This window comes from Methylobacterium sp. BTF04, from assembly GCF_010692745.1.
Classification (GTDB): Bacteria; Pseudomonadota; Alphaproteobacteria; order Rhizobiales; family Beijerinckiaceae; genus Methylobacterium.
Map to the genome: position 1 here is coordinate 1 of NZ_JAAHTB010000039.1, position 41266 is coordinate 41266.

38 protein-coding genes are annotated in these 41266 nt (G+C 68.0%); 20 read left to right on the forward strand and 18 right to left on the reverse strand.

The genetic code is table 11. From position 1 onward, the window contains the following. The coding region (locus tag G3T14_RS18740) for a transposase (RefSeq protein WP_163644062.1) at window positions 1-226 on the reverse strand (226 nt) is incomplete at its 3' end. A 122-nt stretch (window positions 227-348) separates the two neighbouring features. Here G3T14_RS18740 and G3T14_RS18745 point away from each other — a divergent pair. The 3 genes from G3T14_RS18745 to G3T14_RS18755 all read left to right on the forward strand — a co-directional run bounded on the left by G3T14_RS18745 (window position 349) and on the right by G3T14_RS18755 (window position 4720). Continuing rightward, window positions 349-1737: a DDE-type integrase/transposase/recombinase gene (locus tag G3T14_RS18745; RefSeq protein WP_163644063.1), complete on the forward strand. Its 1389-nt coding sequence runs from the start codon at window positions 349-351 to the stop codon at window positions 1735-1737. Between the two features lie 12 nt (window positions 1738-1749). After that, window positions 1750-2721 carry an ATP-binding protein gene (locus tag G3T14_RS18750; RefSeq protein WP_163644064.1) on the forward strand — a complete coding sequence of 324 codons (972 nt, stop codon included), beginning with the start codon at window positions 1750-1752 and terminating at the stop codon, window positions 2719-2721. Between the two features lie 82 nt (window positions 2722-2803). Continuing rightward, entirely contained in the window at window positions 2804-4720 is a 1917-nt protein-coding gene (locus tag G3T14_RS18755) for a hypothetical protein (protein WP_163644065.1), read from the forward strand. A gap of 657 nt (window positions 4721-5377) precedes the next feature. Here the strand turns inward: G3T14_RS18755 and rsmD are convergent. From rsmD to G3T14_RS18770, 3 genes are all read right to left on the reverse strand, one after another. Continuing rightward, a complete protein-coding gene (rsmD, locus tag G3T14_RS18760; protein WP_163644066.1) occupies window positions 5378-5935 on the reverse strand; it encodes a 16S rRNA (guanine(966)-N(2))-methyltransferase RsmD in 558 nt (185 codons plus the stop codon). Beyond that, complete coding sequence (locus G3T14_RS18765) at window positions 5932-8277, reverse strand: pseudouridine synthase (RefSeq protein ID WP_204262940.1); 2346 nt, start codon at window positions 8275-8277, stop codon at window positions 5932-5934. Before G3T14_RS18765 ends, rsmD begins: the two co-directional genes overlap by 4 nt. 163 nt (window positions 8278-8440) lie before the next feature. Next, window positions 8441-8644 (reverse strand): CsbD family protein, encoded by a 204-nt coding sequence (locus G3T14_RS18770; RefSeq protein WP_163644067.1) that lies wholly within the window; start codon window positions 8642-8644, stop codon window positions 8441-8443. 154 nt (window positions 8645-8798) lie between these two features. On the opposite strand from G3T14_RS18770, the gene G3T14_RS18775 reads away from it, so the two are divergent. Together G3T14_RS18775 and G3T14_RS18780 are read left to right on the forward strand one after the other, a co-directional pair. Beyond that, a complete protein-coding gene (locus tag G3T14_RS18775; protein WP_163644068.1) occupies window positions 8799-9293 on the forward strand; it encodes a nucleoside deaminase in 495 nt (164 codons plus the stop codon). Window positions 9294-9361: 68 nt separating this feature from the next. Beyond that, the gene (locus G3T14_RS18780) at window positions 9362-10060 is read left to right on the forward strand and encodes an SDR family NAD(P)-dependent oxidoreductase (RefSeq protein ID WP_163644069.1); all 699 of its coding nucleotides are present in this window, start codon (window positions 9362-9364) and stop codon (window positions 10058-10060) included. 29 nt (window positions 10061-10089) lie between these two features. On the opposite strand, the gene G3T14_RS18785 is transcribed toward G3T14_RS18780, so the two are convergent. Both G3T14_RS18785 and G3T14_RS18795 read right to left on the reverse strand, forming a co-directional pair. Continuing rightward, window positions 10090-10443: a type II toxin-antitoxin system HicB family antitoxin gene (locus G3T14_RS18785; RefSeq protein WP_163644070.1), complete on the reverse strand. Its 354-nt coding sequence runs from the start codon at window positions 10441-10443 to the stop codon at window positions 10090-10092. Between the two features lie 293 nt (window positions 10444-10736). Then, window positions 10737-12215: an MFS transporter gene (locus G3T14_RS18795; RefSeq protein ID WP_163644071.1), complete on the reverse strand. Its 1479-nt coding sequence runs from the start codon at window positions 12213-12215 to the stop codon at window positions 10737-10739. A gap of 119 nt (window positions 12216-12334) precedes the next feature. Here G3T14_RS18795 and G3T14_RS18800 point away from each other — a divergent pair, with 119 nt between their 5' ends. Next, window positions 12335-12583 (forward strand): hypothetical protein, encoded by a 249-nt coding sequence (locus tag G3T14_RS18800; RefSeq protein WP_163644072.1) that lies wholly within the window; start codon window positions 12335-12337, stop codon window positions 12581-12583. Window positions 12584-12586: 3 nt separating this feature from the next. Here the strand turns inward: G3T14_RS18800 and G3T14_RS18805 are convergent, their stop codons facing one another. The 7 genes from G3T14_RS18805 to G3T14_RS18835 form a co-directional block, all read right to left on the reverse strand. Next, window positions 12587-13669: an ABC transporter permease subunit gene (locus G3T14_RS18805; RefSeq protein ID WP_163644073.1), complete on the reverse strand. Its 1083-nt coding sequence runs from the start codon at window positions 13667-13669 to the stop codon at window positions 12587-12589. Beyond that, a complete protein-coding gene (locus tag G3T14_RS18810; RefSeq protein WP_163644074.1) occupies window positions 13666-14589 on the reverse strand; it encodes an ABC transporter permease subunit in 924 nt (307 codons plus the stop codon). Before G3T14_RS18810 ends, G3T14_RS18805 begins: the two co-directional genes overlap by 4 nt. Continuing rightward, window positions 14586-16142 carry a peptide ABC transporter substrate-binding protein gene (locus tag G3T14_RS18815; protein ID WP_246733423.1) on the reverse strand — a complete coding sequence of 519 codons (1557 nt, stop codon included), beginning with the start codon at window positions 16140-16142 and terminating at the stop codon, window positions 14586-14588. Before G3T14_RS18815 ends, G3T14_RS18810 begins: the two co-directional genes overlap by 4 nt. A 50-nt stretch (window positions 16143-16192) precedes the next feature. Beyond that, entirely contained in the window at window positions 16193-16627 is a 435-nt protein-coding gene (locus G3T14_RS18820) for a heme-binding protein (RefSeq protein WP_163644076.1), read from the reverse strand. A gap of 85 nt (window positions 16628-16712) precedes the next feature. Further along, complete coding sequence (locus G3T14_RS18825; protein ID WP_163644077.1) at window positions 16713-17717, reverse strand: alpha/beta hydrolase; 1005 nt, start codon at window positions 17715-17717, stop codon at window positions 16713-16715. 150 nt (window positions 17718-17867) lie between these two features. Then, window positions 17868-19742 carry an ABC-F family ATP-binding cassette domain-containing protein gene (locus G3T14_RS18830; protein WP_163644078.1) on the reverse strand — a complete coding sequence of 625 codons (1875 nt, stop codon included), beginning with the start codon at window positions 19740-19742 and terminating at the stop codon, window positions 17868-17870. A 66-nt stretch (window positions 19743-19808) separates the two neighbouring features. Beyond that, window positions 19809-20744 carry a UDP-3-O-acyl-N-acetylglucosamine deacetylase gene (locus G3T14_RS18835; protein ID WP_163644079.1) on the reverse strand — a complete coding sequence of 312 codons (936 nt, stop codon included), beginning with the start codon at window positions 20742-20744 and terminating at the stop codon, window positions 19809-19811. A 330-nt stretch (window positions 20745-21074) separates the two neighbouring features. Here G3T14_RS18835 and G3T14_RS18840 point away from each other — a divergent pair, with 330 nt between their 5' ends. Genes G3T14_RS18840 through G3T14_RS18855 form a run of 4 tightly spaced genes read left to right on the forward strand, consistent with a single transcriptional unit; the run spans window position 21075 to window position 24563 of the window. Further along, window positions 21075-21761, forward strand: a complete 687-nt coding sequence (locus tag G3T14_RS18840; protein ID WP_163644080.1) for a Crp/Fnr family transcriptional regulator — start codon at window positions 21075-21077, stop codon at window positions 21759-21761. Between the two features lie 20 nt (window positions 21762-21781). Next, window positions 21782-22864 carry an ABC transporter ATP-binding protein gene (locus G3T14_RS18845; RefSeq protein WP_246733421.1) on the forward strand — a complete coding sequence of 361 codons (1083 nt, stop codon included), beginning with the start codon at window positions 21782-21784 and terminating at the stop codon, window positions 22862-22864. Continuing rightward, a complete protein-coding gene (locus G3T14_RS18850) occupies window positions 22861-23772 on the forward strand; it encodes an ABC transporter permease subunit (RefSeq protein ID WP_163644081.1) in 912 nt (303 codons plus the stop codon). Before G3T14_RS18845 ends, G3T14_RS18850 begins: the two co-directional genes overlap by 4 nt. Continuing rightward, window positions 23769-24563, forward strand: coding sequence for an ABC transporter permease subunit (locus tag G3T14_RS18855; protein WP_163644082.1), 795 nt, complete (start codon window positions 23769-23771; stop codon window positions 24561-24563). Before G3T14_RS18850 ends, G3T14_RS18855 begins: the two co-directional genes overlap by 4 nt. On the opposite strand, the gene G3T14_RS18860 is transcribed toward G3T14_RS18855, so the two are convergent. Next, window positions 24551-26422 (reverse strand): AsmA-like C-terminal region-containing protein, encoded by a 1872-nt coding sequence (locus tag G3T14_RS18860; protein WP_163644083.1) that lies wholly within the window; start codon window positions 26420-26422, stop codon window positions 24551-24553. The genes G3T14_RS18855 and G3T14_RS18860 overlap by 13 nt on opposite strands. Window positions 26423-26802: 380 nt before the next feature. Between G3T14_RS18860 and G3T14_RS18865 the strand changes: the two genes are divergently transcribed. The 4 genes from G3T14_RS18865 to G3T14_RS18880 all read left to right on the forward strand — a co-directional run bounded on the left by G3T14_RS18865 (window position 26803) and on the right by G3T14_RS18880 (window position 29206). Beyond that, complete coding sequence (locus G3T14_RS18865; protein ID WP_163644084.1) at window positions 26803-27519, forward strand: CoA transferase subunit A; 717 nt, start codon at window positions 26803-26805, stop codon at window positions 27517-27519. Window positions 27520-27542: 23 nt separating this feature from the next. Further along, complete coding sequence (locus G3T14_RS18870) at window positions 27543-28199, forward strand: 3-oxoacid CoA-transferase subunit B (protein WP_163644085.1); 657 nt, start codon at window positions 27543-27545, stop codon at window positions 28197-28199. 111 nt (window positions 28200-28310) lie between these two features. Next, on the forward strand, window positions 28311-28583 hold the full coding sequence (locus G3T14_RS18875; RefSeq protein WP_163644097.1) for a hypothetical protein: 273 nt from the start codon (window positions 28311-28313) through the stop codon (window positions 28581-28583). A gap of 215 nt (window positions 28584-28798) precedes the next feature. Continuing rightward, entirely contained in the window at window positions 28799-29206 is a 408-nt protein-coding gene (locus tag G3T14_RS18880) for a hypothetical protein (protein WP_163644086.1), read from the forward strand. Window positions 29207-29249: 43 nt separating this feature from the next. On the opposite strand, the gene G3T14_RS18885 is transcribed toward G3T14_RS18880, so the two are convergent. Next, entirely contained in the window at window positions 29250-29954 is a 705-nt protein-coding gene (locus G3T14_RS18885) for a GntR family transcriptional regulator (protein WP_163644098.1), read from the reverse strand. Between the two features lie 164 nt (window positions 29955-30118). Between G3T14_RS18885 and G3T14_RS18890 the strand changes: the two genes are divergently transcribed. Next, window positions 30119-31045: a ribokinase gene (locus G3T14_RS18890; RefSeq protein ID WP_163644087.1), complete on the forward strand. Its 927-nt coding sequence runs from the start codon at window positions 30119-30121 to the stop codon at window positions 31043-31045. Between the two features lie 107 nt (window positions 31046-31152). Here the strand turns inward: G3T14_RS18890 and fghA are convergent, their stop codons facing one another. From fghA to G3T14_RS18905, 3 genes are all read right to left on the reverse strand, one after another. Further along, complete coding sequence (fghA, locus tag G3T14_RS18895; protein ID WP_163644088.1) at window positions 31153-31989, reverse strand: S-formylglutathione hydrolase; 837 nt, start codon at window positions 31987-31989, stop codon at window positions 31153-31155. A 128-nt stretch (window positions 31990-32117) separates the two neighbouring features. Beyond that, on the reverse strand, window positions 32118-33254 hold the full coding sequence (locus G3T14_RS18900; protein ID WP_163644089.1) for an S-(hydroxymethyl)glutathione dehydrogenase/class III alcohol dehydrogenase: 1137 nt from the start codon (window positions 33252-33254) through the stop codon (window positions 32118-32120). 219 nt (window positions 33255-33473) lie between these two features. Beyond that, window positions 33474-34883 (reverse strand): phosphatase PAP2 family protein, encoded by a 1410-nt coding sequence (locus G3T14_RS18905; RefSeq protein ID WP_163644090.1) that lies wholly within the window; start codon window positions 34881-34883, stop codon window positions 33474-33476. A gap of 233 nt (window positions 34884-35116) precedes the next feature. On the opposite strand from G3T14_RS18905, the gene G3T14_RS18910 reads away from it, so the two are divergent. From G3T14_RS18910 to G3T14_RS18930, 5 genes are all read left to right on the forward strand, one after another. Beyond that, window positions 35117-35374 carry a hypothetical protein gene (locus G3T14_RS18910; protein ID WP_163644091.1) on the forward strand — a complete coding sequence of 86 codons (258 nt, stop codon included), beginning with the start codon at window positions 35117-35119 and terminating at the stop codon, window positions 35372-35374. A gap of 452 nt (window positions 35375-35826) precedes the next feature. Continuing rightward, the gene (gene glpD / locus G3T14_RS18915; protein ID WP_163644092.1) at window positions 35827-37332 is read left to right on the forward strand and encodes a glycerol-3-phosphate dehydrogenase; all 1506 of its coding nucleotides are present in this window, start codon (window positions 35827-35829) and stop codon (window positions 37330-37332) included. Between the two features lie 92 nt (window positions 37333-37424). Further along, complete coding sequence (gene glpK / locus G3T14_RS18920; RefSeq protein ID WP_163644093.1) at window positions 37425-38930, forward strand: glycerol kinase GlpK; 1506 nt, start codon at window positions 37425-37427, stop codon at window positions 38928-38930. A 303-nt stretch (window positions 38931-39233) separates the two neighbouring features. Then, on the forward strand, window positions 39234-40424 hold the full coding sequence (locus G3T14_RS18925; protein WP_246733425.1) for an MFS transporter: 1191 nt from the start codon (window positions 39234-39236) through the stop codon (window positions 40422-40424). Between the two features lie 178 nt (window positions 40425-40602). Continuing rightward, window positions 40603-41266 (forward strand): putative phage abortive infection protein (locus tag G3T14_RS18930; RefSeq protein WP_246733422.1); only part of this gene is annotated, 664 nt, incomplete at its 3' end.

Sequence of the window (41266 nt, forward strand, 5' to 3'; positions counted from 1 at the left end):
GTGCCTTGATCCGCTCGCGTTCGTCCGTGCTCGGGCCGCCCCGCAGACCCTTGTCTCGCTCGGACTGACGGATCCAGTTCCGGAGCGTCTCGCCCGAGCAGCCGATCTTGGCCGCGATCGAGCTGATTGCCGCCCATTGCGAGGCATGCTCGCTTTGGTGGTCCACGACCATCCGCACCGCGCGGGCACGGACCTCAGGAGAATACGGTGGGGTTCGCTTCGTCATGGCTCCATCCTCTCAGGAGTTGGAGCCTCCGGGAAACCCGGGGCGGTTCAATCCTCGATTACGTCCTGATCGACTCCACCGTCGTGGACGGCTGGTGTGTGCTCGACGACTATCGCGACGACATGATCCCGGCCGGCCGCCCGACCCTGACGTTCGCGATGGACCTCTACTCGCGAACGATCCTTGCTGCGGTGCTGACCTACGAGCCGCCATCGATCTACACGATCATGAGCTGCGTGCAGCTTCTGACGACGCCGAAGCTCGCCCTGGCCGCGGCGTTTCCGGAGTTCGCGGACCTGTGGGCCGACAAGCATGGAAAGCCGGACACGATCATCGTCGACAATGCCTTGGAGCAAGTCGGCGTGTCGTTCCAGGATGCCTGCGAGGACGCCGGCATCAACGTCCTGTGGGCGCCGGTCAAGAACCCGGAGTACAAGGCGCCGGTCGAGCGCCTGTTCGGGACCTTCAACAAGAAGCTGTTCCACAAGCTAGCCGGGGGCGTGCCGCTGCCGCCGAACCTGATGAAGCAGATGGGCCTCGACCCGTCCAAGGATGCCACGACGACCCGTTCGCAGCTGGAGGGGCTGATCCACCAGACCATCCGCGACAGCTACCAGTACGAGGAACACGCAGGCATCCAGGCCGCACCGGAAACCCTATGGCGGCGGGGTCTCGCCAAGCGGCGCGAGATCATCGACGACGTCAATTTCCTGGCGTCGGCCTTCGGGACGACGGATACAGCCCTACTGACGCGCGAAGGCATCCGCTTCAAGGGAATGCGCTTCCACGACCCGGTCGTGACCTCGAAGCTGCTGAACGACCTTGCCCACCGTACCGCGAAGCGGGGCCGTCGAAAGGGCAGCGCCACGGCCCTAGTCAAGATCAAGTACAACCCCGCGGACATCAGCCAGATCTCGGTGTGGAACGACGAGGCCAAGCCCACGAAGGGATACGAGATCCTACCCAACCTCGACGCCCGGTACACCCGGGGCGGGCTCGGCACCTGGCATCACGAGCGCGTCAAGGAGTGGGCAAATGCCGAGGGACTCCCGTTCTCGACCGATGACGAACGCTGGGATGCGCGCAATCGCCTTCGCATCGTCATCGACAACTCCGCCCCCAAGGCCAAGTTCGCCGCCATGCGCCGCAAGCGCAGGTTGCTCGAACCGCCGAAGCCCGCACTGACGGGAAACCTGGTGGTGCACGGCACCGTGGTGCCGGGTGTTCTCGCGGCGCGCCCGTCCGATGTTCCGGTGACCCTTCCGGCGCACGCCCGCGAGGGAGACGGCATTCCGGAGAAGGGGCCTCGTCGCGGCGGCAAGAAGGCAGAGCGTACGGCAGCGGAGACCCGGGCAAGAAAGAAGGCTGAAAGAGACTCTCAGTCATCATCCGCCACTCCCGCTGGGAAAAAGGCTGCGTCGGCGATGGACGCGAGCTTCGACCTGGAAGACGCCGATGCCTACGCCGCCGATTACGAGCGCCGGATGCAAGAGCTCAAGCGCAGTAAGTGACGGAGCCATGCCATGACGATGATCGATCATATCGCCCACGCCAAGCATGAATTTCGGTTGTTCAGGCTACCGAACTCGCGCGTTCAGCGTATCACGCGGGAGATCGAAATCATGCGGAAGGTTGGCAAGCTCTCTCGGGAAGCCTGGGAAAAGAAGGGCATGCGTGGCAAGCGCATCCCCCAGAAGTATCTCGCCATCATCGGTCCATCCGGCTCCGGGAAGAGCACCTGCGTGCAAACGTACGTCGAAACCATGATGGAAAACGAGATTCTCGATGACGAGGTGCGACCGGTCGTCCATGTTACCCTATCTTCGCAATCGAACACGAAGTCTCTCGGTCAGGACATTCTTGAAGAATATGAAGATCCCGAGTTCGAGAAGGGTATCGCGAGGAGCCTGCTAAAGCGCGCAAGCAACGCCATGGAACTAGCGCGGACCGATGTCCTCGTGCTGGATGAGTTTCATCATCTCATTAACAAGGATCCGGGTGGTGGAACGGCGTGGAGCGTAACCGAGACGATCAAGCGGATGCTCATCAGGGGAGCCTGCCCACTGATTTTTATCGGCACCGAGGATGCAGCGCCTCTCTTGACCCATAACAACCAATTCTCGGAACGGGTCTACGCTCCAATTTTCATCAAGCCGCTGAGTTGGAATTTGGCCATCGAGCGAAACGAGTTCCGTGATCATTGCATCGGTTTTGATACGAAGCTTGTGGAGCACGGTATTTTCTCCCGGAAGTCAGGGCTTCTTACCGGGGACATCCCTGCCTGCATGTATGATGTCAGTGAAGGTGTGATCGGGACTGCCTCGAATGTTTTCGAGGTTGCGACGGTCTTTGCCATCGAGAGGGAAGCGGACTGCATCGAGCGCGAGGATCTCGATAAGGCCGTCGAGGAATGGGCCATTCCCTTGAACAAGACGACCCATAACGCCTTTCGGCACGGTGTGAGGACGATCCAGGAAAGGGGGAAGGCGACGTGAGCCCGACGCGCGGACGAGATCCGATGCCGCGGGGAAGTCGATGACCGGCCGCAATGCACGAGGGAGACGTCAGCCGACGGTCATGTTCCGTGCGGACCCGCCTCCGATCCCGGGCGAGAGTTTGCTCGGTTTGATCGCCCGAACGGCGGCACGCAACCTGTACCCCTCACTGCTGACCCTGATCCGGCTTGCAGAGGTGGAGGGCGGGGTCGCATCGAGCGTGACCTCGACCCTGACGCTCGGCGAGGCGGAAAGGCTCGCCTATGTCCTGAAGGTTCCGGCGGAAGCGGTTGTCTCGCGGGTCCACCCAGTTGTCGCCATGCCCGAACGCGAGGGTGAGTTCATCGATTTTTACGGGGTGAGCCTGCGTAGCCAATATCGGCAGAAGCAGTACAGACGGGTCTCGCCGCTCGCGCTCCGCCTTTCCGCCCACCACCGCTCAGTTCACGACCTGGCGACGTTCTCGTTTTGCCCGGAGACGTGGGAGACGCTGATCGACCGGTGTCCCGTCTGTGACCTTCAACTGGAGTGGTTCGCCACGCGAGGTGTCTGCTACTGCGACAGATGCCTGGATGAGGACGACAACCCGACCACCGACCTACGGGATCACCCTCAGCCGAAGGTCGAGGTCGAGGATGAGGCGGCCCTCAGGTTCTTGACCGATCTGGTCAACCCCAGTGTCGATCTACGGGAGAAGGCACTCAGGAACGTCGACCCGGCGCTGAGCTCCTTCGCGGCCGGGGACCTGTTCGAGATCGCCATCGTCCTCGGCAGATGCCTCACCACCCCGTCCGACTACCACCCCGTCAGCATCATGCCGATGCGGGGTCCCAAGGATTGCGAGTTCCTCACTCCGCGCTTGTTGTCGGTGCTGGGGCGGACCCTCATGGAGTGGCAGGAGGGGATCGGCAAGCTATGCGAGACGGCACGACTCAAGGCGTCCGAGCGCCCGGTCCTCCTCGGCATGTTCAAGGAAATCGGCCATCTCAGGAACGCTTCCTGGGAGCGCTCCCTGTCGCCGGATGCCCGCAGGGCCGTCCGGGAGGCGATCGCCGAGGACATGAGACGTACGGCCGACGATCAGGCGCCCAACCTTCGGAAGCGTGCTTTCCGCCACCGGGGGGACCTCATCGACACGATGGAGGCGGCACGCATCCTGGGCGTGAAGCACGCCCTGATGCCGAGGCTCGCCGCCAAGGGGGCTGTGATGGCCCTCCGTCATGCCGGTGCGGACCGTGCCCTGACACTCTATGACCGCGCGGAGATCGAGGCCGTCGCCGAGGTGAAGCGGGACATGACCGAGGCGACGAAGGTCGCCAGGGCCGTAGGGCTACCCGTCGAGGCGCTTGAGACGCTCGCGGAGGCCGGGTTGATCCTGCGTGCCGACGGGCCGGCGCTCCTCCTCGGTTCGCACACGCTTTATTATCGTCAGTCCTCCGTCGACGGACTCACGCAGGCAATCTTCGGCAACACGGTCCCCCCAAGGCCGGGAAGCCGGATGCGGCCCATGTTTTCCGTGTTGAATCAGTTGCCTCCCGGCGACAAGCCGTGGCTCGATATCGTCCTGGCCCTTCTATCGGGCGAGCTCGAAACCAGCACCGATGGCAACCCGCATATCACCAGGCTGTTCGTCGACGAGAGCCAACTCAGGTCGCTCGTTGCCTCTCAGGGTAGTGAGAACGACACCGCTGGGGACGATGATATCGCGCTCGCCTACCGCGAGGTGGCTCCGCTGATCGGGATGCCGGCACCGAACGTCACTTGGCTGGTCGCGGCCGGCCTCCTGGGGGAGGGGGCGACTGGGAAGCGGTGCATCACCAAGCGCCACGTGCGGGACTTCAACGATACCTACGCCAGCACGGCCGAAGTTGCCCGAGCACTGAAGATCAGCTCCAGGGCGGTGAAGCCTCATCTCGCCTCCAAGGGCATCCTACCGGCGGCAGCCCTGCACAACGGCAACCGCTTCGTCTGGAGGCGAAGCGAGGCGCTCGGCGGCTGAGGCGTTTCCCGCCCGGCCGTTCGATCTTATCGGGTAAGCTCATCGAAGATCGCTTCGCCGTTATCCTGTGCGCCCAGCGAAGATCGCTTCGACCTTGATCAGGACGCAGGCGGGGAAGGCCCCGGCGTCCGGCCTTGGGCGCTGTTGTGTTCGGGCGGTGGGTCGGTGGTTGGCCGGGTATGCCAGCGGAACCCGGGGAAGAAGCCACCCGCAAATGACCAGCCCTTTGGCGACGGACCTTCTCCCGGATCTGTCGTCACGGTCATCCCCCAAGCGCAGCCCCTCTTCACCAAGTTCGAGCGTTCCGCCCGTCGGCTCGCCATGGCCTGATCGCGCAGGAATGCCGGTCGGGGGCAGGCTGACGAGGGCCATGTCATCGGCTCGCCCTTGGCCTGGAAGCCAACCGAATTCGCTTCGCTCTTATTCGGTGCCCCTGCAGGCATCGCTTCGATGTTATTCGGGACACTGATTTTTGCGCAGGGCGCGGGGGGCGTCGGAAGAAGCCTCATGACGAGCGGGATTTTCGAGGCTTCGCCGTTATCCCGGAAAACGGCGTTTCGGATCGCTGTTATCCGGGAAACGACTTCGGTCTTATCCGGACCTCAGAGCGGAAAATCGCTTCGCTCTTTTTCGGTCACGACAGTAGATCCGGTCCGGTCAGCCGGTGAAGCGGAAGAACGCCACCGCCGTGTCGCCGTAGACCCGGCGCTCCCGCTCCGAGAACCCCGGCGGCGGGACGACCTGGACGTTGGCCGCCTCCTCCACCACCGCGAGTGCATCGGGGGCGAGCCAGCCCCCTTCGGCCGCACTCTTGAGGGCGGCCGGCGCGAGGTCCCGGCCATAGGGCGGGTCGCAGAACACCAGCGTGAAGGTGCCGCTGGTGCCCACCGGGCCGAGCTTGGTGGCGTCACGGCGGAACAGGCGCGTCTTGCCCTCGCAGCCGAAGGCCTCGATGTTTTCGCGGATCAGCCCGCGCGCCTCCGCCCCCTCGTCGACGAGGAGCGCATAGGCCGCTCCGCGCGACAGGGCCTCGAAGCTGAGCGCCCCGGTGCCGGCGAACAGGTCGATCACCCGCGCCTGCGCCACCGCATCGTCATAGGCGTGGGCGAGCACGTTGAAGAGCGCCTCGCGCAACCGGTCCGAAGTCGGGCGGATCGCGTCGGTCTTCGGTGTGGCGAGGCGGCGACCGGAGTAGTCGCCGCCGACGATCCTCACCGGCTGCCGCCGCGGGGCGGCCGGCCTGCACCGCCGCCGGGCGGCCGACTTGCACCGCCGCCAGGCGGCCGACTTGCACCGCCGCCGGGCTTGCCGCCGGCGCCACCGCTGCGATGGCCGAACCCGCCGGGTTTGCCAAAGCCGCCGGGCTTGCCGAAGCCGCCCGGCTTGCCGCCGGGCCGGCCGAACCCACCCGGCTTCGCGCCAGCCTTGAACCCACCGCGCTCCGCTCCGGCGCGTTCACCACCGGTGCGTTCACCGCCACCGGCCCGCTCGCCGCCGATCGTATCGCTGCCGAAGCGCGACCCGCCGGGCTTGAACCCGCCTCGGTCACCGCCGGGACGCTCGCCGCCCCGGAAACCGGACGGCTTGTCGCCGCGGAAGCCAGCGGGCTTGTCACCTCGGAAGCCGGCAGGCTTGTCGGCGCGGAAGCCGGCAGGCTTGTCACCTCTAAAGCCGCTAGGCTTGTCGGCACGGAAACCGGCAGGCTTGTCGCCTCTGAAGCCGGCGGGCTTGTCGCCTCTGAAGCCGGCGGGCTTGTCGCCGCGGGGCTCGCCGCGATTGAAGGCCGGGCGCTCGGCCCTGTCCTTGAAACCGCCGCCGTCACGGCTCGGCCCCGCATTGAACACACGCGGACGCTCGTCGCCACCGCGCGGGGGACCACGCCGCTCGGCACCGTCCTGACGAAAATTGCCGCGCGGGGCATCGTCCCGGCGCGGAGGCCGGGCGTCGCCGTCGAACCGGCGCGGGGGACGATCCTCGCTCTGGCGCGCGGCGCGGGCATCCGACTGGCGGACCGTGCGGACGGGACGCTCGGACGCATCCGCCTCGGGACGCGGGCGCTGCGGGCGGCTGTCGGCGCCCTCGTCGTCACGCCGGAAGGCCCGATCGCGCCGGTGCGGCTCGGGAGCCGGCTCCTGCGGGCTCGCCTTCAGGCGCTCCACCAGCACCCGGCGGTCGCCGGTGTTGATCGCGCCGACGCGCTCGCGGCCGCGGGTGGCGGCCGCCTCGCGCTCGGCTTTCGGGTCGGCGCCGCGGCGCGGAATCTTGACCCGGCGCAGGGTGTCGTCCTGCGGCGCGGCCTCTTCGGCGCGCCAGACCGAGCGACGCGGACCGGCGCTGTTGCCGCCGGTGGGGACGCGGGCCGGAACCGTGGGCTTCTGCATCGGCCGATCGCCGCCGCGATCATAGGAGCCGCGCGCGGGGCGTGGCGCCTCGTCGTCATAAGCGCGGCGTTCCCGCTCGGGCCGCTGCGCCGCCGAGGCGCTGCGGGCCGGCTGCTTGGTCTGCGGCTTGGGCGAGCCGAACGCGGCGATGGGCTCGCGCACCGGGCTCTCGAAATCGACGCCGGCTTGGGAGGCCAGGGCGGTTCCGAGCTGCTCCTTGAGCACCTTGGTGCGGATCTCCTCCACCAGCCCGACTTCGAGGTCTCCGAGCTGGAACGGCCCGAAGGACAGCCGGATCAGCCGGTTCACCGCGAGCCCGAGATGCTCGAGGATGCGCTTGACCTCGCGGTTCTTGCCCTCGCGCAGGCCCAGCGTCAGCCACAGGTTGTCGCCGGACGCGCGGTCGAGCACTGCGTCGACAGGGCCGTAATCCATCCCGTCGATGGTGACGCCCTTGCGCAACTTGTCGAGTTCGGCCTGGCTGGTATCGCCATGGGCGCGCACGCGGTAGCGCCGCAACCAGCCGGTATCGGGATGCGCGATGACCTTGGCGAGACCGCCATCGTTGGTCAGCAGCAGCAGGCCCTCGGTGTTGATGTCGAGGCGGCCGATGGCCACCACCCGGGGCAGATCCTCGGGCAGCGATTCGAACACGGTCTGGCGCCCTTCCGGGTCGCGCGCCGTGGTGACGAGGCCGCGCGGCTTGTGGAACAGCCAGAGGCGGGTCCGCTCGCGTACCGGCAACGGCTCGCCGTCGACGGTGATCTCGTCCTCGGCGGTGACGTTCACCGCCGGCGAGGTCAGCACCTTGCCGTTGAGGGTGATGCGCCCCTGTTCGATCATCGCCTCGACATCGCGACGCGAGGCGATGCCGGCTCGCGCCACCGCCTTGGCGATCCGGTCGCCCTCGGGCGCCGCCGGGTCGGTATCGGCATCCGCCGGCTTGGCGGCCGGAGCGGGACTCGGCGCGGGCTTGCGGCGCAAGGGGGCGTCGCCGCCACGCGCGACCGGCGCGGCGCGGCGCACCTTCGGCTGCTCCTCGGCGGACTTGCCCGGCACGCCGGCATCGGTTGCGGGAGCCCAAAGGGCGTCAGGCGCGTCGGCCTGCGTCGATACGGGCTGGGTCACGGGCACGTCCTCGGACCCGCCCGCGTTGTCGTCGTTGATGTCGCTCATCCCAGCCCCATAACAGAGGCGACGCGCCGTTGCGAGATATCCCGTCTCCGGGCAACCCGGCGACACCGCATGGCTGCCAACGCAAAAAGGCAGCCCGAGGCTGCCTTTTCATTCTCACCGATCCGCGACGCCCCGGTTCGGGCGTCGCGTTGAAACTAAACGATCAGAGCTTGCTCTTCACCGTATCGGCAGCGTGCTTGACGCCGTCCTTGGCGTCACCGACGGTCTTCTGGGTCTCGCCCTTCAGCTCCTGGGCCTTGCCTTCGGCCTTCAGCTTGTCGTTGTCGGTGACGTTGCCAATGCCCTGCTTGATGTTACCGACGGCCTCGTTGGCGACACCCTTGATCTTGTCGGTGGTGCTGCTCATCGTGTGCTCCTCGCATTGATCTGGCGGCATTGCCGCGTCGGAGGAGAAACGGCCACCCCGGCCTGATGTTCCGGCCCTGAACAGCCCGGAAGAGCGCCCGATAGAGCGACCTCGGCGGTTTTCGACGCGGTGACAAACGGTTAGGACTACGCGGATGCGTCCGCCGATCCATAATGTCTCACCACACGGTTCCGCGACCTCCGCCGGCGATCCCCTGAGCCTCGCCTTCGATGCGGCGCGCCGGGCGGCCGGGGAGGGGGAGGTGCCGGTGGGTGCCGTGGTGGTGCGCGACGGCGTGGTGCTCGCCATCGCGCACAATCGTCCGCGTGCCCTGCACGACCCGACGGCGCACGCGGAGATCCTGGCGATCCGGGCCGCCTGCGCCCGGATCGCAGACGAGCGCCTGATCGGGTGCGACCTCTACGTGACGCTGGAGCCCTGTCCGATGTGCGCCGGCGCGATCTCCTTCGCGCGCATCCGCCGGCTCTACTTCTCGGCCTACGACCCGAAGGGTGGCGGCGTCGAACACGGCCCGCGGGTCTTCAACCAGCCGACCTGCCACCATGCGCCGGAGGTCTATGGCGGTTTTCGCGAGGCGGACGCCGCCGAATTGCTGCGCGACTTCTTTCGCGGCCGGCGTCAGGATTGAGCGGAGGCCGAATCGATGCTCCGGCCGAAACTGTCGCCCGAGTGAGCCACCACGCACGGAGACCTGCCATGCGCCCCTACGAACGCGTCCTCATCGTCGGTGCGGGCTCGGGTCTGAGCGCCTCCCTCGCCCGATTGTTCGCCAGTGACGGCTTGCGCGTCGGGCTGGCCGCCCGCGACACCGAGAAGCTCGATGCCCTCGCCCGTGAGACCGGGGCCATTGTCCATGCCTGCGACGCGACGCAGGCCAGCGAGGTCGAAGCCCTGTTCGCCCGGATCGCGCCGGCCCTCGGCGGGGCTCCCGACGTGGTGATCTACAACGCCAGCGGGCGGCTCCGCGGCGCCATCGCCGATCTCGACCCGGATCGGGTGGCGCAATCCCTGATGGTGAGCGCCCATGGCGGTTTCCTGGTGGCGCAGGCGGCGGCCCGGCGCATGCTGCCGGCCCGCCACGGGGCGATCCTGTTCACCGGGGCCTCGGCCAGCCTGAAGGGCCATGCCGGCTCCGCCCCCTTCGCCATGGGCAAGTTCGCCCTGCGCGGCCTCGCCCAGAGCCTGTCCCGCGAGCTCCAGCCCAAGGGCATCCACGTGGCGCATTTCGTCATCGATGGGATCATCCGCAGCGCCACGCGCCCCGACCCGGTGGATGCACCCGACAGCACCCTCGACCCGGACGTCATCGCGAAAGCCTATCGCGACGTTCTGCGGCAGGAGCGGTGCGCCTGGACCTCCGAAGTCGCGCTTCGGCCATGGTTGGAGCGGTTCTGAGCGCTCAGGCGGCTCTCAACCGCTCATCATCAGGTGTCTTGAGCCGGAATGGCCGACTTGGCTGGAGCGCGCAAAGCCTCCTCACCCCAGTAATTGAGGCTCTTGCCCGAAAGCCGTGCCGCCAGCGCGGCCTGCGCGTGAACCTCCGGGGCGACCCGGAACAACATCCGTCCGGAATAGGGCTTCTCGGCCGCCTTTCCCAAACGCTCGCAGGTGACGAGGTAGTCATCCACGGCCTCATGAAACGCAGCCGTCAGCCCGGCAACGGAATCGGCGTGGAAACCGACGACGTCGTTGATCCCCGCGAGACGCCCAACGAAGAGGCCGTCTTCCGCGTCGAATTCCGCGTGGGCCCGGAGCCCGTTGTACCTCATCACATTCATGGTCAGACCCCGGTCTTCACCAGGAAGTCGCGTGCGTCCTCCACCTGATCACGCTTGGCTTCCTTTGCCGGATGGGGCCTGTGGAACGAAGCGACGACGCCACGGCATTCGAAACGGACGCGGGACCCCGCGCCCTACACCAGCCGGCAGCCCACGGCGAGGAGAAGCCCCTCGATCGCGGCCCACTCGATGGATGCCGGCACCGGATCGGTGAAGACCGCCTTCAGCGGCCTGACATGCCGGCTGTTCATGCTGCCATGATTAGCTAGCAAAAGCCGACAATCCAGATCCGGTCACGCCGCCGCCAGCGGCTTCGACACGTCCTCCAGCGACCTGCCCTCGGCGGCCGTGCCCCAGATGCCGCCGACGATGGCCGCCACCAGCATCAGGACGGCGCCGATCCCGTAGCCGATCAGCACGTTGTCGCGCGATCCGGTCTCCACCAGGGCGCCGAACAGGAGCGGACCGGAGACGCCGCCGATGCCGGTGCCGAGCGCGTAGAACACCGCGATGGCGAGCGCCCTGATCTCCAGCGGGAAGGTCTCGGCCACGGTAAGATACGCCGCACTCGCAGCAGCCGAAGCGAAGAAGAACACCACCATCCAGGCCGCCGTCTGGCCGACCGGGCCGAACACCTCGATCTTGAACAGGTAGCCGGTGATGGTGAGCAGGACGGCGGAGATCCCGTACGTGAAGGCGATCATCTGGCGACGCCCGATCGTGTCGAACAGGCGCCCGAGCAGCAGCGGCCCGAGGAAGGAGCCGAGCGCGAACGGCAGCAAGTACCAACCGACATGGTCGCTCGGGACCTGATAGAACCGCTGCAGCACCAGGGCGTAGGTGAAGAACAGCGCGTTGTAGAAGAACGCCTGCGCCACCATCAGCGCGAGGCCGACCAAGGTCTGCTTGCGGTACCCGACCAGCATCGTGCCGAACACCTCCTTCAAAGGGGTGTGGCTCCGGGTGATGAGCTTCATGCGCCGGTTCTCGTCCACCGGCGGCAGGGTGATGCCCTCGTCGGTGAAGCGCTTCTCGATTCCCGTCACCACCCGGTCCGCCTCGGCGACGTAGCCGTGGGTGGCGAGCCAGCGCGGACTCTCCGGAATCCAGGTGCGCAGCAGCAGGATCACGAGGCCGATGCCGCCGCCGACGAAGAAGGCGATGCGCCAGCCCCAGGCCGGGTCGATCATGCCGGGGCGCAACACCACGATGGAGAGGAAGGAGCCGAGCGCCGCACCGATCCAGAACGACCCGTTGATGACGAGATCGGTCCAGCCGCGCACGCGGGCGGGGACAAGCTCCTGGATCGTCGAGTTGATGGCGGTGTACTCGCCGCCGATACCGGCCCCGGTGAAGAACCGGAAGAGACAGAAGCTCCAGATGTTCCAGGACAGGCCGGTGGCCGCGGTGGCGACGAGGTAGAGCGCCAGGGTGATGAAGAAGAGTTTCTTGCGCCCGATGCGGTCGGTGAGCCAGCCGAAGCCGAGCGCCCCGGTCACCGCGCCGACGAGGTAGGAACTCGCGGCCAGACCCACGTCGAATTCCGAAAAGCTCATCGGCGCCTCGCGCAGGGCGCCGACCAGGGAGCCGGCCAGGGTCACTTCCAGCCCGTCGAGCACCCAGGTGATCCCCAGGGCGACGATGACGAGGACGTGGAAGCGCCCCCAGGGCAACCGGTCGAGCCGGGCGGCGATGTCGGTATCGATCACCGTGCCCATCGCTACGCGCTCGGGCGCAGCTCCGCTCGACATCGTTTCAGCCCTGGTCGCCATCGACGCCTCGTTAACCGTGCCTCGGAACAGTTGTTGGCAATCGTCACGTCGTCCGCTCGGTTCCGCCAAGCTTTCATCACCGCGTGTTTGATGGAGGGGCTCGCCCGGATGCCTCTGCGATGAAACCGTCCCTCCTGTCCGCCAGTCTCGCCGCATTCGCCATCCTGTCGGGGGCGCATCCGACGCTCGCCGCCGAGCCCGATCGCCCCGCGCCCAGCGGGATGGAATGGTGGCGTCTGCGCTCCACCGACGTGCTCACCACCGGCGCGACGAGTCCGAGCCCCGTTAGGACTTCGCCGGCCTCGGAGATTCCCGAGGCCCGGCGCGCCGTACGGATGGTGTATCCCGGCCTCGTCGGCAGCCGCTGACGCTCAGGTTCTCTCGGCCAGCCGCGGATCGAGGGCGTCGGCAAGGCCGTCGCCGAGCAGGTTGAGGGCGATCAGGGTGGCGACCAGGAAGGCCGCCGGACCGGCGAGCAGCCACGGCGCCGATTCGATGGCGCGCGCGCCCTCCGCGATCAGCGCGCCCCAGCTCGTCTGCGGCTCCTGCACGCCGAGGCCGAGGAACGACAGGAAGCTCTCCAGCAGGATCACGCGGGGCACCAGCAGCGTCGCCGCCACGGCCACGGGGCCGAGGGTGTTGGGAATGACGTGCCGGGACAGGATCGCCACCGTGGACAGCCCGAGCGCCTCGGCGGCGCGGACGAAATCGCGCCGGCGCAGGGACAGGGTCTGGGCGCGGACGATGCGGGCCATGTCGAGCCACTCGACGGCGGCGATGGCGACGAGGATCAATCCGAGCCCGGCCCGGAAGAACACCAGCAGCATGATCACGAAGAACACGAACGGCAGCGCGTAGAGGATGTCGACGCAGCGCATCATCACCGCGTCGGCCCGGCCGCCGAGGTAGCCCGCCACCGCCCCGTAGGCGACGCCGATGACGAGCGCCACCGCCGTGGCGACCAGTCCGATCAGCAGGGAGACCCGGCCGGCGACGAGGATTCGCGTGAGGAGGTCGCGCCCGAGCGCGTCGGTGCCGAGGAGGAAATACAGCCGCCGCACCGGAGCCTCGACCACGAGGCTGCGCCCGTCCTCGCTCCGCTCCAAGACTTTCGGCGGGCCGAACAGGTCGGAGCGCGGCAGGTAGCTCAAGCTGCGTTCGTCGATCGGCCTGGACGAGTCCAGGATGAGACGCATGATCCCGTCACGGACGACGCTCTCTCGCACCGTCGCCCGCATGCGGAAGGCGAGGCGCTCCAGGGCCGGCCTCACGGCCTCGGAGAGCGGATGAGCGCCAAGACCGGGCGGCGTCTGCACGAGGTCGGCGTAGATCCGTCCCGGCTGGTGGCCGGTGAGAAGCGGCCCGACGAGGCAGGCGAGGGTGATCGCGCCGAGCAGCCCGAGGGCCGCCAGCGCGCCGCGATTGCGCGCGAGCCGGCCCCAGGCCCGGCTCACCGGGCGAGCCGCAGGCGCGGATCGATCAGGCCGGAGAGGACGTCCGATGCGAGGTTGAGCAGGATCACGAACACCGCCACCAGAACCACCGTACCCATCACCAGCGTGTAGTCGCGGTTGAGCGCACCATCGACGAAATAGCGGCCGATGCCGGGCAGGCCGAAGATGGTCTCGACCACCACCGAACCGGTGAGAAGGGCGGCCGCCGTGGGTCCGAGGATCGCGACCACGGGGAGCAGCGCGCCGCGCAAGGCGTGACGGACGATCCGACCGGGCGGCAGGCCCATGGCCCGCTCGGTGCGGATGTACTGCGCGCTCAACACCTCGCTCAAGGAGGCGCGGGTCAGCCGGGCCAGCGCCCCGATCTGCGGCAGGGCGAGGGTGAGCACCGGCAGCACGAGGTGGCTCGGCGCGCCGCCCTCCCAGCTTCCCACCGGCAGCCAATGCAGGGTCAGCCCGAAGACGATCTGGAGGAGAGGCGCGACGACGAAGGTCGGCAGCGCCAGGCTCGACGCGGCCATGAGTCCGATCAGCCGGTCGATCGCGCGTCCGCGCCGGAACGCCGCCCACGTGCCGAGGCCGATGCCGAGAATCAACGCCAGACTCAACGCCAGGGCGCCGAGCGTCATCGACACGGGCAGACCGCGGGCGAACAGCTCCGCCACCGTCAGGTCGCGGAACGAGAACGAGGGTCCGAGATCGCCGCGCAGCACAGAGCCGAGATAGCGGAGGTATTGCACCCAGAGCGGCTGATCGAGCCCGTAGACGCGGGCGAGGTTGGCCATGGCGGCCGGAGGCAGCGGGCGCTCCAGATCGAACGGACCGCCCGGCGCCAGCCGGATCAGGAAGAAGCTGGCCGTCACCACCGCGAGCAGGGTCGGGATCGCCTGCAACAGGCGGCGCAGGACGAAGCCGGTCACGGCGCCAGCCTGAGGAAGCGCGTCGGCGCGACGTTGCGCAGGTTGGGATGGTAGCCGGTGAGCCGCGGCGCGATCAGAGCCTTGGAGCGGGTGTGCATCACCGGAATCCAGGGGAGCTCGGTCACGATCATCGTCTCGGCCCGGAACAGCAGGTCGGCGCGCCGGTGGACGTCGCGCTCGGCTGCGGCTTCGCGCATCAGGGCGTCATAGGCGGGGTTGGCATAGTGCCCCGGATTGAGACCGTCATTGCCGGTCTCCAGCAGGAACAGGAAGTTCTGCGGGTCGGAATAATCCGCGATCCAGGACATCCGCGCCACATCGAAATCGCCCCCGTCGCGCAGGTAAGCGAAGTGGGTCTTCGCATCGGTGTAGACGAGGCGGGTCTCGATACCGATGCCGCGCCACATCTCGGCGATGGCCAGGGCCGTGTTGCGGTTGTTGTCGGAGATGTTGAAGCGGTATTCCACGGCCAAGGGCCTGTCGGGCCCGAACCCGGCGGCGGCCAGGAGGGTGCGGGCCTCGTCCTCGCGATCGATCGGCAGGGTGTCGCGGCCGGCGAGTTCCGGCGGATCGCGATAGTGGTCGAGGCCGGGCGGACACAGCGAATAGGCCGGATTCATGGTCTCGCCCCAGAGCCGCTGGCACAGGAACTCGCGGTCGATGACCAGCGAGAGGGCGCGGCGCACGCGCCCGTCGTCGAAGGGCGGTTTGCGGGTGTTCACCGCCAGGGCGTAGAGGCCCAGGGCCGGGCCGAGCACGACCTGCGCGCCGAAACGGCGCCTGAGCGAGGCCATCTGGTCGCCGGGCAGGTCGGCCAGGGAATCGATCTCGCCGCCGGCATAGCGCCGCACCGCGCTCGCCAGATCCGGCGTCGGCAGGAAGGCGACGGTGGGGATCGCCACGCTGCCAGCGGCATGGAAATACGGATTGCGGGTCAGGGTGATGCGGTCGTTGGGCACCATGTCGGCGAGCGCGTAGGCCCCGTTCGAGACGAGGTTGCCGGCCCGCGTGAACCCATCGCCGTAGCGGGCCACGGAGGCCGGATGCACCGGCAGGGAGGTCTGGTGGGTCAGGAGTTCGAGGAGGTAGGGGGTCGGCTGCTCCAGGACGATCATCAGCGTTCGGGCATCGGGCGCCGAAACGCCCAAAGCCTCCGCCGGCATCGCGCCCTGGTTGACGCCGCGCGCATTGCGCAGCGGATAGAGCACTTCGGCGTATTTCGCCGCCGTCGCCGGGGCGAGGATGCGGGACAGGGCGAAGACGAAATCCGAGGCGAGGACCGGGTCGCCGTTCGACCAGCGTCCGTCCGCGCGCAGGGTGAAGCGGTAGGTCAGCGCGTCGTCCGAGACGGTCCAGCGCTCGGCGGCGCCCGGAATGATCGCGCCGTGATTGTCGTAGGTGAGCAGCCCCTCGTAGAGGTCGCGCAGGATATGCGCCTCGGCCACCGTCGAGGATTTATGCGGATCGAGGGTCTCGGGGTCGGCGTCGTTGCCGCGCCGATAGAGGCCGGCGGGTGCGGCATGAGCCCCCCCGAGCGCCGCGCCCGCGATCAGGCCGACCCCGCCCGCGAGGCACTGGCGCCGGTGGGGCCGCAAGGGTGGGCTCAGGCGCCGGTCTGGGCGGTGAAACCCGCCGCCGCGATGCCGGCGAGCGCGCACAGCTCGTCGTTGTCCGAGGTGTCGCCGGAAATGCCCACGGCGCCGATCACGGCATCGCCACTCTTGATCAGCACGCCGCCCGGCACCGGCACCAGCGCGGCCGGACCGACGAGATGGCTCACCGCGGCGATGAAATAGGCCTGCTCCTCGGCGCGCTTGGCGATGGCGCGTCCGCCGAGGCCGAGCGCCAGACAGCCATTGGCCTTGCCCATGGCGACCTCGGCCCGGCGCAGAGAGGTGCCGTCCTCGGCGCCCATCGCCTTGAGCGCCCCGCGCGCATCGTAGACGACGACCGCCAACGGCTTCAGCGTGTGGGCGCGGGCGGTCTCCAGGGCGGTGGCGACGATGGTCTGGGCGGCGGTGAGGGTCAGGTCGGGCATCGGCTTACCGGGGCGAGGAATGGCGGGGTACACCGGACCTAGCCCGCCCCTTCGCAGCCGACCAGCCCCTGCCTGTGCCCCAGCGTCATTCGGCGAGGGTGGTGAGGAACGCATCGTAGCGGCGCGTCACCGCCGGCAGATCCTCGAAATGCGGGAAGGCCCCGGTCGGCAGTTCCTCGATGGTCCAGTTCGGCGCATCGCGAAAGCGGTCGGCATGGCGATAATCGACGAAGTCGCCGCGCTCCCCGTGGATCATCCACACCGGCAAGGTGAGCCGGGGATAGAGCGCCCCGATATCGGTGGCGAAGAGGTGGCCCGCCAGGAACGAGAACGGCGCGTATTCCGCCCCCGGACGATGGGTCGTGGCCTGATCGTATTCGAACAGGCCCTCGTCGATGACCTTCGAGCCCCAGGTCTTCTCCAGGAAGAAACGCATGCTCGGGCGGGTGACCAGAAGGTCGTAGAGCGGGCGCCCCCAGAGCGGGAAGGCGATGATCGCGCGCGCCCGGTCGCTGCCCTGCGCGCCGCGGCGCTCGAACCGGGCGTCGAGGCCCGTCGGGCTGATCAGCCCGAGGCTGCGATAATCCTCCGGGCGGTCAAGGGCGGCCTGCGCCAGGAACTCGGTGGAGAGCGAGAGTGCGACCGCATCGATCCGCGCGTTGCCATGCCGGCGCCGGATCTCGGCGACGACGGCGTGGAGCGCATCCGTCATCAACCGCGGTGTGTAGATCCGGTCGCTGCGTTCGGAAAAACCGAAGCCCGGCAGGTCGAGGGCGTAGACCGGGCGGCTCCCGGCGTAATGCCGGTAGAGCGGGCGAACCTCGTAGGCGTTGGCGGCCGCGTTCACCGAGTGGATCAGGAGGAGCGGCACACCCGTCGCCTCGGCCGAGCCATAGAGCCCGATGCCGCCGGCGGCCGTCTCCAGGCATTCGTGATGCCCCGGCAGGGCCGGATGGAGCGGTTGGCGATGATCGACGACGAACCGGCTCCAGGCGATCCACGCGCCGGCCGCGGCAACGGGCACGAGGGCGAGCTTGGCGGCGAGGCCTGCGCGGCGGTGGCGCCTGCCGGGTCGGGTCGGGGTCGGCATTCCATCATCCGGCTTTGTGGCGAGTGCGGGAGAACGCAGGTGCGTCGGGAACGTTGCGGTCCGGTGGCACGCGCGCGCACCGGTATGATCGGCAATGGCCTTATCGGTCGCGTTTCGGGAGCGCGCCCGAAGATCTTGCGACAACCACCGTCAGGCGGTCGCGCCCTCGATCTCGCCACTCAAGTCCAGCCATTCCTCCTCGGCCGTCTCCAGGGCGGTGGCCGCGTCGGAGCGCATCTTGGCGAGTTCGCCGGCCTTGGCGGCGTTGGACTGGAACGCGGTGCCGTCGGCCAAAGCCGCGTCGATCTTGGCCATGACGTCGGTGAGCTTCTTCATCCGCGCCTCGACGCCCTCGAGTTTTTTTCGCAGGGGCGCCAGGGCCACGCGCCGGTCGGCATTCGAGCGGCGCTCGAGAGCCTTCACGCCACCCGCCGCCTCGGTCGCGCCCTTCTCGGCCTCGCGCTCGGGGCCTGCGAGGACGAAGCGCCGGTAATCGTCCATGTCGCCGTCGAAGGCCTTCACGCTGCCGTTGGCGACGAGCCAGAGCCGGTCGGCGCAGGATTCCACCAGGAAGCGGTCGTGGCTCACCAGGATGACGGCGCCTTCGTACTCGTTGATCGCCTCGACAAGCGCCTGCCGGCTCTCGATGTCGAGGTGGTTGGTCGGCTCGTCGAGGATCAGCAGATGGGGGCCGTTGAAGGCCGCCAGCCCCATGAGCAGGCGCGCCTTCTCGCCGCCCGAGAGCTGCGACACCGGCGTTTCGGACTTGGTGCCGGAGAAGCCGAGCCGGGCGGCGGCGGCGCGCGCCCGCGATTCCGGCACGTCCGGCATCAGGTCGCGGACATGGGCGTAGGCGCTCTCGTTGGGGCGCAGCTCGTCGAGCTGGTGCTGGGCGAAATACGCGACCTCCATCTTCGAGGAACGCCGCATCTCGCCGCTCAGCGGCGGCAGCCGCCCACCGATGAGCTTGCAGAAGGTCGACTTGCCGTTGCCGTTGGCGCCGAGCAGGGCCACCCGGTCGTCGGGGGCAAGAGACAGATTGAGTCCCGCCAGCACGATCCGGTCGGGGTAGCCCGCCTGGACCCGCTCCATGGCGACGATGGGCGGCGAGAGCGGCCGCTCCGGGCTCGGCAGGCGGAAGGCCGGCACGTCGTCCTCGATGACCGAGGCGATGATCTCCATCTTGGCGAGGCGCTTGACGCGGGACTGGGCCTGGCGCGCCTTCGTCGCCTTGGCCTTGAACCGGTCGACGAAGCTCTGGAGATGCGCCCGCTCGGCGTCCTGCTTCACCTTGGCCTTGGCCTGCAGTACCCGCTTCTCGGCGACCTGCCGGGCGAAGGAGGTGTAGCCGCCGCGGTAGATGCTGAGCTTGCCTTTGTCGAGATGCAGGATGTGGTCGACGCATTCGTCGAGCAGATCCCGGTCGTGGCTGATGATCACGGCGGTGCGCGGATAGCGCTCGAGGTAGTCGTAGAGCCAGATCGTGCCCTCGATATCGAGGTAGTTGGTGGGCTCGTCGAGGAGCAGCAGGTCGGGCTCGGAGAACAGCACCGCAGCCAGGGCCACGCGCATGCGCCAGCCGCCCGAGAAGTCGGAGCAGGGCCGGCCCTGCGCCTCCGCATCGAAGCCGAGGCCGTGCAGGATGGCCGCCGCACGGGCCGGGGCCGAGTGCGCCTCGATATCCACCAGCCGGGTCTCGATCTCGGCCCGGCGCAGTCCGTCGGCCGTGTCGGCCTCCACCATCAGGCGGCTGCGCTCGGTATCGGCGGCCAGCACCACGGCGTGCAGGGTCTCGGGGCCGGCGGGGGCCTCCTGCGCCACGGCGCCGATGCGCATACCCTTGGGCATCGAGACGGTGCCGCCCTCGGTGGGAAGCTCGCCGAGGATCGCCTTGAACAGGGTGGTCTTGCCCGCACCGTTGCGGCCGACGAGCCCGACGCGGGCGCGGTCGGGGATCACGAAGGTGGCGCCGTCGAGGATCAGGCGCTCGCCGATGCGGTAGGTGAGGTCGTTGACGCGCAGCATGGTCCGCGTTCTGGCGGCGAGCGGCCCCCGTGGCAAGCGCCGTCCGCAGGTTGCGTCAGGATTGCGTCACATGAGGTCCCAGGCCGAGGCATCGCGCATGAGCGCCGCCACGAGGGCATGGTTCAGGGTGTGGCCGGTATGCATGGCCGTGAAGCGGCCGCGGATCGGATATCCGGCGAGCGAGAGATCGCCGACGAGGTCGAGGATGCGATGGCGCACCGGCTCGTCCGGCACCCGCATGCCGCCGATAATGCGGCCCCCGACGATCACGGCGGTGCTGCGCAAGGTTGCGCCCCGCAGCACCGGCTTGCCGGTGACGTACGAATAGAGCTTGAGCGGAAGCGCCCATTTCAGGCGACCGAAGCTGCGCGACGGCGCCAGGGCCGCGACGAAGCTGTCCGGGGTGATTGCCCCCTCCCAGGTCATCCGGCCGAACTGCGCGAGCGCGAGTTCGGCCGCAATGGTGAGGTGGTCCGCCGGTTCGACCCGCAGGGACCGCCGCCCGTCCTGCACGGACACTGCGCGCCGGACCCGGATCGTGCGGCGCGGCTCCCCGAGTGGATGCCGGCCGGCCGCCGCGATCGCCGCGCACCAGGACAGGGCGCTCCCGTCGAAGATCGGCAATTCCTCGGCGTCGAGGTCCACGCGCGCGTTGTCGATGCCGAGGGCGCTGAGCGAGGCCAGCAGGTGCTCCACCGTACGGATCAGCGTCCCGTCCGGTCCCCGCAGCGCCGTGCACAACGTCTGCGTTTCCTGGAGATGCCAGAGGGCGGGCACGATCGCGATGCGGTCGCGCAGGGTCCGATGAAAGACGATGCCGGACCCAGCCGCGGCCGGCGAGACCCGGGCGGTGCAGAACCGCCCCGTATGCAGCCCGCGCCCCCGCAGGGAGAAGGCCGTCGCCAGGGTCGCCTGGAACGGTGCCGGCGGAAACGCGATCGGGGCGCCGGCTTGCGAAATCACCTGTCCCCATCCCGAGGCGCCGGTGATTCTTGGAGACATCCGCTGTCCCAGTCCCGGTCGGCCGTATTCAGACCCCGCGCATAGAGGATGGCGTTACGATCGGGCAACATCTTTCCGGATTACGGTTTGCCCTCGCCCCATCCACCTCCATCGGCCGGCGCCGGCTTGACCGTTCGCCACCCCGCCGTCACGATCATTTCGTGCGCGACGACGCGTCGAACGCGGTACGACCGCCTCAGGCGGGCGTGGATCGTCGGACCATCCATCAGGCTTTGCGCAGTCCGGTCGGACCGATGGGACGGAACCGTGAACGGTTCGATGGACGGCATGATGTTGGAACGGGCGTGGCGTTCCGGGGAGTTTTTGACGATGAGTCGGCTGGCGAGCATCCCGTTCTTCAAGGAGCCGGGAATTGAGCTGTCCGCCTACGAGACGCGCTGCCATTGGCGCCGTTTCGACGAGAACGAAGTTCTGGTCGATTACGATGACGTCTCGACGGACGTGTACTTCCTGGCTTCGGGCGAGGTGCGAATCCTCAACCGGTCGCAATCGGGCAAGGAGGTCATCCTCGGCGAGATGCGCGGCGGCGCCTTCTTCGGGGAGCTCGCGGCGTTGGACGGCATCGGCCGCTCGGCCAACGTCACTGCGCTGACCCGCGGCGAAGTCTGTGTGGTGCCGGCCCCGATCTTCCGTCAGATGGTGTTCGCGTCCGAACCGATCGCCGACCGGCTGTTCCGGCTGCTCGCCAAACGCGTGCGCGAGCTGAACACCCGCCTGATGGAGCACGCGCTCCTCGATCTGAGGCATCGGCTCTATGCCGAGTTGTTGCGCCTCTCGGTGCCCCGGGCCGGCGGCGACGGCGAGCGGGTGGTGACGCCGCCGCCCTACCACCACGTGCTCGCTGCACGCATCGGCTGCCGCCGCGAGCAGGTGACGCGCGAGTTCACCGTCATGGCCGCCGATGGCCTGATCGACCGCACCCGCGGCGCGCTGGTGATCCGGCGCCCGGACCTGCTCGAGGCCCGCGTCGCCGAAGCGTTGCGCGAGGACAACTGACCGCCCCGGCACCGCGCGCGATGTCCACCGCCCTGCTCAGCCTCGCCCATGTCACCAAGGCGTTCGGCGCGGACATGGCGTTGGACGACGTCTCCCTCGATCTGGCAGCGGGCGAGTTCTTCTGTCTGCTCGGCCCTTCGGGCTGCGGCAAGAGCACTTTGCTGCGCCTGATCGCCGGCTTCGAGGCGCCGACCTCCGGCACCCTCCATCTCGCCGGGGAGGACATGGCCGCACGGCCGCCGCATCGGCGCCCGGTCAACATGATGTTCCAGTCCTACGCCCTGTTTCCGCACATGGATGTGGCCGCCAATGTCGGCTACGGCCTGAAGGGCCTGGGGCGGGCCGGGATCGCCGCGCGGGTCGACGAGTTGCTGCGCCTCGTCCGGCTCGACGGCTTCGGCCGGCGCCGGCCCGATACCCTGTCCGGCGGTCAGCGCCAGCGCGTGGCGCTCGCCCGCGCGCTTGCCCGCGAGCCGAAGATCCTGCTCCTCGATGAGCCGCTCGGCGCCCTCGACCGGACGCTGCGCGACGAGACCCAAGGCGAGTTGCGCGCCCTGCAAAAGCGCCTCGGCACCACCTTCATCGTCGTCACCCACGACCCCGGCGAGGCGATGGCGCTGGCCGACCGGATCGGCGTGATGGATCGCGGTCGTCTCGTCCAGGTCGGCGACGCGGCGACCCTCTACGAGCGCCCCGCCACCCGCTTCGTCGCCGGGCTGCTCGGGGACGTGAACCTGATCGCCGGGCAGGTGGCGGACCGGACCGGGGACATTGCACGGGTCGAGACCGGGCTCGGATCGCTGCACGCGGGGGTCCAGCCCGATGCGCCGGGGGCGGGGGCCGCGGTGGTGGTGGCCCTGCGGCCCGAGCGGATCGTGCTCGGGCCAGCCGACACCGCGACGGACGCCGAGCCGAATGCGCTCGCCGGGCATGTGACCGAGATCACGTATCTCGGCGATCGCATCCGTCATCGCGTCCGGATGGCGGACGGCAGCGAGATTCGCGCGACCGTCGCAGCAGGGGGCCAAGCGCCGGCCTTCGCCCCAGGCGACGCGGTCGCCCTCGGTTTTCCCCCGGGCGCAGCGACGCTGCTCCCCGCATGAGGACGTCCGGGCGCCCCGCCGTCACGCGCCTCGTCCCCGTGCTGCCGTTCCTGTGGCTCGGCGCGTTCTTCCTGCTGCCGGTCCTGATCACGCTGAAGATCAGCCTGTCGGCGGCGGCCACCGCACAACCGCCCTACCTGCCGGTGCTCGATTGGAGCGCGGGCCCGGAGGGCTGGGGGACGTTTCTGGAAGAGCTCGATTTCGCGAATTTCGAGACCCTGGCCAACGATGCGCTCTACCGCGATGCCGCCCTGTCCTCCCTGAGCCTGGCGGCCATCGCCACCGCATTCCTGCTCGTGGTCGGCACGCCCATCGCCTACGCCATGGCCCGCGCCCCGGCGCGGGTTCAGCCGCTCCTCGTCGCCCTGGTGATCGTCCCGTTCTGGACGAGCTTCCTCATCCGGATCTACGCCTGGATCGCGATCCTGAAACCTGAGGGCCTGCTCAGCGCCGGACTGATGCGGCTCGGCCTGATCGACCGGCCGCTCGAACTCCTCAACACCCAAGCGGCGGTGCTGATCGGCCTGACCTACGCCTACCTGCCGTTCATGGTGCTGCCGCTCTACGCGGTCTTCGCCCGGCTCGATCCGCGCCTGCGGGACGCCGCGGCCGATCTCGGCGCCTCGCCGACGCGGGTGTTCTGGAGCGTGACCCTGCCGCTCGCCGGCCCCGGCCTGATGGCCGGCGCGCTGCTGTGCTTCGTGCCCATGGTGGGCGAATTCATCATCCCCGATCTGCTCGGCGGATCGGACACGCTGATGCTCGGGCGGGTGTTGTGGAGCGAGTTCTTCTCCAACCGCGACTGGCCGCTGGCCTCCGCGGTGGCGATCCTGCTCCTCATCCTCGTGGTCGGGCCGCTGGTGCTGTTCCGCGAGGCCGAAACGCGGCGCACGGAGGCGGCCCGGTGAGCGTCCTCAACCGCGTCGCCCTCGGCCTCGGCCTCACCTTCCTGTATGCGCCGATCCTGGTGCTGGCGGTCTATTCGTTCAACGCTTCGGCCCTCGTCACGGTCTGGGGCGGGTTCTCTACGCGCTGGTACGCGATCCTGTTCGCCGACCGGCCGCTCATCGATGCCGCCCTCGTCTCCCTGCGGGTGGCAGCGGCCTCGGCCCTCGTCGCCACGATCCTCGGCGGCCTCGCGGCGCTGGCCCTCGATCGCGCCGGCCGCTTTGCCGGACGGAGCCTCTTCACCGGACTGGTCTATGCGCCGATGGTGATGCCGGAGGTGATCACCGGTCTCTCGCTGCTGCTGCTCTTCGTCGGAATCGGGCTCGACCGGGGCATCGTCACCCTGGTCATCGCCCACGCCACCCTCGGGCTCGGCTTCGTCGCCGTCCTCGTCGGGGCGCGGCTGAAGGGGCTCGACCTCGCGCTGGAACTGGCCGCCGCCGATCTCGGGGCCGGGCCGCTGCGGGTCTACGCCACGATCACCCTGCCGCTCATCGCACCGGCGCTGGCAGCGGGCTTCCTCCTCGCCTTCACCCTGTCGCTCGACGACCTCGTGATCGCCAGCTTCGTCTCGGGTCCGGGGGCGACGACGCTGCCGATGCGGCTCTACAGTCAGGTTCGCCTCGGCGTGAACCCGGAGATCAACGCGGCCTCGACCCTGCTAGTGGCCGGTGTCACCGTGATCGTCCTCGGCGCCACCTGGCTGACGGGACGCAACGCCGCCAAGGCCGGACCGACTTACGGCGCGTAGGCGCGCACCGTCGCCGGGAGCCTGAGGGCATTGGGCGCGAACACCGCTTCGCCGCGGGAGGCGGCATCCGGATCATGCGACCGCGCCACGGCGCGGACGGCGTTCCACGGACCGGCGATCTCGAACAGGGTCGAGACGCGCGCGCCGCTCTCACCCGTCCCGGCACGCGGCACGAGTTCGGCCAGCGCGGACAGACGGCGCTCGGGCAGCGACACCGCGCCGGTGAGGGACGCGCTGAGCGCCGTCGCCTTGAGCACGCCATCGGCGATCTGACCGATTCCGTCGGTAAAGCGGACCGTGACGCCGGCCCGTTCGAAGGGCGTGCGGGCGTTGCGGCGCGCCAGGGCGCCGGAGGCGACGGCCCCGTTGCGGTGGACCACGTCCGTCAGGTCGACGCCCGCGATGGTCCCGCGATCGACCGACAGTGCCGCGTGCCCGTTGACGTGCCCCATGAGCGCGCCCGCCGTGGCGCCGGTGCCCTCGACGAACATCTGCCCCTGGGCGTCGCCCACCACCCATCGCTCTTGGCCGAGCGTGCCGAGAAACTCACCGAGGTCGAGGCGATCGAAGGACGCCTGCGCCTTCACCTCGGTCTGGTCCGGAGCGTCGGCATTCGCCGTCAGGGCGACCCGGCCCTTCAGGGTCGCGCCTTCGACGGTGGCCCGGTTCAGCGCAGCCTCGATGCTGCCGTCGCGCACCAGCAGGCTTGCGGCCAGATCCGTCAACATCAGGGGGCCGAGGCGGGCACCACCGGAGGAAATCCGCAGGTCGAGGTCGCCGCCGGTCAAGGGGCGCAGGGCGACGCTGTGCCCGCGCCAATCGTTCGCATCCGCATCGGGCTGGTCGAGGCCGAACACCCGCATCACGCCGGCGAGCAACGGAGCGAGGTTGAGGGTCTCGGCGGCCAAGGTCGCCTGTACCGTCGGGCGTCCATCGCCGAAGGCCACCGAGCCGGCACCTTCGAGGCGGTCGCTGCCGACGGAGACCCGGATCGTCGGCAGGGAGACGACCCAGCCATCGGTCTCGAAACTACCATCGAGGCCGAAACGCTCGATGAAGGGAGACAACGCGACATCGCCTCCGGCCCAGGCCAGCGTCTCGGGCAGGGAGCGGGTCTGCAGGGTGCCGCGGCCGGTGAGCTTCAGGCCATCGCCGATCTTGCCGGTGCCCTCGGCGGACAGGGTACCCGCAGGCCATTCGGCACTGGCCGCGAATGGGCTCGGTTCCCCCGCGAGCAGGTCGGTCAGTCGCACGCCCGTCAGCGTGAAGCGCGCCGGGACGGCGTTCCAGGTAAAGCCGCCGGCCAGATCGACGCGGTCGCTCCACAGGGGCCAGGACAGCGTGAGATCGACCGCACGGGCGGTCTGCGGACTGCCATCCCGCGGGTCGCGCCCGGTGACGGTCATCCGGGACAGACTGATCCGACGCGGATGAGAGCCGCCCTCCGCCGACACCTGCCGGGTGAGCTGGCGGATCGGACCGGCCCAGCGGGTATCGTCATCGGACTCGGGCAGATGCACCGCCGCCCCATCGAGGGACAGGGTGTTGATGTCGATCCGGCCGGCGAGGAGTGCGAGCAGGTTGACCTGGAGCGAGAGCGTGCCGCCCTCGGCGAGCACTGGTCCGCCCCGTGCGCCGGCATCGAGGCGCACACGGGAGAAGGCGATGCGGGGGAGGGGCAGGAGTGCCACCTCGGTGGGGCCCTCCACGCTCAACGCCACACCGTAGGAGTGCCTGAATTCGCGGGCGACGCGGTCGACCAGCCCCGGCATCGCCACGGACCAGGGCACGCAGGCGCAGGCGAAGCCGGCCACCAGCACGCCGGATGCGATGACGGGGAAGAGGCGGCGCGGCGACATTGCACTCCGTGCGGACGTGACCTGTGAGCGGTCGTCAGATCGGACCTGAACGCAGCCCCCCAACTGCGCATCAACCGACGATAAACCCGTGATAGCGGCTGGCGCGCGTTCTGTCTCCCTGCCGCCCAGTGACACTGCGGCTCCGTCCACCAGCGAACACCGATTCCCGGCTTGCCGGCACCGGGTCGGTTGGAGCACAGACGAACCGCGAGCACGGGCGCGCGCCGGCGGCCAGGTCGAGGTCGCGGGTCGAGCGCGGGCAACGGAAACGCCAAAGACTCGGCCTGTCGACGCTGCGAGGACTTGGCACGCCTGCGATTTGGCGTGACGGTTGCAGCACCGGCAAGGTTTCGAGCGAACTTTCGGGAAGGACGGCTTTGATGAAGAAGGTATATTCCGACGCGACGGCGGCGCTGGCCGGACTGCTCAAGGACGACATGGTGGTGATGGCCGGCGGCTTCGGCCTCTGCGGCATCCCGGACGAATTGATCGACGCGATCCGCGATTCCGGCGTGAAGGGTCTGACCGTGATCTCGAACAATGCCGGCATCGACAATGTCGGCCTCGGCAAGCTGCTCCAGACCCGGCAGGTCGCCAAGATGATCTCGTCCTATGTCGGCGAGAACAAGGAATTCGCCCGGCAATATCTCGGCGGCGAACTCGCCATCGAGTTCAACCCGCAGGGCACCCTCGCCGAGCGCATTCGCGCGGGCGGCGCCGGCATCCCGGCCTTCTACACCAAGACCGGCGTCGGCACCCTCATCGCCGAAGGTAAAGAGGTGAAGGAGTTCGACGGCGAAGAGTACGTGATGGAGCGTGGCCTGTTCGCCGATCTCGCCATCGTCCATGCCTGGAAGGGCGATACCGAGGGCAATCTCGTCTACCGGATGACGGCGCGCAATTTCAATCCGATGATGGCGACCGCCGCCACGATGACGGTGGCTCAGGTCGAACACCTGGTGCAACCGGGCGAACTCGACCCCGACGCGATCATCACGCCCGGCATCTTCGTCAAGCGCATCGTCCACGTTCCGACCCGCGAGAAGCGGATCGAGCAGCGCACCACCCGCAAGCGCGGCGAAGCCGCCACCGCCTGACCGGAACAGGGAGAGATAAGACCATGGCCTGGACCCGCGAACAGATGGCCGAGCGCGCCGCCAAGGAGCTGAAGGACGGCTTCTACGTCAACCTCGGCATCGGCATTCCGACGCTCGTCTCGAACTACATTCCCGACGGCATGTCGGTGCAGCTGCAATCCGAGAACGGCATGCTCGGCATGGGCCCGTTCCCGTATGACGGCGAGGAAGACCCCGACCTCATCAATGCCGGCAAGCAGACGATCACGGCATTGCCGACCACGAGCTACTTCTCGTCCTCGGATTCCTTCGGGATGGTGCGGGGCGGGCACATCAACCTGTCGATCCTCGGCGCGATGCAGGTGGCGCAGAACGGCGATCTCGCCAACTGGATGATCCCCGGGAAGATGGTGAAGGGCATGGGCGGCGCCATGGACCTCGTGGCCGGCGTCAAGAAGGTGGTGGTGGTGATGGAGCACACTGCCAAGGGCAAGGACGGCTCGGAATCCCCCAAGCTCCTGGCCGAATGCGATCTTCCGCTCACCGGCACCCACGTGGTCGACATGGTGATCACGGATCTGGGCGTCTTCACCATCGACAAGAAGGGTGATGGCGGCATGACCCTGATCGAACTCGCCGACGGCGTCACCGAGGACGAAGTCCGCGCCAAGACCACGGGCGCCTTCTCGGTCGCCCTCTGAGCCTTGCGGGGCGCCGCGTTTTCGCAGCGCCCCGTCTGCAATTCTGCGGGGGGAACTGCAGGGCCGGCCCCATCGTTCGCTTTGATGTCGATCGCCGCTCAGGAGAGCATGATGACGAGACCGATGATCAGCGTTTCCTTGGCGACGGCCGTGCTGGTCGGCCTGTCCGGCGCGGCCATGGCACGCGGCGGTGGCAGTAGTGGCGATGGGCTGTCGCCCTACGCCGCCCTCAGCGGCAACGACCGTTCGGCCGGTGTGAACAACGGCAATTATCGCGACCCGCGCTTGGATCCCTATCTGGGCGCCTATGAGGGCCGGGGCGACCGTCCGGTCAGGGCCCAGGTCCGCCCGGGCGGAAGCCGCTATTACGGCTATCCGTACTGATCGCGCCGTTCGATGTCGCCCCGCCGCCGAAATTTCGGGAGGTCGCGGCGGTCATCCTTGGAGGAAGACCGGGTCGACGATGCCACCGCGCGCCGGCTCCGGGAAGCGAGTTTGGGACATGGCAACGACTTAACGTTAGTCGGCCGTTAAGCGACATCGTCGAAGTCTCGCGAAAGGCCGGGGCGTAATCCCGGCCCGCACGGGGAATACGGCGTATGAGTAGCGTACCGGCGGCGATGGACAACGTGGTGCCCTTCCGGCGTGCGACCCGCCCGCCCTTCGAAGCGCGCCTGGCGCAGGCGCGTGCCACCAACGCGACGCGGCGCAGCGACCAGCGTGCCTTGATGGATGCGGTCTACGCCTCGGGCACGCTGCCGGTGGCGGCGGGCGACCGCGAAACGAAGCTGATCGCGGCCCGCCTCCAGGTCTACGGATTCCTCAGCATCGAAGAGATCGATTCCGATGGCGAGGCGCGCCGCCTGCGCCCCTCGGAAGCGATCCGTGCCCGCGCCGAGCGCCCCTGGCGCGTGTCGAAGGCGAGCTATGGCGGCAGCGCCAACCTCTCGGTCTCGATCCCGGCCATCGACGGCTTCCTGTTCGAGCCGACCGGCCTACCGGCCTGATACGCGTGGCCGAGTACGGCCGGTCCCGTCCGGGGCCGGTCGATCAGGCCTGCATCTTCAGGCGATAACTGTACATGTCGCCACGAAACAATCCTTCGACGTACTCGATCATGACCGCGTCCTGCGTAAAGCTGTGGCGCTTGATCAGGAGACACGGGAGCGGCTGGTCGAATCCGAAGATCCGGCATTCGGCGGTGGTCGGCATCGTGGCTTCGATGGTCTGGTCGCAGGTGACCAGACGCGCGCCGCAGGTCTCGGCGATGACGGCATAGACCGAGCCGGACAGATCGCCGTGTTCCAGCGCCGGCACCGCCTTGAGGTTGTACCAGGCCACCTCCCGCGACATCGGGACGTCGTCACCGTAGCGGACCCGGGTGAGCTTCAGGAGCGGCGCCGTGGAGGACATTCCGAAGATCGAGGAGATCGAGCGGTCCTGGACCACCTCGCGTTCGATGATTCGCGACGACGGGATCTTGCCGAGCTCCCGCATCTCTTCGGTGAAGCCCTTCAGCCGGTCCATGCCCGGGCGCACCGGATCGGGCCGCCGGCGCACCACGAAGCCCTTGCGCCCCTGAGAGGCGAGCAACTCGCGCTCCCGCATCGCCGCATAGGCGCGCTGGATGGTGACGCGGCTGACGCCGAGGTTCTCGGCCAGCTGGCGTTCGGCGGGAAGGACCACACCGGGCGGAAGTGACCCCGACGCGATAAGGGCGGAGAGCTGTTCTTCCAATTGCTGATAGAGTGGCATCGCGGTGTCGTTGCGCAGGCGCAAAAGCGACATCAACGATGGGCGATGGAGATGGGTGACCGACCCGGCCGGCGCATGATCGGCAGCGTCCGATGACAGAAGGCGCAGGTCGGGGCTCGCGGCGGCGCTTCTCTTCGGCACTCTCGATACCAGGGATTCCACGGATGCAGGTCTTCGTCGTCGGAAGCTTTGTCGTCGCCTGCTCGGTGCTTGTAGCACGCTTGCCGCGGGCCGGAGAGTCCCTCGATGCCGCGGATTTCGTCGTCGAGCCGGGGGGCAAGGGCTTCAATCTCGCCGTCGTCGCACATCGGCTCGGCGCGCATGTCGACGGTGCGTTCGCGATCGGCGACGACCCGTTCTCGGACATCGCCAGATCGGCATTCCAACGCGCCGGGCTGTCGGCGGACATGCTGGTCCACCGAACGGGGTCAACAGGCGCCGGGGTCGGCTTCGTCGATGGGGACGGCGAGAACTGCCTTGCGGTGAGCCTCGGGGCCAATCGCCTGCTCTGTGCCAAGGACATTGCGCGGGTCGCGCATGTGGTCGACGGCGCGGCGCTGGTGATGGCCACCTTCGAATCGCCGGACGCGCCGATCCTCGCCGCCTTCACCCGCGCCCGGGCACGCGGCGCGACGACCCTGCTCAATCCCTCTCCGAGCCGGCCGATCGATCCACGCATCCTGGCCGCGACCTCGATCCTCATCGTCAATCGCGTCGAAGGCTGCGATCTCGGACTCGACGAGGCGATCGCGTCGGGGGCGGGCGCCACCCCATCAATAGAGCGCCTGCTGGAAGCGGGGCCCGAACTCGTGGTCGTGACCCTCGGTGAGGCCGGCGCGCTCGCCTTCCGCGAGGGCGCGCCGCCGATCCACCAGAAGGCCGCCAAGGTGACGGTGATCGACACGATCGGCGCAGGCGACGGGTTTGCGGGCAGTCTCGGTGTGGGCCTTCTCCAGGGGCTGACACTCGAAGAGGCCCTGCGGCGGGCTGCCGCTTGCGGGGCGCTCACAACCACCCGGTTCGGGGCCTTCGACGCCTTCCCGACGGCCGCCGAACTCGATGCCTTCCTGGCGACCGGTCACCGCGCCTGATCCCGAATCCGGATGATCGGCCGGCCCGGTTTCGACCCGCGTAAAGGGTTCGCTTCGGGTGGGGCGGGGCAGGGCGGGACAGACAGCCCCGCCCTGCGATTCGACGCTTAGCGCTTCAGCCGCTCGGCAGCCCAGGCGATGTGATCGTCCATGAAGCTCGAGATGAAGAAGTAGGAGTGATCGTAGCCCTCGCGCATGTTCAGCGTCAGGGCGATGCCGGCCTTGGTGCAGGCTTCCTGAAGGAGCCAGGGCCGCAGGCCGTCCTTCAGGAAGCTGTCGGCGCTGCCCTGATCCACCAGGAACTCGGGGAAGCGCTTGCCGTCCTCGATCAGCGCCGTGGCGTCGTGGGCGCGCCACGCGGCCACGTCCGTGCCGAGATACTTCTCGAAGGCGGGCTTCGACCATCCGGCGGTGGAGGGCTGGGCGATCGGCGCGAAGGCCGAGCACGACTTGAAGCGGTCGGGATAGGTCAGTGCGATGGTCAACGCGCCGTGGCCGCCCATGGAATGGCCGAAGATGCCCTGGCGGGTCATGTCGGCGGGGAATTCCTTGGCGATGAGGGCGGGCAGCTCTTCGGTGACGTAGCTCCACATCCGGTAGTTCTTGTCGTAGGGCGCCTGGGTGGCGTCGAGATAGAAGCCGGCACCGGAGCCGAACTGCCAATTGCCGTCCTCGTCCGGGATGCCGGGGCCGCGCGGGCTGGTGTCGGGCGCCACGATGATCACGCCGTGCTCGGCCGCCGCCTTGCGGTACTCGCCCTTGTCCATGACGTTGGCGTGGGTGCAGGTGAGGCCGGACAGGTACCACAGTACCGGAACCGGGCCGTTTTCGGCCTGCGGCGGCACGAACACCGCGAAGGTCATCGGGCAGCCCGTGGTCTGCGCGTCGTGCTTGTAGACGCCCTGCGTGCCGCCATGGGCGCGGGCTTTCGAAAGGGTTTCCATCGGCTGTGATCTCCTGCGTTACGCGTGCCTGAGGCTGCAATCAGGTCGGATCGAAGCGACGCGACAGGTCCCCTCTCCCTGATGGGAAAGGGGACACGCGTGTCTTCGTGGATTCGTCGCGGCCCGACCTAGTAGACGACGACGGACCGGATCGACTTGCCCTCGTGCATGAGGTCGAAGCCGTGGTTGATGTCTTCCAGCGGCATGGTGTGGGTGATCAGATCGTCGATGTTGATCTTGCCCTCCATGTACCAGTCCACGATCTTCGGCACATCGGTGCGGCCGCGCGCGCCGCCGAAGGCCGAGCCCTTCCAGACGCGGCCGGTGACGAGCTGGAACGGACGGGTCGAGATCTCGCGGCCGGCCTCCGCCACGCCGATGACGATCGATTCGCCCCAGCCGCGGTGGCAGCATTCCAGCGCCTGGCGCATCACGTTGACGTTGCCGGTGCAGTCGAACGAGAAGTCCGCGCCGCCGCCGGTCACGTCGAGGATCGCCTGGACCACGTGTTCGTTGCCGACCTCCTTCGGGTTGATGAAGTGGGTCATGCCGAACTTGCGGGCCATGTCCTGCTTGTCGGGGTTGATGTCGACGCCGATGATCTTGTCGGCCCCCACCATGCGGGCGGCCTGGAGCACGTTGAGGCCGATGCCGCCGAGACCGAACACCACGACATTGGCGCCGGGCCAGACCTTGGCGGTGTAGATCACCGCGCCGATGCCGGTGGTGACGCCGCAGCCGATGTAGCAGATCTTGTCGAAGGGGGCGTCTTCGCGGATCTTGGCGAGCGCGATGGCCGGCAGGACCGTGAAGTTCGAGAAGGTCGAGCAGCCCATGTAGTGGAACAGGGTGTTGGTGCCGCCCGGGCTGCCGCCGGTGGAGACGCAGGAGAAGCGGCTGGTGCCGTCCGGCATCACGCCCTGGCCCTGCGTCGCACGGATCGCGGTACACAGGTTGGTCCGCTGCGACAGGCAGGACTTACAGTTGCGGCATTCCGGCGTGTAGAGCGGGATGACGTGGTCGCCGGGCTTCAGCGTGGTCACGCCGGCGCCGACCTCGCGCACGATGCCCGCACCCTCGTGGCCGAGGATCGCCGGGAACTTGCCCTCGGAATCGAGGCCCGAGAGGGTGTAGGCGTCGGTGTGGCAGATGCCGGTGGCCATCAGTTCGATGAGAACCTCGCCGGCCTTCGGCCCCTCGATGTCGATGGTCTCGATGGTGAGCGGCTTCTTGGCCTCCCACGCGACTGCTGCACGCGTCTTCATGTCGGCTTCCTTCTCGTCCTGGATCGACTCGGGCGGCGTTGGCCAGGATGCCGACTCTTCGCATCGCCCACCGGTGGCGTGGCACTGCGAACGGCCCGAAAATCTGGACGGTGTGATGATGCTTCTGGGCCGCCGATGCAACGGCTTAAGCGCTGCGCATTTGCGGGAGGTGCCCTGCGCGGCGGCGGAACTGGCGTCTCGACCGGGCCAGGCCGGCGATCATTTGGCCGTCGCCTGCCGTTCGGCCTCGAGGGCGGCGGCCTTGCCCGCGGCCGCGTAGAGGTCGAGGCGGGAATAGATCCCGAAGGCGGAGCCGTCGTTCAGGAAGCCGCCGCCCGGCCCCAGCGTCGAGGTCAGGATGGCGTTGGCCTCGGCCAGGGTCACCGACGGGAAAGCCGCCGTCAGCAGGTGGCCGGCCTCCGGGGCGATCGTGCCGACATCCTCCCCTGCGCCGGCGGTCTTCGGGTGCACCACCGGGAGCGCGTAGGTCTGGGTGACCGCGTAGAAGGCCGCGTTGGCGGCCGAATCCCTGAACCGGCCGCGGTCGGCCGCCGCACAGGCCTTGATGGTGTCGCCGCACTGCGCCTTCAGGACGGCCTGCAGTTCCATCCGGGCGACCCGCAGCGCCGCCGGATAATCGGTGAGGGTGACGGCCCCATCGGTGTCGCGGCTCATCTCGTTGGCGATGGCCGGGTTCTTACGGGACTGCCCGACATAGGCCGGATCGTTGGCGAGCAGGTGCGCGACGGCGTGCAGCGCCACCGCCCGGCCGCCGATCACGTCCATGGCGTAGTGCGCCCCGACCACGATCCGGTTGTTGCCGTACTCGGCGGCGCGGGCGATCATCTGCTGGTAGCGCTCCGGAACCAACAGGGCGAGAAGCAGCGACTCGGTGTAGCCGTAGGTGGTGTGGCCGCTCGGGTAGGACGGGCTGTCCATCAGGTTCTGGCCCGGTCCGCGGAGCCAATCCAGGCTGTGGGACGGCTTGCCGAAATAGTCGTCACCGCGATAGGCGATCAGGCGTGGCTCCGTCTGGAACGGCCGGGAATTGCCGTAGAGATCGGCGCCGGCACTGCCCGCGCGGCGCTCATAGGCCTTGCCGAACACGTCCGTCGTACCGCCGCCGGCGGACAGGATCGCGGCGGCCTCCTCGGAGACCGGCGTTTTGCCGTTCGCGGTGGCATTGGCGAAGAAGTACTTGCCCGCGTTCGAATCGGACTTGGCGATGTTGTTGGTATAGCCGATCAGGTCGGCCACCGCCGGTGAGACGTTGGTGAAGGTCTTGAAATCGGCGTAGCGCGCCTTGGCCTGATAGGCGTCGCCGAGCGTCGTCCCGAGACCGTCGGCGAGTTCGGCGGCATTGCCGTCGGTGATGAAGCAGTCGCGCAGTGCGAGGCGCTGCTGCTCGGCAAACGGCAGCAGGATCGGCTGGACGAGGGCTCCGGTCTGGATGTCGCCGGTGACCTTCAGGTTCGCCGCCAGGGCGGCCTGACCCTCCGGCGTCCCGGGCAGCGCACTCACCGGCGCCAGACCGCGCAAGGCGGCAAGATTGGGCGCCGATTGCGCACGCGCCGGCAGGGGCGCCAAGGCGATCAGCACGCCGAGCGCGACGCGCGATGGATGGATCATGACACCGATTCCCGAGTCGTTCCCGTTGCGTCGCTCACTAGCAGATCGCGGCCCTCGTCACATCCCGCCAGTCCAAGATCTCCCGCCAATCCAAGATCCGTTGCCGGCTTTAATCCGCGGTGGCGCGTGCGAGGCGACACGTCATGGAAGAGATCGACACCCTATCTTGTAATCAGTCAGGAAGAAACGAGCCGGAAAGTCGGTTCGTACTGAAGAAAGAGTTTTAAATCGCCATGAAGACCCGTATCGCCGCCATCGCCGCCGCTCTTATCCTTGGCGTTGCTCCGATCTCGTCCGCGATGGCCTTCGACATCGCGCCCCGCCATGCCCCCGAGTATCACTACGACGTCGAGACCACGGGTTCGGTCGACCGCAGAGCCACCCCGGCCTATGGCGGCTGTCCGATGAGCTCCGCCGCCGAGGGCAATGCCAACCAGCAGACCCGTCCGGTCATGCAGTATGGCCAGACCTCGGGTGGCAACCGCTGCTGATCGGGAGGCACACACGATGGTTCTGAAGACATTCTCCTACGCGATGATCGGGACGTTCATCGGCGGTCTGGCCGCCACGATCGTCGGATCGGCCGCTGTGATCCTGAATCTGTACTCCTAGGTTGGTGATGTCGGCAGTCTGATCGATGAGCGGCGAGGCGATGAGCCTCGCCGTTTTCGGTTTGCGCCTGTGGGTCGATCGCACGAAACGCTGCCCTGCACGGGCCGCGCCCTCTATCCTCTTGGAAACGTCCGAGGGAGGCCCCCTGTCGTGTCACGCTCCGCCGAGAAACCCGAACCGCGCGGAGAAACTTCCGGAGTCGAGCAGAGGCGGGCCACTCAGGCCTTCCGCGTCGCCAATCACAACACGTTCACGCGGCGCCCGATGGTGCGGATGGGTCGCCTCGACCAGATCGATACTCTGTTCACCGATCGGCCAGGGGAGGTTCGGCTTGGACAGCGTTTATGATCTGCTCGTCATCGGCGGCGGCATCAATGGGACCGGCATCGCCCGCGACGCGGCGGGTCGGGGCCTCAAGGTGCTTTTGTGCGAACGCGGCGATCTGGCCGAGTTCACCTCGTCGTCGAGCACCAAGCTGATCCACGGTGGCCTGCGCTACCTCGAATATTACGAGTTCCGGCTGGTGCGGGAGGCCTTGGCCGAGCGTGAGCGTCTGCTCCGGCTGGCACCCCACATCATCTGGCCGTTGCGGTTCGTGCTGCCGTACGATGCGGGGCTGCGTCCGGCCTGGATGCTGCGCGCCGGCCTGTTCCTCTACGATCATCTCGCGCGGATGCGGACCCTGCCGGGCTCGACCTCTGTTCGGTTACGAACCTCCGCCATGGGCGCGCCGCTCCAGGACCGCCTCACCCAGGGCTTCGTCTATTCCGACTGCTGGGTCGAGGACAGCCGCCTCGTGGTGCTCAACGCCATGGACGCCCGAGCGCTCGGTGCGGACATCCGCACCCGCACGGGCGTCGTCTCGGCCCGGCGCGACGAGGCGGCCTGGGTCGCGACTTTGCGTGACGAGACCACCGGCACCGAGGCGACCATCCGGGCGCGGGCGGTGGTCAACGCCGCAGGCCCCTGGGTGAGCGAGACGCTGGGCGAGACCCTCGGCATCGACAGCCGCGCGGCGGTGCGCCTGATCAAGGGCAGCCACATCGTCGTGCGCAAGCTCTACGAGGGCGACCAGGCCTACATCCTGCAGCAGCCCGACACGCGCATCGTGTTCGCGATTCCCTATGAGCGCGACTTTACGCTGATCGGCACCACCGACGTGCCCTACGCAGCCGAGCCCGGCCCGGTGACGATCTCGCCGGAGGAAACGCGCTACCTCTGCGACTGCATCAACCGGTCCTTCGCCGAGCGCATCGGGCCGGACGACGTGGTGTGGAGCTATTCGGGCGTGCGGCCCCTCTACGACGACGCGGCCCAGAACGCCTCGGCGGTGACCCGCGACTACGTGCTCGACGTCTCCGACAGCGCCGGCAAGCTCCCGGTTTTGTCGGTGTTCGGCGGCAAGATCACGACCTATCGCCGGCTCGCCGAACACGCCATCGAGAAGCTCGAACCCTATTTTTCCGATCTCGGGCCGGCCTGGACCGGCGAAGCGGTGCTGCCCGGCGGCGATCTGCCGGATTCCGATTTCGACAAATTTCTTGCGGCACTCCAGAGCGAAAAGCCGTTCCTGCCGCCGGAGATCGCGCGCCGGCTCGCCCGCGCCTACGGCACCAGGGTGCGCGACCTGCTCGGAACAGCCCGTTCGCTCGCCGAACTCGGCGCGAGCTTCGACGGCGGCCTGACCGGGGCGGAGGTCGACTATCTGCGCGGCCAGGAATGGGCGGTGACGGCGGAGGATATCCTGTGGCGCCGCTCGAAGCTCGGGCTGCGCACGTCTCCGGACAGTGCCGTGCGGTTGCGGGCCTATCTCGGACGCGAAGCGGCGGTGGCCTGACACGAGTGCGAACGACCGAGCCGGCACCCAAGCCCGGCCGAAGGAAACGCGACGCCACGCCGGACGACCGGCACAAGGACAGGGAGGGACGCATGAGCCGTTATGTCGGTGCCATCGACCAGGGCACCACCAGCAGCCGCTTCATGGTGTTCGACCGCGACAGTACGATCATCGCCAGCGCCCAGGCCGAGCACCGGCAGATCTACCCGCGTCCGGGCCAGGTCGAGCACGATCCGGCGGAGATCTGGCGCAAGACCCAAGCGGTGATGCGCGAGGCCCTCGACACCGCCGGGCTTCGGCCGAGCGACCTCGCCGCGATCGGCATCACCAATCAGCGCGAGACCACGCTGATCTGGGACCGGCGCACGGGCGAGGCCCTGCACAACGCCCTGGTCTGGCAGGACACCCGAAACGACCGTCTGGTCGCCGAGTTCGCCCGCGACGGCGGCCGCGACCGTTTTCGCGCGATCACCGGCCTGCCTTTGGCGAGCTACTTCTCCGGACTGAAGCTGCGCTGGCTGCTCGACCACGTTCCGGGTGCCCGTGAGAAAGCCGAGGCCGGCGACGTCCTGTTCGGCAACATCGACACCTGGCTGGTCTGGAACCTCACCGGCGGCGTCGATGGCGGTCTGCACATCACCGACGTCACCAATGCCAGCCGGACCCAGCTCATGGCGTTGAAGACCCTGGACTGGGACGCGGGTATGCTCTCGGCCTTCGGCATTCCGCGCACGATGCTGCCGAGGATCGTCTCGTCGAGCGAGGTCTACGGGGAGACGAAGGCGCCGTTCGCCGGGGTGCCGATCGCCGGTATCCTGGGCGACCAGCAGGCGGCCCTGTTCGGACAGACCTGCTTCAAGCCGGGCGAGGCCAAGAACACCTACGGCACCGGCTGCTTCGCGCTGATGAACACCGGCGAGACACCGGTTCCCTCCAGCGCAGGCCTGATCACGACGCTCGGGTACAGGCTCGCCGGGCAGCCCCCGGTCTACGCCCTGGAGGGCTCGATCGCCATCACCGGCGCCCTGGTGCAATGGCTGCGCGACAACCTCGGGATGATCAAGGACAGTGCCGAGGTCGAGACGCTGGCCGCCACCGTCGCGGATAACGGCGACGTCTACTTCGTCCCCGCCTTTTCCGGCCTCTACGCCCCGCATTGGAACGAGGGCGCCCGCGGCCTGATCATCGGCCTGACCCGCTACGCCAACAAGGGCCACATCGCCCGCGCCGTGCTGGAGGCCACTGCCTTCCAGACCCGCGAGGTCCTGGAGGCGATGGAGAGCGATTCCGGCATTCCGGTGAAGGAGTTGCGCACCGATGGCGGGATGACCGCGAACGCCACGCTGATGCAGTTCCAGGCCGACATCCTCGACGTACCGGTGGTCCGCCCGCGCGTGACCGAGACCACCGCCCTCGGGGCGGCCTACGCCGCAGGGCTCGCCACCGGATACTGGAACGGGCTCGACGCGCTCTCCCGCAACTGGGGTGTCGACCGGCGCTGGACCCCGGCGATGGAGGCCACACAGCGCACCAAGATCGTCACCGCCTGGGGCAGGGCGATTCGGCGCGCGTTCGACTGGAAGATCGACGAGGACTGATTCGAGCGCGACGATCGGTTTTTCCCACTGCGACACGCGGGATTCGGCGCGGCATTCCGGGACGCGGGCGCGGCTCTCGACACGACGCGCATGCAACAATTGCTGCACTGCAACGTTTCCCGTCGGCCGACCATAGAGTGCCCGACCTGCCGTCCCCCCACGCGCATCGGGAGCGAGCGAGGATGCTCACGCGCGTGAATGCGACTCGTTGGCCGGGCCCGGCGATCGGCCGCGGGCGCCGAACCTGAAAACTCTTCTGGAATCCCCGTGAACCACGTCTCATCCGACCTCTCCGCCGACGATCTGACCATCGGCGCCCCGGCGCGCGTCCATCATCCGGCTTTGGTCCTGTTCGCCCTGGCGGTGGGCGGCTTTGCCATCGGCACCACCGAATTCGCCGCGATGAGCCTGCTGCCCAACTTCTCGGCGGATCTCGGCATCGACGCGCCCACGGGGGGACACGTCATCAGCGCCTATGCGCTCGGCGTCGTCGTCGGTGCGCCGATCCTCGCGGTCCTAGCCGCGCGCATTCCGCGCCGCACGCTGCTGATGGGTCTGATGGGCCTGTTCGCGCTGGGCAACGCCCTGTCCGCCCTGGCGCCATCCTATGGCTGGATGCTGGCCTTCCGCTTCTTGGCCGGCTTGCCGCACGGGGCCTATTTCGGGGTCGCGGCCCTGATGGCGGCCTCGCTGGTGCCGCGGGAGCGCCGGACGCAAGCGATCTCCCGCGTCATCGCCGGATTGACGATCGCGACGGTGGTCGGCGTGCCGCTCGCCAATGCGGTGGGGCAGCTCCTAGGTTGGCGCTGGAGCTTCGTCCTGGTCGCGGTTCTGGCGCTGCTGACAGCGATCCTGGTGCGCCTGTTCGCGCCGTTGGGGCGCCCGGTGGCGGGGGCCAGCGCCTTGCGGGAACTCGGCGCGCTCCGGCGCGGACAGGTGTGGATGACCCTCGCCATCGGGGCGATCGGCTTCGGCGGCCTGTTTTCGGTCTACGCCTACCTCGCCTCGACCATGCTGGCCGTGACGCACACCGCGCCGGCGCTGATCCCGCTGGCGCTCGCGGCCTTCGGCCTCGGGCTCACCGTCGGCAATCTCGTCTGCGCCTGGGCCGCCGACCGCGCCCAGATGCCGGCGGCCGGGGCGACCCTGGTCTGGAGCGCGGTCGCGCTGGCGCTCTATCCGGCGGCCACCGCGAGCCTGTGGACCCTCCTGCCCGTCGTGTTTCTGATCGGGTGCGGCGGCGGTCTCGCCACGATCCTGCAGACCCGCCTGATGGATGTGGCGGAGGATGCGCAGACCCTCGCCGCGGCGCTCAACCACTCGGCCTTCAATTTCGCCAACGCCCTCGGCCCCTGGCTCGCCGGCCTCGCCATCGCGGCGGGGTTCGGCCTGCCATCCACCGGCTGGGTCGGCGTGATCCTGGCGCTCGGGGGCTTGGGACTCTGGGGGGTCTCCGTCCTGTCCGATCGCGGACGGCGGCTTCCCAATCGATGAATACGCGCTGGAGGACATCGGTCCGGGATCGTAGCGCAGACCCACCATCGCATCGGTGATCGATAGCGGCTTATCTCGAGCCTCCGCAGCCAGGTCTCTTCGTTTGGCGATTATATACCTCCCGCACCACGTCCAACCTGTGGTAGGTTGATTCGAGGATCAACATGAAGGCTGGTAGATGCCAAAGCTGGTTATCTGGGGGATCGCAGCAGCCCTTGGCTTATGGCTCGCTTGGGTCTTCCAAGGCATAATACTAAATGCAGCAGGGGTTGGTTGGGACTCGACAAAGCTTGGGCAATGGGGCGATAGTTTCGGAGTATTAAACGCGTTATTCGCAACTCTAGGCTTCGGAGCCGCACTCTACACATTGCGTATTCAGCAACAGCAAATATCCAGAGATCGATTTGACACCTATTTCTTTGAGTTACTAAAATTATTTATTGATTCACGTGAAAAAGTCACATTCAGATATTCTCCATCCTATATTAAAACAAAGAAATTCACGACAAATAGCTTGAGTTTTACAAGAAATGTTAAATATAATCTATCGTATTCCGGTTTGGACGCCTTCCATCATGCTTGGATGGAGGTGAGGTATTGGAATCCAGACATTGCCGCACCAGCTGATGATCTTATCAAGACTTACGATACCAAGATCCACTCCAGATCAGAGGTAACTCTAGGGCCTTATTTTAGGCTACTATATACGATCCTGAAAAGGATCAGAACAGATAGATATTTATCTGGAGCAGACAAGGTTTTATATGGCAATCTTATACGAAGTCAGCCTGACCATCTATCAGTTTCTATGTTTTCCAGAGCGGGGGCAGCGGGAGGAGACC

What these genes read in the sequence shown, in the direction of transcription:
- G3T14_RS18745 (WP_163644063.1), top strand. Translation starts at nt 349, where the DNA reads ATGATCCCGGCCGGCCGCCCGACCCTGACGTTCGCGATGGACCTCTAC.
- G3T14_RS18750 (WP_163644064.1), top strand. Translation starts at nt 1,750, where the DNA reads ATGACGATGATCGATCATATCGCCCACGCCAAGCATGAATTTCGGTTG.
- G3T14_RS18755 (WP_163644065.1), top strand. Translation starts at nt 2,804, where the DNA reads ATGTTCCGTGCGGACCCGCCTCCGATCCCGGGCGAGAGTTTGCTCGGT.
- G3T14_RS18765 (WP_204262940.1), bottom strand. Translation starts at nt 8,277, where the DNA reads ATGAGCGACATCAACGACGACAACGCGGGCGGGTCCGAGGACGTGCCC.
- G3T14_RS18770 (WP_163644067.1), bottom strand. Translation starts at nt 8,644, where the DNA reads ATGAGCAGCACCACCGACAAGATCAAGGGTGTCGCCAACGAGGCCGTC.
- G3T14_RS18775 (WP_163644068.1), top strand. Translation starts at nt 8,799, where the DNA reads ATGCGTCCGCCGATCCATAATGTCTCACCACACGGTTCCGCGACCTCC.
- G3T14_RS18780 (WP_163644069.1), top strand. Translation starts at nt 9,362, where the DNA reads ATGCGCCCCTACGAACGCGTCCTCATCGTCGGTGCGGGCTCGGGTCTG.
- G3T14_RS18785 (WP_163644070.1), bottom strand. Translation starts at nt 10,443, where the DNA reads ATGAATGTGATGAGGTACAACGGGCTCCGGGCCCACGCGGAATTCGAC.
- G3T14_RS18795 (WP_163644071.1), bottom strand. Translation starts at nt 12,215, where the DNA reads ATGGCGACCAGGGCTGAAACGATGTCGAGCGGAGCTGCGCCCGAGCGC.
- G3T14_RS18800 (WP_163644072.1), top strand. Translation starts at nt 12,335, where the DNA reads ATGAAACCGTCCCTCCTGTCCGCCAGTCTCGCCGCATTCGCCATCCTG.
- G3T14_RS18820 (WP_163644076.1), bottom strand. Translation starts at nt 16,627, where the DNA reads ATGCCCGACCTGACCCTCACCGCCGCCCAGACCATCGTCGCCACCGCC.
- G3T14_RS18825 (WP_163644077.1), bottom strand. Translation starts at nt 17,717, where the DNA reads ATGCCGACCCCGACCCGACCCGGCAGGCGCCACCGCCGCGCAGGCCTC.
- G3T14_RS18830 (WP_163644078.1), bottom strand. Translation starts at nt 19,742, where the DNA reads ATGCTGCGCGTCAACGACCTCACCTACCGCATCGGCGAGCGCCTGATC.
- G3T14_RS18835 (WP_163644079.1), bottom strand. Translation starts at nt 20,744, where the DNA reads ATGTCTCCAAGAATCACCGGCGCCTCGGGATGGGGACAGGTGATTTCG.
- G3T14_RS18840 (WP_163644080.1), top strand. Translation starts at nt 21,075, where the DNA reads ATGAGTCGGCTGGCGAGCATCCCGTTCTTCAAGGAGCCGGGAATTGAG.
- G3T14_RS18845 (WP_246733421.1), top strand. Translation starts at nt 21,782, where the DNA reads ATGTCCACCGCCCTGCTCAGCCTCGCCCATGTCACCAAGGCGTTCGGC.
- G3T14_RS18850 (WP_163644081.1), top strand. Translation starts at nt 22,861, where the DNA reads ATGAGGACGTCCGGGCGCCCCGCCGTCACGCGCCTCGTCCCCGTGCTG.
- G3T14_RS18860 (WP_163644083.1), bottom strand. Translation starts at nt 26,422, where the DNA reads ATGTCGCCGCGCCGCCTCTTCCCCGTCATCGCATCCGGCGTGCTGGTG.
- G3T14_RS18865 (WP_163644084.1), top strand. Translation starts at nt 26,803, where the DNA reads ATGAAGAAGGTATATTCCGACGCGACGGCGGCGCTGGCCGGACTGCTC.
- G3T14_RS18870 (WP_163644085.1), top strand. Translation starts at nt 27,543, where the DNA reads ATGGCCTGGACCCGCGAACAGATGGCCGAGCGCGCCGCCAAGGAGCTG.
- G3T14_RS18875 (WP_163644097.1), top strand. Translation starts at nt 28,311, where the DNA reads ATGACGAGACCGATGATCAGCGTTTCCTTGGCGACGGCCGTGCTGGTC.
- G3T14_RS18880 (WP_163644086.1), top strand. Translation starts at nt 28,799, where the DNA reads ATGAGTAGCGTACCGGCGGCGATGGACAACGTGGTGCCCTTCCGGCGT.
- G3T14_RS18885 (WP_163644098.1), bottom strand. Translation starts at nt 29,954, where the DNA reads ATGCCACTCTATCAGCAATTGGAAGAACAGCTCTCCGCCCTTATCGCG.
- G3T14_RS18890 (WP_163644087.1), top strand. Translation starts at nt 30,119, where the DNA reads ATGCAGGTCTTCGTCGTCGGAAGCTTTGTCGTCGCCTGCTCGGTGCTT.
- fghA (WP_163644088.1), bottom strand. Translation starts at nt 31,989, where the DNA reads ATGGAAACCCTTTCGAAAGCCCGCGCCCATGGCGGCACGCAGGGCGTC.
- G3T14_RS18900 (WP_163644089.1), bottom strand. Translation starts at nt 33,254, where the DNA reads ATGAAGACGCGTGCAGCAGTCGCGTGGGAGGCCAAGAAGCCGCTCACC.
- G3T14_RS18905 (WP_163644090.1), bottom strand. Translation starts at nt 34,883, where the DNA reads ATGATCCATCCATCGCGCGTCGCGCTCGGCGTGCTGATCGCCTTGGCG.
- G3T14_RS18910 (WP_163644091.1), top strand. Translation starts at nt 35,117, where the DNA reads ATGAAGACCCGTATCGCCGCCATCGCCGCCGCTCTTATCCTTGGCGTT.
- glpK (WP_163644093.1), top strand. Translation starts at nt 37,425, where the DNA reads ATGAGCCGTTATGTCGGTGCCATCGACCAGGGCACCACCAGCAGCCGC.